The following is a 56,309-nucleotide window of genomic DNA, read 5'->3' on the forward strand; positions in this document are numbered from 1 at the left end:
CAGCGGGGGTCCCTCCAGGGCGCTGGCGAGCTGGAGGGCGAGGGTGTCGAGGTCGGGGAGGCCGAGGGCGGCCTGGGCGAGCAGCATCCGGATGTGCGGGCGGGAGAAGTTGGGGCCGACGGCGGGCGGGACGGGGCCCTTGCGCTCGAAGGCGGCGCGGGCGATGTGGTGGCGCTCCAGCAGGAAGCGGGTGCGGGCGCGGCCGTAGGCGATCAGCCGGTCGACCGGGTCGCCGCCGGGGCCGAGCGGGGGCGGGCCGGACAGCACCTGGCACTGGAAGCGCTGCTCCTCGGCGTCGAGCAGGGCGCGGAAGATCCCGGCCCGGGTGCCGAAGCGGCGGAAGACGGTGCCCTTGCCCAGCCCGGCGCGTTCGGCGAGGCCGTCCATGGTCAGGTGGTCCGCCCCGAGTTCGGCGATCATCGCGCGGGCGGTGCAGAGCAGCACCTCGCGGTTGCGGGCCGCGTCCGCGCGTTCGGTGGGGGGTTTCCCGAAGGGGACCAGGGGGCTGTCCATGCCGCCAATTTACCCGGCGAGAGAAACGGGGTAAAGTCCGTTTACGTCGAGTGCGACGCCCCCCGGCCCGCACCTGAGCCCCGCCGTGCCCTGCCGCGCCCCGCCGCGCCCGCCCGCCCGCCCGCACCACCGCCCTCCCGGCGGGGTGCGAACCGAGGAGTACTGTCATGCACCTGTTCCGCCTGGACGCCAGCATCCTGCCCGGCACCTCGACCAGCGCCGAGCTGGCCACCGCCGCCGAGGCCGAGTGGACCGCCGCCCACCCCGACGGCACCGTCACCCGCCGCAACCTGGGCACCGACCCGCTGCCCGGCGACGCCTGGACGCACGCCACCCTGGCCGCGTTCACCCCCGCGGACCAGCACACCCCCGAGCAGCGGGAGGCCGCCGCGCTCGGCGCCTCGCTGGCCGAGGAGCTGCGCGCCGCCGACGCCGCGATCATCGCCGTGCCGCTCTACAACTGGGGCGTCTCCCAGCACTTCAAGACCTGGGTCGACCTGGTCATCGCGGCCGCCGGCCCGACCGCCGAGCTGCTCAAGGACAAGCCGGTCCTCCTGGTCGCCTCGTTCGGCGGCGGCTTCGCCGCCGGCACCCCCCGCGAGGGCTGGGACCACTCCACCCCCTACGTCGAGCGCATCCTGCGCGACGTCTGGGGCGCCGACCTGACCACCGTCCGCCGCGAACTGACCATGGCCGCCGCCAACCCGGCGATGGAGAGCCTGCGGGACCTGGCCGCCGAGTACCACACCCAGGCCCTGGACGCCGCCGCCACCGCCGGCAAGAACCTGGCCCGCGCCTGACCACCCCGCCCCTCCGGGCAGGCAGAAGCCCCGCGCGCCCGACACCTCGGGCCCGCGGGGCTTCACCGCACTGACGCGGCCTCAGACCTCGCCGAGACCGCCGGACTTGACCGCCGCGACGAACGCGGTGAAGGCCGCCTCGGGGAACACCAGCACCGGCCCCTGCGGGTCCTTCGAGTCACGGACCGGCAGCCGACCGGGCAGCCCGGCCGGAGCCACCTCCACGCAGTAGCCACCATTGTTGCTGTAGGTGGACTTCACCCAGCGCAGCTCGGACAGGTCGACGCCGGTCACGAAAGCTCCTCGAAAGCACCGGACTTGACCGCCGCGACGAACGCGGTGAAGGCTGCCTCGGGGAACACCAGCACCGGCCCCTGCGGGTCCTTCGAGTCACGGACCGGCAGCCGACCGGGCAGCCCGGCCGGAGCCACCTCCACGCAGTCGCCGCCGTTGTTGCTGTAGGTGGACTTCACCCAGCGGAGCTCGGACAGGTCGACGTCGGTCATGAGAGTTCCTTCCTGACAACCCGGATCCTGGCGAGTGAAGCGGCCGTAGACAGGGACTCCACCTGGAGCAGATCGTACTCCCTGGACCAGGTCGAAACCGCGTCCCGGCCGCGCTCCAGATGGCCCCGGGCCTGGGATTCCGCGTACCCGACGACCACCCGGTCGGGGAGGTCGAGCAGCACCAGCGGCATCGTGAACGGCGCGCGCTCGCCGATGTCGAACGGGGCGATCTGCAGGGTGATCCGGGGCCGCCCGGCCAGCTCCTCCAGGTGCCCCAACTGCTCGGCCATGACCGCCGGGCCGCCCACCGGACGCCGGATGCAGCTCTCGTCCAGGACGGCGTGCACGAAGGGCGGGTCCGTCCGGGCCAGCAGCTCCTGCCGGGTCGCCAGGAAGGCGATCCGCGCGTCGGCCTGCGCCTGGGTGATGCTCCCCCGCTGCACGGCCGCCGCCGCGAGCGCGGACGCGTAGGCCGGCGTCTGGAACAGGCCGGGCACCACGCCGAGTGCGAAGGTCCGCAGCCGGCGGCACCGGGCCTCCGCCGCGGTGAACTCCGCGAAGCCCTCCAGCAGGCTGGCGTTCGAGTACTGCCGCCAGAGCTGCTGGAACCGCTCCCCGGTCCCGAACACCTGATCGGCCCTGACCGCGAGGTTAAGGGTTACGGGCTTCTTCCCTCTTTCCACGTACGAGAGCAGCCCGCCCGAGTACCCCATGCGCGCGGCCAGGGCCAGTTGGGACCATCCGCGCGCCCTCCGCGACCTGCGGAGTTCCTCACCGAAGCGCAGAGCCGGAGATGACGTGCCGTCAACTTCCCCACCATCGCTCACCATTGAAGCTCCTTAACTCGCGTGAACCGTCAACGGGCAAGTACTGGTGAGCGTAGTCGTTTCTGCCGATGCTGGTGACACACCGGAAGAAGAAGGACGCGGACGGTGACCGGCGCGCGGAGCGCGGTCCCGGCGCGCGTCGGCCCGGTGCCCTCCGGGGGCGTGGACGCCCCCTTCCCGCCCGGCCCGAGCACTGCGAGGTCCACCACCATGTCCGATCACCCATGCCCCGACCCGGAGGCGAAGTTGACGATCCGCGTCTACACGGCGCGGGCCGACGGCACCCGGGTCCAGGTCTCGTTCCGCACGTCCGACGAACCGACCGGCCCCGCGCCGCTCTCCCCGCTGACCTGGCCGGCCTGCCGGTGTCCGCGGTGCGGTGACGGCGACGGCGGTGGGGAGCGGGCGTCGGATGCGGCCTGAGGAACAGCCGGAGGATTCCGAGGAGGAGGAGGCGGCGGCGCGGCGGCGGGCCTGGGCGATCGCCGACCGGCTGACCCGGGCCGGTGGCGAGGAGGCCCGGCTGACCTCCGTCGCGGGCGGGTACCGGGTCGAGCTCCGGTCGACCCGGCCGGCGCCGGACGCGGCCGGGGTGCTGGCGGCCCTCGCGCTGGGCGACCGCTGGGGGCACCGGCGTTCGATCCTCCCCGGCAGCGGCGGTCTCGTGCAGGACAGCGTGTGGAGCGAGGTCCGGTCGGAGCCGTCCGGCCCATCGGGCCCGGAGCGGGGGCGGGAGGGCGGTACCGGTGGTGTCGGCGAAGGGAGCCTTAAGGGCGGCTCAAGCGGGGCGGGGAACGCTTGACGGGCCTCGGCGGGCCGGGCATTTTTGGGTGCACGGAGCGGTCCGGCCGCTCCCGGCACGGTGGTCGAGAACCCGCTCTCGGGCGGGTGCGGAGAACCAACCCCCACACGGCCCGGTCGTCGCGCTCCCCCACGGTCAGTACGCGCGGTCGACCGGGCCGGTTCCGTGCCCGCGGTTCCGTGCCCGCGGTTCCGTGCCCGGGTTTCGGTGACGGCCGGTCAGGCGGACGCCCGGCACGGCGGGTTGACGGGGTACCACGGGCGGGTGGGGTTTCGTCCGCCGCGTTGACCGTCCGGGTCCGTTCGGGACCGGCCGGGACTACGATCGATCGATGACGGACACCACACGCAGAGCAAGCGACAGCACCGGACTGGCCGCCAGGTACCCGGCCCTGCACGCGCCGCAGCGCTGGGAGTGGGGCGGTATCGACGCCCAGTTCAGCACCGACCTGCCACCGGACGAACTCATCACCAACATCCACCTGGTCGGCTTCGCCGAGGGCCGGGTCGTCCTGTGCCGGGACGTCCGCGGCCACTGGTTCCTGCCCGGCGGCACCCGGGAGGCCGCCGAGAGCGTCGAGTCCTGCCTGGAGCGCGAGCTGCGCGAGGAGGCCGGCGCCCGGCTGCTGGGGCCGCCGACCTGGATCGGGCACCACCTCGCCGTGACCGACTCGCCCGCGCCCTACCGGCCCTGGCAGCCGCACCCGGTGAAGGCGTGGCTCTGGGGCTGGGCCGACGTCCTGGTCGACTCCGCCCCCACCAACCCGGACGACGGCGAGCAGGTGGTCGAGGTCCGCCCGGTCACCCCCGACGAGGCGCTGCGGCTGCTCGGCGACCACCGCGAGCCCTGGTGGTCCGAACTCGTCGCGCTGGCGGTCGAGTCCCGCACCGGCTGACCGGCGGCCGGGCCCCGGCCGCCGGCGCGGGGCGGGGCGGTGCCGCCCGGCCGCCCGGCTACTTGCCCAGGCCCGCGCGGCGGAGGGCGTCGGCCATGGCGGAGTTGGCGGGGGCGGCGGCCGGGGGGACGGGGCGGCGCTCCTGGCGCGGGGGCCGGGAGTCCCGCCGGGGGGACGGCTCGCGGCGGCCGCCGCCGGACCCGCCGGGGGCGGTCTCGTCGTCCAGGCGCAGGGTCAGGCCGATCCGCTTGCGCTGGACGTCCACGCTGGTGACCTTGGCACGGACGATGTCGCCGGGCTTGACCACCTCGCGCGGGTCCTTGACGAAGTTCTTCGACAGCGCGGAGACGTGCACCAGGCCGTCCTGGTGGACGCCGACGTCGACGAAGGCGCCGAACGCGGCGACGTTGGTGACCACGCCCTCCAGCACCATGCCGACCTCCAGGTCGGAGAGCTTCTCGACGCCGTCCTTGAAGGTGGCGGTCTGGAAGGCGGGGCGCGGGTCGCGGCCGGGCTTGTCGAGCTCGCCGAGGATGTCGGTGACGGTCGGGACGCCGAAGGTCCCGTCGGCGAAGTCGCCCGGCCGCAGCGCGCGCAGCGCCGGGCCGTTGCCGATCAGTTCGCGCAGCTGCCCGCCGGTGGCGGCGAGGATGCGGCGGACCACCGGGTACGCCTCGGGGTGGACGGCCGAGGCGTCCAGCGGGTCGTCGCCGTCGGGGATGCGCAGGAAGCCCGCGCACTGCTCGAACGCCTTGGGGCCGAGCCGGGCGACGTCCTTGAGCGCCTTGCGGGTGCGGAACGGCCCGTTCGCGTCCCGGTGGGCGACGATGTTGTCGGCGAGCGTGCCGGTGATGCCGGAGACCCGGGTGAGCAGCGGCGCGGAGGCGGTGTTGACGTCGACGCCGACGGCGTTGACGCAGTCCTCGACCACGGCGTCCAGCGAGCGGGAGAGCTTGAGCTCGCTCAGGTCGTGCTGGTACTGGCCGACGCCGATCGACTTGGGGTCGATCTTCACCAGCTCGGCCAGCGGGTCCTGGAGGCGGCGGGCGATGGAGACCGCGCCGCGGATCGAGACGTCCAGCCCGGGGAGCTCCTGGGCGGCGAACGCGGAGGCGGAGTAGACGGACGCGCCGGCCTCGCTGACCATCACCTTGGTCAGGCCCAGCTCGGGGTGGCGCTTGATCAGGTCGGCGGCCAGCCGGTCGGTCTCCCGGGACGCGGTGCCGTTGCCGATCGCCACCAGGTCGACCCGGTACTGCGCGGCCAGCCGGGCCAGGGCGGCGAGCGCGGCGTCCCACTTGTTGGCGGGCTGGTGCGGGTAGACCGTCTCGTGCGCGACGACCTTGCCGGTGGCGTCGACCACGGCGACCTTGACGCCGGTGCGGAAGCCCGGGTCGAGGCCCATGGTGGCGCGCGTCCCCGCGGGGGCGGCGAGCAGCAGGTCGCGCAGGTTGGCGGCGAAGACCCGCACCGCCTCGTCCTCGGCCTCGGCGCGCAGCCGGGTGCGCAGGTCGATGCCGAGCCGGACCAGGATGCGGGTGCGCCAGGCCCAGCGGACGGTGTCGGTGAGCCACCTGTCGGCGGGGCGGCCGCGGTCGGCGATGCCGAAGCGGGCGGCGATCCGCTGCTCGTAGTCGCTCGCGCCGGGCAGGTCGGCCTCCTGCTCGCCGTCGTACGGGGAGAGTTCGAGGTCGAGGGCCTCCTCCTTCTCGCCGCGCAGCATGGCCAGGATGCGGTGCGAGGGCAGCTTGGTGTACGGCTCGGCGAAGTCGAAGTAGTCGGCGAACTTGGCGCCGTCCTGCTCCTTGCCGTCCCGGACCTTCGCGACCAGCCGGCCGCGGGTCCACATCCGCTCGCGCAGCGAGCCGACCAGGTCGGCGTCCTCGCCGAAGCGCTCGACCAGGACGGCCCGGGCGCCCTCCAGGGCGGCGGGCACGTCGGCGACCTGCTCGTTCAGGTAGGTCGCGGCGAGCGCGGCCGGGTCCTGTCCCGGGTCGGCGAGCAGGGTGTCGGCGAGCGGTCCGAGGCCGGCCTCGCGGGCGATCTGCGCCTTGGTGCGCCGCTTGGGCTTGTACGGGAGGTAGATGTCCTCCAGCCGGGCCTTGGAGTCGGCGGCGAGGACCTGCGCGCGCAGCGCGTCGTCCAGCCTGCCCTGGGCCTCGATGGACTCCAGGACGGCGGTGCGGCGCTCCTCCAGCTCGCGCAGGTAGCGCAGCCGCTCCTCCAGGGTGCGCAGCTGGGTGTCGTCCAGGGCGCCGGTGGCTTCCTTGCGGTAGCGGGCGATGAAGGGAACGGTCGCACCCCCGTCGAGCAGGCCGACGGCGGCCTGCACCTGGTTCTCGCGGACGCCGAGCTCCTCGGCGATCTTGCGTTCGACGGGCATGGTCACGGTGCCGGTCACCCCTTCAGACGGTTGGGCGGTGTCGCCCGTGCATTCTGGCAGGTCCGACCGACGGACCTCCGGTGGACCGGGTGGCCGCTGCGGGCGTGGCGCGTTCCGGGGACGCGGGGGGACACGCGCCGGGGCGACCCGGGGGCCGCCCGAATCATCTGGTATGAGAGGTGAACGACCGTTTTGCGAACCTCCGCCAGCGCCGCTGCCGGAGCCCCCGTCAGCGCATGGGAGGACCAGGTGGCGCAGGCCCCCGCCCCGGCCGTCCGGACACCCGACCGGCCGGTCCGCTGGACCCGCCCCGCCACCTGGCCCCGCGAGGTGCTCGCGCTCGCCGCGTACTGGGTCGCCGGCCGGGTGCTGATGGTCGGGCTGATCCGCTCCGGCCGGACCGAACCCGCCATCGAGGTGCACCGGCTGTACCACGGCTGGTACCGGGTGCTGCGCACCGGCACCTTCCCGGTCGACGACGTCACCTGGCAGTACCCGCCGGGCGCGGCGCTGCCGATGCTCGCGCCGGGCCTGCTGCCGTTCCTCAGCTACCTCCAGGCGTTCGTGCTGCTGGCGCTGCTGGCCGACGCCGCCGTGCAGGCCGCGCTGCTGGCGGCCGGGCGCGGCCCGGGGCGCTCGGTCCGGGGGGCCTGGGCCTGGGCGCTGGCCCTGCCGCTGCTGCTCGGCCTGCCCTACGGGCGCTACGACCTGCTCGCCACCGCGCTCGCGGTCGGCGCGCTGCTGCTGCTCCCGGCCCGGCCCCGGCTGGGCGGGGCGCTGGCCGGGATCGGCGCGATGGTCAAGGTGTGGCCCGCGCTGACCGTGCTGGGCACCCCGCGCGGCCGCACCACCCGGCAGGCGTGGACCGCCGCCGCGCTCTCCGCGCTGGCCCTGCTGCTGGTCCTCGCCGCCTGCTTCGACCACACCCTCGGCTTCCTGCACGCCCAGGGCGGGCGCGGCGTGGAGATCGAGTCGCTGGGCGGCAGCGTGCTCCAGGTGGCCCGGCAGTTCGGCTGGTCCGGCCGGGTCGAGCAGCACTACGGCTCGTTCGAGTTCCTCGGCCGGTACGTGCACCGGATCTCGCAGCTGTCGCTGCTGCTGAGCGCCGCGGCCTTCGCCTGGCTGCTGCTGTGGCGGGTCCGGGCCCGCCGCTGGACGGCCGCCACCCCGTACGACGCGGCACTGACCGCGGTGCTGCTGTTCACCGTCACCAGCCGGGTGATCTCCCCGCAGTACCTGGTCTGGCTGATCGGCCTGGCCGCCGTCTGCCTGACCGTGGAGAGCACCACGCAGTGGCCGGTCGCCCTGCTGCTGCTGCCGGTGGTCGGCGTCACCACCGTCGACTACCCGCTGTTCTTCGAGGCGATGCAGGCCGGCGGCTGGTGGCCGACCGGGGTGATCCTGCTGCGCAACGGGCTGCTGCTGACCGCCGCGCTCTGGTCCGCCGCCCGGCTCTGGCGGGCCACCGCCTCGCCCGGGCCCGCGCCCCGCGCGACCGACGCCGCCGATGCCGGTGCCGGTGCCGGCGGCGGCGACGACGCGCAGGACGATCCGCGCGGCGACCCGGACGCCGTCCCGACGGCCTGACGGACCGGCGGCCCGACGGACCGACGGACCGGCGGACCGGCGGCCCGAGGGGGGCTGACGGGCCGCCGGCGGACGTACACTCCAGCAATGGCCGACACCGCACTGGACCGGCTCGCCGCCGGCAAGTACCTGCTGATCACCAGTTACAAGAAGGACGGCGGCGCCGTGCCCACCCCGGTGTGGGTGGTCCGGGACGGCGACGCGCTCGGGGTGTGGACCACCGCCGGGTCGTGGAAGGTCAAGCGGATCCGGCGGCGCGGCGAGGTGCTGGTCGGGCCGTGCGACGTGCGCGGCAACCCGACCGGCAAGCCGCTGCCCGCCACCGCCGAGATCGCGGACGCCGCCACCACCGAGCGCTACCGGCAGCTGCTGGCCCGCAAGTACGGGCTGGTCGGGCGGCTCACCCTGCTCGGCAGCCGGCTGCGCCGCGGCAAGGACGGCACCGTCGGGATCACCGTCCGCCTCGACCGGGGCTGACCCGGCGTCAGCCCTCGTACGGCAGCAGCTCGGGGCGCTTGGCCGGGCGGCCGTCCCCGGAGGAGCGCCCGCGCAGGCGGCGGCCGATCCACGGGCCGACGTGGGTGCCGAGCCAGCGGGCGTCGGCGCGGGCCCGCTGGGCGCGGGTGCGGGGGTCCGGCTCGGCCAGCGGGGCCCGCCAGTCCTCGGCGGCCGGGCGGCCGAGCGCCTCCAGCACCGCCAGCGCGACCCGGCGGTGGCCCTCCGGGGAGAGGTGCAGCCGGTCCTCGGCCCAGAGCCGGCGGTCGTCGAACACCGGTGCCGAGAACAGGTCGACCAGCACCACCCGGTCCGGGTGGTCGCGCACCACGCCCTCGACGAACGCCTTCATCCGCAGGATCGCGGGCAGCAGCCGGCGGCTGCCCGCCATCCGCCGGGTCGGGTCGGTGGAGGTGAACAGCACCACGGTGCGGTCCCCGGCGAGCAGCGCGCGGGTGCACGCGCCGAGCTGCCGCTCGACCTCGGCGATGTCGCAGCCCGGCCGCAGCACGTCGTTCAGGCCGCCCGCCAGCGTCACCAGGTCGGCGTCGGTCGCCGCGGCCAGGTCGACCTGCTCGTCCCGGATCTGGCCGATCAGCTTGCCGCGCACCGCCAGGTTCGCGTACCGGAAGCCGTCCGCCCCCGCCTCGGCGGCCAGCACGGCGGCGACCCGGTCCGCCCAGCCGCGGAACTGCCCGTCGGGCAGGGTGTCGTCGCACATCCCCTCGGTGAACGAGTCGCCCACCGCCACCATCGCCCGGTACTGCCGCACACCGCCTCCTGGAGTCGTCCGTCGCTGCCCCACCCTACCGAGGCGTACCGGACGGGCGGGGTGGACGGGGAGGGCGCGGAGATCGGGGAGGTCGGGGCGGGCGGTGGCGGTCAGGCCGAGGTGAGGGTGACCGCCGCCTCCGGGGTGTGGAGCTGGAAGGTGAGGGACTCCTGGAGGTAGAGGTGGACGGCGGTGTCGTCGTGGGAGAGGTAGCCGATCGAGAGGTCCTCGCCGAGGTGGAGCTCGAAGTCGCCGCCGCGGGCGGAGAGCAGGACGGCGCCCTCGACGGCGGGGGCCCAGATGATCTCGCCGTCGAGCAGGCGGGCCAGGTGGTTGTGGACCGGGTAGCCGTGGTCGGAGGTCTCGTTGACGGCGGTGAAGGTGTCGGCGCCGAGCAGCAGCGAGTAGGGGCCGCCGACCCCGGCCAGCCGCAGCACGGTGAGGGCGCGGCTGACGGCGTTGGGGTACGCGCGGACGTCGGCGGGGAGTTCGACGGCGTGGTGGGAGGAGCCGTCGCGGATGCCGGTGATGCCGGCGGCCTGGTAGCCCTCGAAGACCGCGCGGTCCTCGGCGAGGGCGATGGTGCGGGCGGCGTCCTTGACCGGGTCCCAGTCGGAGTCCTTGGAGCCGCGTTCGACGTCGTCCACCGCGGCCCGGGTGACGGTGAAGGGGACGCGCAGCTCGACCACCCGGAGGGACTCGCGGGCGCGGGCCCGGACGCCGTTGCCGGGGGCGGCGATGTCGGCGAGGTGGCCGGTGCCGACGGCCGCCAGCCCGGGCCCGTCCGGTCCGGCCAGGTCGACCACCCGGCGTCCGGCGAGGTGCAGTCGGAAGGTGCGCCGGGCCTCCTCCTCGATCTCGGCCCAGGCGGCGGCGGAGACGGGCGCCAGGGCGCGGTGCAGGTTGTTCACGGTGCGGTGCTCCTTTTCAGGCTGCCGATGCGGAGGCTGCCGTCCCGGACCGGCAGCGGGACGGCCGGGGCTTCGGCCCGGGCGCCGGGGGCGGGCGGCGGGTCGTCCAGGAAGTCCGCGCTGGGGACGTGGAAGAAGGTGCCGGTGACGGCGGTGGAGAAGTCCAGCAGCCGGTCGTGGGCGGCGGGGCCGCGGCCCAGGAACATGTTGCGGAGCATCTCCTCGGTGACCTGCGGGTCGCGGGCATAGCCGATGAAGTAGGTGCCGCACTCGCCGCCCTCGGCGAAGGAGCCGAACGGCATGTTGAGCCGCCAGATGTCGCGGTCCTCGCCGTCGGGGCCGGTGACGGTGTTCAGCGCGACGTGCGAGTCGGCGGGCTTGGCGGCGTCGTCGAGTTCGACGTTGTCGAGCTTGGTGCGGCCGATCACCCGTTCCTGGTGCTCGACGCCGATCGCGTTCCACCCGGCCATGTCGTGCAGGTACTTCTGCACGACGACGTAGCTGCCGCCGGCGAAGTCCGGGTCCTCGTCGCCGATCAGGACGGCCTCGGCGGCGTCCCGCCCGGTGGGGTTCTCGGTGCCGTCGACGAAGCCGATCAGGTCGCGGCAGTCGAAGTACCGGAAGCCGTGGGTCTCGTCCAGCACGGTGACCCGGTCGCCGAGCCGCCGGCTGACCAGGGCGGCCAGCTCGAAGCAGAGGTCCATCCGCTCGGCCCGGACGTGCAGCAGCAGGTCGCCGGGGGTGGCCGGGGCGAGGTGCCGGGGCCCGGCGAGTTCGACGAAGGGGTGCAGCTGGGCGGGGCGGGGCCCGGCGAACAGGCGGTCCCAGGCGTCGGAGCCGATGCCGAGCACCAGGCTGACGTCCTGGCGCGGGGCCCGGGAGCCGACCGAGCGGGCCAGGCCGCCGAGGTCCGGCAGCAGGTCGCGGACGGTCTGCTCGCCGCCGTCCTCGATCCCGAGCACCAGGAACACGGCGGCCCCGGTCAGCGTGGAGAGGACCGGTTGGGGCTGCGGCATGGCGGGTGCTCCCAGAGGGCTGCCGGACGTTCGGACGCCCGCCGACCATACCCGGCAAAAGGGTCCAGACTCCGCGACAGCACCCGAATCGGGCGTGTCAGGCGGGGGTTTGGGGCCGCCGGGCCGCGCGGGGGCTCGGGGCCGCCGGGCCGCGCGGGGGCTCGGGGCCGTCAGGACCGCCTGGCCTGCCGCAGCTCGGCCAGCTCCTCGGTCATCCGGGTCAGGAAGCGCACCACGGTGGCGACCTGCTCCGGCGCGAACTCGGCCCGGACCCGGTCGGTGCAGTCCGCGACGGGGGCGAACCACTCCCCGGCGATCCGGGCCGCGTCCGGGTGGTAGCGCACGTGCACCTGCCGCCGGTCGGTGGCGTCCCTGGTGCGGTGGACGTGCCCGGCCCGCTCCAACCGGTCCAGCACCGCGGTCACCGCCCCCGAGGTCAACCCCAGCTCGGCCCGCAGCCCCCCGGGCGTGATCCCGGGCGGATCGGCCGCCCGCAGCACCGCCAGCAACGCCTGGACGTCCGTCGCGTGCAGGCCCGAGGCCGCCGCGAAGTCGTGCCCGAGCAGGTTCATCTCGGACGCCAGCCCCTGCAACAACCGCCCGAACTCCCGCTGCGCCACCGGCCGCTCCTCCACCACACCCCTCCACCCACCTGCCGCCCTGCCCGCCCGACCCTGCCGCCCCGACCCTAGCGCGACCCCCTCCGACCGACCGCGCAGGCACCGCAGCGCGGCGGAACGGCGCCAAGCGCCTCCGGCGGGACCCGGCGCACCCGGAACGCGGGCCCGCCCGACCGGACCCGGGGACCGACGGCGGGCGGCCACTGCGCACCGCACCCCCGCCCGGCCCCGACTCCCGCCGGAGGCAAGTGCGTTCCCCGCACCGTCCCGTTCCGCCCGCGCCCGGCGGCACCGGCGGGCCGCAGGGACCGACACCGGCGGGAACCCCTCGGCCCTCCCCCGGCCGACGCCGCACCACGAAGCGGACCTCCGCCCCGGACATCCCGGCCGGCCGCCAGGGGCAAGGGCGTTCCCCTCACCGCCCCGTTCCGCCCGCGCCCAGCGCGCCCGTCAGCAGGGCGAGGGCGCCCGGGAGGTCGCGGGGGGCCAGGGCGTCGGCTGGGCGGGTGGTGCGGTGCCAGCCGGGACCGGCGGCGAGGAGGGTGGGGCGGACCCGGGAGCCGCGGCCGCCCCAGGCGGTGGTGGCGGTGGCGCGGACGGGGACCGGGTCGGCGGTGGCGCGGGTCTGCGACCAGAGCAGGACGGCGGCCGGGCCGGTGCGGCGGACGGCTTCGGCGAGGGCCTCGGCGGGCACCGCGGCGCCGAAGACCCGGAAGGGCAGGCCGCGTTCGGCGAGGGCGGCGGCCACCGCCTCCAGCGGGAGGGTGTGCTGCTCGCCGGGCATCGCGGCCAGCAGCACGGGCGGCCCGGGGGCGGCGACCGGGGGTTCGGCGACCCGGCGCAGCGCGCTGGAGACGTGCCAGGAGAGCAGGTGCTCGACCTCGACGTACCGCTCCCCGCTGCGGGCCCAGCGGCGTCCGGCGGCGCGCAGCGCGGGGGCCATCACGTCCGTCCAGGCGGTGACGGCGCCGAGCCGTTCGACGCTGCCGTGCAGGATGCGGGCGACCTCGGGGCTGTCCAGGCGGCGGGCCGCGCGGGCCAGTCCGCGCACCTCGGGCCGGACCGCCCCGGCCGGTCCGGGGGCCGTCGGCGGCGGGCCGTCCGCCGTTCCGGCCAGGGCGGGGGCGAGCCGGGCGGCCTCGGCGGGCGGCACCCCGCGCGCGGTGAGGCGGCACATCGCCTCCAGCACGGCCACGTCCCGGGGCGTCCAGCGCCGGTGGTGCCCGGCCTCCCGTTCGGCCGGGCCGATGCCGTAACGGCGTTCCCAGGAGCGGACGGTGGTCGGCGACACCCCGAGCCGCCGGGCGACCGCCCCGGTGCTCGTTCCCGCCTCGGCCGGTTCTGCTGACACCACGTCAGCCTAGGGCCTACCGGAGGCCCCCGGTGCCGCCACCGTCACCGCCACCGCCGCCGACGGCCGTCGACGCCGCGTGGACTCGGTTCCCCGAATCTCTCAATGATTGAGATATTCTCCGCTCATGTCGACTCCCGCCCCGCCCGCACCCGCCGCCCCCGCGCCCCCGTCCGCCCCGCGCCGGCTGCGCTTCCTGCTCCCGCTCGTGCTGCTGCTGGTCTGGCTGGCGCTCGGCGGCGCGCTCGGACCGTTCGCGGGGAAGCTGGGCGAGGTGTCGACCAACGACGGGGCGGCGTTCCTGCCGCGCAGCGCGGAGTCGACCCGGGTCGCCCAGCTGGAGAAGGACTTCCGGACCGAGTCGACGCTGCCGGTGGTGCTGGTCTGGGAGGCGCGGTCCGGGCAGGTCGACGAGGCGCTGCGGGCCGCCGCCGGGCAGGCGCTGGCCGCGGCGGCGGAGGTGCCCGGCACCACCGGGCAGGCGTCGCCGCTGCTGCCCTCCGAGGACGGGCGGGCGCTGGAGGCGGTGGTGCAGCTGCGCGCCGACCTCGGGCCGGACACCAAGGACGCGGTCACGGCGATCCGCGAGCGCGCCGAGCAGGTGCCGGACGCGGTGGCCGGGGTGGCCGGGCCGGCGGCGGTGCTGGCCGACCTGTCGGGGGCGTTCGCGGGCATCGACGGCCTGCTGCTCGGGGTGGCGCTCGGCGTGGTGCTGCTGATCCTGGTGCTGGTGTACCGGGCGGTGCTGCTGCCGGTGCTGGTGATCCTGGGCGCGGTGTTCGCGCTCGGCGTGGCCTGCGCGATCGTGTACGCGCTGGCGCAGCACGGCGTGGTGCGGGTGGACGGGCAGGTGCAGGGGCTGCTGTCGATCCTGGTGATCGGCGCGGCCACCGACTACGGGCTGCTGCTGTCCGCCCGCTTCCGCGAGGAACTCGCCACCGGACCGGACCGGTTCACCGCCGCCCGCACCGCGCTGCGCCGCTCGGCGGAGCCGATCGCCGCCTCGGGCCTGACGGTCGGGCTGGGCCTGCTGGTGCTGCTGCTCTCGGACCTGACGAACAACCGGGCGCTCGGCCCGGTCGGCGCGATCGGCATCGCCTGCGCCGTGCTGTCCGCGCTGACCTTCCTCCCGGCGGTGCTCGCGCTGTGCGGCCGGGCCGCGTTCTGGCCGGCCCGGCCCGCCGCCGACGGCCGGGGCGGCTCGCACCGGGTCTGGCAGCGGGTCGCCGACCTGGTGGGCCGCCGTCCGCGCGCCCTGTGGGTGGGGACGGCGGCGGTGCTGGCGGCGCTCGCGGCCTGCTCCCCGCTGCTGGACGCCCGGGGCGTGCCGCAGTCCGAACTGTTCACCACCCCCCAGCCCTCGGTCGCCGCGCAGCGCCTGCTGTCGGCGCACTTCCCGGGCGGCTCGGGCAACCCGGCGGTGATCGTCGCGAACGCCGACCGGGCCGAGGAGGTGGCGGCGGCCGCGCAGGTGCCCGGCGTGGCCTCGGTCCGCCCGTACACCGGCGGCGCGCCCACCGACCCGCCGGTGACCGCGAACGGCCTGGTCCGGCTGGACGCGACGCTCACCGACCCGGCCGACAGCGACGCCGCGCTCGCCACCGTCGGCCGGCTGCGCACCGCCGTGCACGCCGTGGACGGGGCCGACGCCCTGGTCGGCGGCTACTCGGCGCAGCAGGCCGACACCCGGGCCACCGCGGAGCGCGACCGGACGCTGATCATGCCGGTGGTGCTGCTGTGCATCCTGGTGGTGCTGGTCCTGCTGCTGCGCTCGGTGCTGGCGCCGGTGCTGCTGGCCGCGACGGTGGCGCTCTCCTACCTGGCCACGCTGGGCGTCTCGGCGCTGGTGTTCCCGCACGTGTTCGGGTTCTCGGCGACCGATCCGTCCGTCCCGCTGTACGGGTTCGTGTTCCTGGTCGCGCTGGGCGTGGACTACAACATCTTCCTGATGACCCGGGTCCGCGAGGAGACCGCGGCGCTCGGCACCCGGGCCGGCGTCCTGCGCGGCCTGACCGCGACCGGCGGCGTCATCACCTCCGCGGGCGTGGTGCTGGCCGCGACCTTCGCCGCCCTCGGGGTGATCCCGCTCGCCTTCCTCGCCCAGATCGCCTTCATCGTGGCCTTCGGCGTCCTGCTCGACACCCTGCTGGTGCGCTCGCTGCTCGTCCCGGCCCTGGTGCACGACATCGGCGGCCGGGTCTGGTGGCCGGCCCGCCGGGCGGACTGAGGGCGCTCAGGCCGGTCGCGGTTCCGGTTGCGGTTGCGGTTCCAGTTCCGTCCGCAGCCGCCGCAGGCCGTCCCGCACCCGGCTCTTGACCGTGCCCAGCGGGGTGTCCAGCAGCGCGGCGATCCGGGTCTGGGTGCAGCCGCCCCAGTAGGCGAGGGCGAGCGCCTCGCGCTGGGCGGGGGCGAGGGCGGCCAGGGCCGCGCGCACGGCGCGGCCCTCCAGCCGGCGTTCGGCCTCGGTGGCGACGCTGTCGTACGCGGGACGGTACTCGCGCAGGGCGGCGGTGCGCTCGCGCTCGGCCCCGGCGCGGGCGGCGCGGACCCGGTCGACGGCTCGGTGGTGGGCGGCGGTCAGGGCCCAGGCGTGCACGCTGCCGCGGTCGGGGCGGTAGCGGTCGGCGGTGCGCCAGAGCTCCAGGAACACCTCCTGGACGACCTCCTCGCTCTGCGCCCGGTCGCGCAGCACCCGCCGCACCGCCGCCCCGACCGGACCGAGCAGGTGCCGGTACAGCGCCTCGAAGGCGTCCCGCTCGCCCCGGGCGACCCGGGCCACCAGTTCGCCGCCGCACGCTTCCACCGTCACCCCGCCACGGTCGTCCCACCCCCGGCCGGACGCCACTCGCAGCGTCCGTGCAGCGTTTCAGCGGGTGACGGCGACCAGCACGGCCAGCAGGGCGAGCAGCCCGGCCACGGCGCCGTGGACGACGGGGCGGTGGCGCCGGCCGCGACCGGCCGCGGTACCGGTGCCGTCCCCGGCCGCGGCGCCGGGCGGGTCGGTCAGCGCGCCGAAGGCGGTCGCGGTGACCAGGACGGCCGCCAGGTAGCCGAGGGCCAGTCCGCCGGAGGGCCCGTGCCCGGAGCCCTGTTCGACGCCGCCGGCCAGCTGGGCCACCAGCATGGCGACGAGCACGAACACCAGCACGGCGATCACCGTGGCGGGCCGCCGGTTCCCGGGGCGGGCCTGCCAGAACGGGCCGAGGAAGCCCACCGCCGACATCGCCACGACGATCACCGCGCCCGACGGGAACGCACCGTCGCCGAAGACCGCCGACAGCCCCCGGACCACCAGCGCGACGACCGCCCCGAGCCCCACCCCGGGCGCCCCGGCCCGGAACCCGGCCCGCGCACCCTCCCACCCCGATTCACTCACCCCCGGAACCTACCGCCCGCCCCGCCCGCGTCACCACCGGGCGTTGAGCACCGCGAGGCCCGACGCGCCCGCCTCGAAGCCGGCCGGCAGCGCGTCCGGCGAGGCCGCCGGGCCGGGGTGGTCGACCAGCAGGACGGCCCGGGCCTCGCCGTCCCGGTCGGCGGGGACGACGTCGGCGGCCGGTTCGCGGCGCAGCAGCGGCACCCACGCGTCCCCGCCCTCGTTCTCGGTCGACACGTCGGCGAACTCGGCGAACTCGGCGAGCAGGTCGGGCTGTTCGGCGAGGCGGCGGACGAGGACGGCGCGGGTGGTGACCAGGGTGACGGCGAGCCGGTCGCCGGTGCGGGTGTAGCGGGCGGCCAGGTCGTGGGGCAGGAGGTGGTGGACGCCCTCCTCGCCCTCGTGGCCGTGGCCCAGGAGGCTGCGGACGGCCCGCTCGCCGGGCTCGGCGGAGGCGGTGTCGACGGAGAGCAGCACGCCGACGTCCGCCGCCCCGGACGGCGGGACGGCGGTGATCCGGATACCGGGAGAGGCGTTCACGGCCCCAGCCGAGCAGGGCCCGCCGACAGCCGGGCAGCGGCGGTGCGCCTTCTAGTTCGCCGAGTTGCCGCCCGTCCAGCTGTGGTTGGCGGCGCGGTGGTGGCGGGAGACCGCGACGTCCCGGTCGACCTGGGCGCGGTGGGCCTCGGTGTGGTCGTACGCCTGGCGCTTGTGGCGGAAGGGCCGGGCGGCCGCGCGGGCTGCCGAGGCGGCGAGTGCGAGCAGGCGCGGCATGGTGGGACCCCCTCCGTGGCCGGGCCCTGGACGCGGCCCGGATGCCGTCAGCGTACCCGGCGAAGGGGTGGTCAAGCCTCAAGGGAGGCTCAGGAGTTGGCGGGGGCGCGCCGGGGCGGGCTCAGGAGCCGGCGGCGGTGTACCAGTGCTCGCGGACGGCGTCGGTGGGCCGCGGCTCGCCCAGGTCGGGGCCGCCCCAGTGGGCCAGCGCCTCGACCACGGGGCGCAGTTCGGTGCCGCGGGGGGTGAGTTCGTAGACGGTGGCGTTGGCGGGGCGTTCCAGGCGGCGGCGCTCCACCAGCCCCTCGCCCTCCAGTTGCTTGAGCCGGGTGGCGAGGATGTCGGTGGAGACGCCGGGCAGGTCGGCGTGCAGGTCGGTGTAGCGGCGCGGTCCGCCGAGGAGTTCACGGACGATCAGGAGGCTCCAGCGCTCCCCCACCGCGTCCAGGGCGCGGGCGACGGCGCAGTACTGGTCGTAGCTTCGGCGTGGCATGACGTCAGCATAGCCAATAGGTTGGACTTTCCAAGTCCTTACTTGGTAGAACGAAGCAAGCCGGCCACAGGGGCTCGGTGAGGGTCGGGAGGCCGCTGATGGAGTTTCGCCAGTCCAGCAAGCTGAAGGACGTGTGCTACGAGATCCGTGGCCCGGTCGTCGACACCGCCAACGCCCTGGAGGAGGCCGGCCACAGCGTCCTGCGGCTGAACACCGGCAACCCGGCCCCGTTCGGCTTCGAGGCGCCGGAGGAGATCCTCCAGGACATCATCCGCAACCTGCCCAACGCGCACGGCTACTCCGACTCGCGCGGCATCCTCCCCGCCCGCCGCGCCGTCGTGCAGTACTACCAGCAGCGCGGCGTCCCGGGCGTCGGCGTGGACGACGTGTACCTGGGCAACGGCGCGTCCGAGCTGATCCAGATGGCCGTGCAGGCGCTGGTGGACGACGGCGACGAGGTGCTCGTCCCGGCGCCGGACTTCCCGCTGTGGACGGCGGTGGTGCGGTTCGCCGGCGGCAAGGCGGTGCACTACCTGTGCGACGAGGAGTCCGACTGGTACCCGGACCTGGACGACATCGCCGCCAAGATCACCCACCGCACCAAGGCGATCGTGGTGATCAACCCGAACAACCCGACCGGCGCGGTCTACCCGAAGGAGCTGCTGGAGGGCATCCTCGACCTGGCCCGCCGCCACCACCTGCTGGTCTTCGCCGACGAGATCTACGACAAGATCCTCTACGACGGCACCGAGCACCACTGCCTGGCCGCCCTCGCCGACGACGTGGTCACCCTCACCTTCAACGGCCTGTCCAAGTCCTACCGGGTGGCCGGCTTCCGCAGCGGCTGGCTGGTGGTCTCCGGCCCCAAGGAGCACGCCAAGGACTACCTGGAGGGCCTCACCATGCTCGCCGCGATGCGGCTGTGCCCCAACGTGCCCGCCCAGTACGCCGTGCAGGCCGCGCTCGGCGGCCGGCAGTCCATCGACGACCTGGTCCTGCCGAACGGCCGGCTCACCGAACAGCGCGACGTCACCTGGCGCGCGCTGAACGAGATCCCCGGCGTCTCCTGCGTCAAGCCCAAGGGCGCCCTCTACGCCTTCGCCAGGCTCGACCCGGCCGTGCACCGGATCGTCGACGACGAGCGCTTCGTCCTCGACCTGCTGCTCCGCGAGAAGATCCACATCGTCCAGGGCACCGGCTTCAACTGGCCCCGCCCCGACCACTTCCGCTTCGTCACCCTCCCGCGCGCCGACGAACTGGAGACCGCGATCAACCGGATCGGCCGCTTCCTGGCCACCTACCGCCAGTAGCGGAGGCGGTGACGGCGGCCCAGGTCCCGCCGAACGGCCGGAACGGGGTCGGGGACGCGGACGGCCGGGGCGGGCGGGTCGGCCGCCCCGGCTCGGCCGGGAGCGGAGGCGGCTGCCGGCCGTCCAGGGCCGGCGCGGGCAGCGCCTCCCCGGGCGGCCGGACCAGCCGTGTCGCCGGTCGGCTCCCCGGGCGGGCCGGCACGTCCGGGCGGGCGTCGAGGGGGCGTCGCGCGGCGGTCCGGTTGCCGATCGGTAACGAAACCGTCACCCGGAGCGCACCGGTTGCACACACTCGGAAGGATGGCGTCCCGTCCCGAAACGTCTCTGCGAGATGAGCCGAGTTGTCCCTCTCCCTCCGCCTGCGCCGGGCCTCCGCCGCGGGCGCGCTGCTGGCCGCCGCGCTGTTCGCCACCGCCTGCGAGCCGACCGACCAGGTCACGCCCGCGCCCGTCGCCTCGCACAGCAGCAGCGCGCCCGCGGCCGGTTCCAGCCCCACGCCGACGCCGACGCCGACCCCCACGCCCAGCCCCACCCCGAGCCCGACGCCCACGCCCACCCCGACGCCGACACCGACGCCCGAGGCGGGTGTCGCGGCGACCACCACGGCGCCGAAGGCGGCCACCCCCGCGCCCGCCACCACCAAGCCCGCCGCGGCCCGGACCACCAGCAAGCCGCCGGCGGCCGAGCCGACGCACACCCAGCAGGCGGCGGGCTGCCACCCGCTGTCCAACGCGGGCAACTGCTACCAGGCGGGCCAGTTCTGCCGGGCGTCCGACCACGGGGTGGCGGGCACCGACGCCTCCGGCCGGGGCATCGTCTGCGTGGACAAGAACGGCTGGCGCTGGGTCGCGTCCTGACCCGGCCGGACCGGCTCAGCGGCGCGGCCCGTACATGATCAGGCCGACGCCGGCCAGGCAGACCAGCGCGCCGGCCACATCCCAGCGGGTGGGGCGGAATCCGTCCAGGACCACGCCCCACAGCAGGGAGCCGGCCACGAAGACGCCGCCGTACGCGGCCAGCACCCGGCCGAAGTTCGCGTCCGGCTGGAGGGCCGCGGTGAAGCCGTACAGCCCGAGGGCGACCACGCCGAGCCCGGCCAGCCACCACGGGCGGGACTCGCGGACGGACTGCCAGACCAGCCAGCAGCCGCCGATCTCCAGGACGGCGGCCAGCGCGAACAGCAGGATCGAACGGGCGGTGCTCACCGCCCCACCCTAGTGCCGCGCCAGGCGGCCTTCGCCCCGTCGCGGCACTGGACGGCGCCCGCCCCGGACCCGGCAGCACCCGGTCCGGGGCGGGCGCCGAGCGGCCGTCAATGGCCGTGCTCGCCGCGGCCCGCGCGGCGGACGATCGCGTAGTGGTCGATCCGGGTGCCGTCCTCGGCCAGCGCGGTCACCTTCATGGTGGTGTTCGCGCCGGGGTGGGCCGGGGTGACGTCCACCTTGATGAACGAGTAGCCGGTGTAGCGGACCCGCGACCAGCCGACCGTCTCGGGGACGTGCACCGCGCCCTTCTCGAAGTGGTACGTGACCACCTCGTCCTGGCGGTTCTCGTGGCCCTCGTAGCTGTCGGGGGCGTCGAAGGAGTACAGGCTGCGCCCGGCCGCGCCCGCGGTCACGTAGACCACGCCGTCCTTGGCCGGGTCGAGCGTCGCGCCGCTCGGCACCGCCTTGGCGACCTTGTTGCCGAGGATCGCGTCGGTGCGCTCGTACACGTGGTTGTGACCGTTGACGACCAGGTCCACCCGGTACTTCTCGAACAGCGGCACCCAGGCGTCCCGGACCCCGCCCTCGGAGGCGTGCTGGTGGGTGGTGGAGAAGGCGCAGTGGTGGAAGAAGACCACCACGAAGTCGACCGACCCGTCGGCCCGCAGCTCGCGCAGCCTGCGCTCCAGCCACTGGGTCTGCCGGCCGTTGGTGTAGCCGAAGTTGGCCGGGATCTCGTACGAGACGTCGTTGGCGTCCAGCGAGATCACGCCGACGTTGCCGTAGGTGAAGGAGTAGACGCCGGGGGCCTTGCGCGGGTCCGGGCCGTCGGTCGGCAGGGTGAAGCGGGCGTCCTCGCCGCCGTACCCGTTGTGCGAGTACCACGCCTCCATGTCGTGGTTGCCGTAGGAGACCATCCACGGGATCTTCGCGGACACCGGCTCGGTCTGCGCCAGGAAGGCGTCCCAGGTCCGGGCGTCGTACGCCGACCTGTCGCTGTCCAGGCCCTGGCCCATCGGGTCGGCGTAGCAGATGTCGCCGGCGTGCAGGTGGAACACCGGGTTCTGCGCCAGGATCACGTGGTCGTTGCCGGCCGCGTGCGCGGAGACGCCCTGGTCGCCGAAGGCGGTGAAGGTGAACGGCTCGAACGGGCGGCCCCGGCGGCCGCTGCGGGACGGCGCGGTGGTGAAGGTCTTCAGGGTGGAGATCGCCTGGTGCGAGGCCGGGTCGAAGCCCTCGTGGCCGACGCCGTAGTAGTAGGTGGTGCCCGGCTGGAGGTGGTCCAGCTCCACGTGCAGGTAGTACTGGTCGACCGGGGTGCCGCCGTCGACCAGCGCCGGGGTGTGCAGCGCGCGCACCTCGGCCTCGATCTTGTGGCTCAGCTCCCAGGGGTGGCGGCCGAAGCGCAGGAACGGCTTGCGCACCGCCGCCGGCACCTGCCAGGACACCCGCATCTGGGTCCCGGCGTCGGCGCCGAACTGCAGGTGGCGGCCGACCGGCGCGACCAGCGACCCGTTCACCCCGCCGGTCGCGGAGCCGGACGCCGCGGACGGGTCGGCGAACGCCGTACCGGAGCCCAGCGCCCCGCCGACGGCCAGCGCGCCGACCGTGACCGCGCCGGAGCGCAGCAGGGTGCGGCGGGAGAACTTGCTGCGCAGGTACTCGTGCTGCTCCGCCATGCTCATGCGTGCGGCGAGCTCGGCGGGCACGCCCATGTGGGGGATATCCATGCGCGGGAGACTGCCAGTGGCCGGTGGCCGCCGCCCGGACGATCGGTGAACGAGCGTCAACAGGCCGGTCTGGTACGGCACATGATCCGACCATGCGCGGGTAAAGCCGGTGCTGCGACCGCTCCCCGCCACCCGCTCGCCGTGTCCGGTCCTGGGAGCGGCCCCTATACCAGCGGCCCCTACCAGCGGTCCCTACAGCCGCTCCCCCGGCACCGCCAGGTACGCCGCGCGCAGCCGCGCCACCCCCGCGGTGTCGAAGGCCCGCCCGTCCACCGCCGCCACCGGGCGCACCCCGACCGCCGCGTTGGTCGCGAACACCGCGTCCACGCCCGCCAGTTCCGGCCCGACCCGCTCCTCCGCGCCGCCGCACGCCCCGCGCAGCAGCGCCATCGCCGTCCCGGCCAGGTACGCGCCGCGCGGCCAGAGCACCTCGCCGCCGCGCAGGAACCCGACGTTCCAGGTGCCGCCCTCGGTGACGCCGCCGTCCCGGTCCACGAACAGCGCGTCGTCGAACCCGGCCTGCTGGGCCAGCCGACGCAGGCGCAGCGCCCCGAACAGCGCCACGCTCTTCACCTCCGGCAGTTCCCGCTCGAAGCGGGCCGTCCGCACCCGGATCGGCCCCGGCACCCCGCTGCCCGCCGGACGGGCCGTCACCAGCACCCGCGGCTCGGCCTTCCCGCCGATGCTGCCCAGGTCGATCGCCGGGTCGAAGACCGTCACCCGCACCGCCACCGCCCCCGCCGCGGGCACCGCCCGCCGGGCGAACCCCCGCACCCGCTCCCGGTCCGGCCGCACCCCGAACAGCGCCGCGCAGTCCCGCTCCAGCCGCTCCAGGTGCAGGTCGAGGCCGCGCACCCGGCCGTCCTCCACCAGCATCGTGGTGAAGTGCCCGTAGTTCGTCAGCGCCAGCACCTGCAACTGCGCCGCCGTCACCGGCCGTCCGTCCAACTCCGCCACCGCGGCTCCTGCGTTCACGCCCCCATTCTCGGTGATCGGCGGTCCGCCCCCGAAACCCCGGTGCGTTCGGGGGCCGGGCCCGGCTAGGTTTCCGGACATGACAGCCTTCGAAACGCAGCGCCGCCCCGTCCCCCGCGCCGACGGCGGTGAGCTCGACACCGCGCTCGCCTTCCTGGCCTTCGCCCGGGAGTGCGTGCTCAAGAAGACCGAGGACCTGACGGAGGAGCAGCTGCGCCGCGTCCTGGTGCCGTCCGGGACGAACCTGCTGGGGCTGGTGCGGCACCTGACGGACGGCGAGCGGTACTGGTTCGGCCACCACGTCGCGGGCCTGGCGGAGTACGAGGACGTGGACTTCGCCATGGCCGTCCCGGACGACGTGCCCGCCGACCGGGTACTGGCCGCCTACCGGCAGGCGTGCGCGGACAGCGACGCGATCGTCCGCGCCGCCGCCGACCCCGCCCGGCCGACCGCCACGGCGGTGGACGGGGAGCCGCGCTCGCTGCGCTGGGTGCTGGCCCACATGACGGGCGAGACCACCCGCCACGCGGGCCACGCCGACATCCTGCGCGAGCAGATCGACGGCACGACCGGCCGGTAGGCGGCGACCGCCGGCCGGTAGGCGGCGACCGCCGGCCGCTGGGCACCGCCGGGCCGCGGCGACCGGCCGCTACGCGGTGGCCCGCGCCGCCGCCCGGCCGGCGGCGCGGCCGGAGAAGAGGCAGCCGCCGAGGAAGGTGCCCTCCAGGGAGCGGTAGCCGTGGAGGCCGCCGCCGCCGAAGCCCGCGGCCTCGCCGGCCGCGTAGAGGCCGTCCAGGGCGGTGCCGTCGGCGCGCAGGACGCGGGAGTCGAGGTCGGTCTGGAGGCCGCCGAGGGACTTGCGGGTGAGGATGTTGAGCCGGACGGCGATCAGCGGGCCGGCCTTGGGGTCGAGCAGCCGGTGCGGGCTCGCGGTGCGGATCAGCTTGTCGCCGAGGTAGCGGCGGGCCCCGTGGATAGCGGTGACCTGGAGGTCCTTGCTGAACGGGTTGGCGATCTCGCGGTCGCGGGCCTCGATCTCGCGGCGCAGTTCGGCGCCGTCGATGGCGGGGGCGTCGCCCTGGCGCTCGTTCATGCCGCGGACGAGTTCCTCCAGGGTGTCGGCGACCACGAAGTCCGGGCCGTGCTGCTTGAACGCCTCGACCGGGCCGGTGGCGCCGGGCAGCGCGCGGCCGAGCACCTGGCGGATCGAGCGGCCGGTCAGGTCGGGGTTCTGCTCGGAGCCGGAGAGGGCGAACTCCTTCTCGATGATCTTCTGGGTGAGCACGAACCAGGTGTGCTGGTGGCCGGTGCGCATGATGTGTTCGAGGGTGCCGAGGGTGTCGAAGCCGGGGAACAGCGGGACGGGCAGGCGCTTTCCGGTGGCGTCCAGCCAGAGCGAGGACGGGCCGGGGAGGATCCGGATGCCGTGCCTGGCCCAGATCGGGTTCCAGTTCTCGATGCCCTCGGTGTAGTGCCACATCCGGTCGCCGTTGATCAGGTGGCCGCCGGCCGCGCCCGCGACGTCCAGCATCAGGCCGTCGACGTGCGCGGGGACGCCGGAGAGCAGTTTGGCGGGCGGGGTGCCGAGCCGTTCGGGCCAGGCGGCGCGGACCTTGTCGTGGTTGCCGCCGATGCCGCCGGAGGCCACGACCACGGCCTGGGCGCGCAGTTCGAAGTGTCCGGCGACCTCGCGGGAGCTGGCCTCGCCGCGCTGCACGGCGGACGGGGCGAGCACCTCGCCGGTGACGGTGTCCAGGCTGCCCGCGCTGGCGGCGAGGCCGGTGACGCGGTGCCGGAAGCGCAGTTCGACCCGGCCGGCCTTCACGGCCTCGCGGATCCGGCGGGCGAAGGGCTCGACGATGCCGGGGCCGGTGCCCCAGGTGATGTGGAAGCGCGGGACGGAGTTGCCGGGGCCGGAGGCCAGCAGTCCGCCGCGCTCGGCCCAGCCGACCACCGGGAACAGCCGCAGGCCCTGGGCGTGCAGCCAGGCGCGCTTCTCGCCGGCCGCGAAGTCGACGTACGCCTCGGCCCAGCGGCGCGGCCAGGCGTCCTCCTCGCGGTCGAACCCGGCGGTGCCGAGCCAGTCCTGCCAGGCGAGGTCGCGGGAGTCCTTGATCCGCATCCGGCGCTGCTCGGGCGAGTCGACCAGGAACAGGCCGCCGAACGACCAGTGCGCCTGCCCGCCGAGCGAGCCGGCCGGCTCCTGGTCGAGCAGCAGCACCTTCCGTCCGGCGTCGGCGAGTTCGGCGGTGGCGGCCAGGCCGGCGAGGCCCGCTCCGATCACGATGACGTCGGCGTCGTAGGCCATGCGGGGCGTCCTTCCAGACCTGCGCGGGGGGTGCCATGATCCTCCGGCCTGCGGGCCCCGCGGTCAACCCACCGGTAACTTCCGGGAGCGCGGCAGCCCCCGCCGGGACGGGCGGGGGCTGCCGGGCCGGGGGCCGTCAGGGCTTGATCCGGACCACCTGCGGGTCGTGGTCGGAGGCCTGGGCGGCGAACTCGCTGTTGATGTGCACCACGTCGTAGTGGGTCTTCCCGGGCTTGAGCGCGGGGCTGACCAGGATGTGGTCGAGCACCTGCGAGTTGCCCTGGTAGACGTACGAGTAGCGCTCGTTCGCGGGCAGCTCGTTGACCAGGTCGCGCAGCACGCCGTCCTTGGTCAGGGTCTGGAGGGCGGGCGAGAACTGGTAGTCGTTGAAGTCGCCGAGCGAGACGATCCGGGCCTTGGGGTCGGCCCCCAGCAGCTTGGCGACGAACGCCTGCTCGACGGTGGCCTGCTTGACCCGCTGCACCTCGGAGGAGCGGGTGGGGGCCTGGAAGCGGCTGTCGATGCCCTGGTCGCCGCCCTTGCTGTTGAAGTGGTTGGCGATCACGAAGACCGGCTGGCCCTTGAACTCGAACTGGCCGACCAGCGGCTTGCGGCTGGACGTCCAGGCCTCGTTGCCGGGGTCGATCCGGCCGGGCGAGGCGGTGAGGCGGGTCTTGTTCTTCTTGCCGGTGACGTCGACGGCGGTGGTGGAGGAGCCGCCGGGGATGTCGGTGAAGGAGACCCGGGCCGGGTTGAACAGGAACACCTGGCGGATGTTGCCGCCGGGCTCGCCGCCGTCCTGGCCGTCGACCGGGTCGATCGAGCGCCAGTCGTAGGCCGGGCCGCCGGCCGCCTTGATCGCGTCGATGAAGGTCCTGACCGTGGTGGCGGCGCTCACGGTGCCGTCGTTGACCGCGCCGTTGTCGTCCTGGATCTCCTCCAGGGCGACGATGTCGGGCGAGGCCAGGTTGGTGACGATGCCCTTGGCGAGCTGGGCGAACTTGGCCGGGCCGTCGCCCGGGTCGAGGTTCTCGACGTTGTAGGTGCCGATGGTCAGTTCGTTCTTCTTGCCCTGCTGGGCGACCTCGGGCTCGAGCCCGTTGTCCTCGACCGCGCCCAGGGTGTTGGCGGCGATGGTGTAGCCGCCGAACTGGTTGTAGTCGAGCGGGCCGGTGGTGGCGCCGGTCAACCGGTCGCCGACGTTGGCGACCGGGAAGGGCACCTCGGTCAGCGGCGGCAGCGACTGGATCATGATCCGGCCGTTGTTCGGCTTGTCGTAGCCGAGGTAGACCACGCCGCCGCGGGCGGTGCGCGGGTCGGTGGCGAGGGCGTCCACCCACAGCTCGTTGTACGTGTCGGTGGCCTGCACCACCGGCACGTCGGCGACCTGGACGTTCATGCCCTCCAGCGACTCGTACAGGTCGAGGGCGTACGTCGCCGGGTCCAGCGGCAGGCCGTCGATCGAGCCGCCGGCCGCGTCGGGGGCGTAGGCGGCCGGGATGTTCGCGGCGTTCAGCACGACGGGCGCGGGCACCGGGTTGCCGGAGGAGAGCACGGCGGTGGTCGGGCCGGTCAGCTCGGTGACCGACTGGGAGCCGCCCGAGCTGTTCGGGTAGTACTCGCTGACCTTGCCGGTGACCAGCACCGCGTCGCCGACCTTGACGGTCGGGGCGGCCGAGCCGGTGTAGACGAACACGCCCTCGCTGGTGGCCGGGTCCGCGTCCGGGTTGGGGTCCTGGATCCAGAAGCCCTTGGTGCCGTAGGCGCGCACGCCGGTGACGACGCCGGGCACGTTGGTGACGGTCTGGCCGTTCTTCGGCGAGACCCGGGTGGTGCCCTGGATGTCGTGGACGCGCAGGTCGCCGGGGGTGCCGGGCGGGGTGGTCGGCGGGGTGGTGGGGCCGCCGCCGGTGGTCTCGCCCTTGGCGTTGGTGGGCGTCGGGTCGCCGGCCGTGAGGTCCTTGGCGTTGTCGTCGGTGTCGGCGAGCGCGGCGCCGCGCGCCACCGAGGCGGTGTTGGACGCCCCGGTGACCGGGCTGCCCTCGCGGACCACGGCAGTGCCGAAGCCCACCAGGTCGACGATCCGCGGGTCGGCGGCGCAGTCGGCGGCGGTCTTGCAGGTCAGCGCGGCGGTGCCGTTGACCAGCGCGACGGTGCCGGCGGTGGCGGAGAGCGCCAGGTTGCCGCTCGCGTCGGCGGCCGGCAGGTCGGCGGTGCCGCCGGCGCCCGCGCCCTCGGCGACCAGGTAGCGGCCGCCGGGGGCGACCGACCCGCTCAGCGCGGTGACGCCCCACTGGCTGGAGGCGCTCGGGCTGCCGGGCAGGTACTGCACGCTGTAGCCGGTCAGGCCGAAGGCCGCGCCGGACGGGTTGCCCAGCTCGATGAAGTCGTTCTTCAGCGTCGCGCCGGAGTTGCCGCCGCCGCCGTAGACCTCGGCGATCACCGCGCCGGTGGACGGCGCGGCGAACGCGCCCGGCAGCGGGACGGCCAGCAGGGAGGCGGCGACCGCGGCCGTCGCGGTGGCGCGCAGCAGCGTGCGGCGGGAACGGCGGGCGGGAGTGGGGCTGGGCACCGTTGCGGGGCTCCTTCGTGGCAAGGCCATGGCCCGGGCGCGGCGGGGCGCTCCGGGTGGTGGTGAGGGTCCGTCAGAAGGCGTGCTGCCGGGGGCCGGTCCGGGTTCCGGCCGGCTCCCGGCGGGCTACTCGCGTAGATCCGGTTCCCGAAGATACGCGCGTAGAAGTTGACCCGACAAGGGCGCCGACGTGAACACTTCCCGACCTGCGACGACCTCCCCGCCCCGGGAACGCCGGAGGGGCGCCCGCCCGGGCACCCCTCCGGTACGAACGGTCCGCGGCTACGCCTGCTCGCGCAGCCCGGCGCCCCACTTCTGCTCGACCCGGCCGAACTTCCAGAACGCCAGCGCCCCGGCCCAGGTCACCACGAACAGGCCGACGATCACGTAGCCCACCAGGTTGAGGTCCAGCGCGCCGATCCAGCCGATCGGGCCGCCGGTGATGTCCAGCTTCTCGGCGAGCAGGCCGATCAGCTCGACCACGCCGATCACCAGGGCCACCACGACCGACAGGCCGGTCACCGTCAGGTTGTAGTAGATCTTCCGGACCGGCTTGGAGAACGCCCACTCGTAGGCGAAGTTCATGAACGAGCCGTCGATGGTGTCCAGCAGGCTCATGCCGGCCGCGAACAGGACCGGCAGCACCAGCAGCGCGTACCAGGGCAGCGAGAACGCGGCGGCGCCGCCCGCCAGCACCAGCAGCGAGACCTCGGTCGCGGTGTCGAAGCCCAGCCCGAACAGCAGCCCCACCGGGTACATGTGCCACGACTTGGTGACCGCCCGGGTGACCCGGCCCAGGATGCGGTTCAGGAAGCCGCGCCTGTCCAGCTGCCGCTCCAGCTCGGCCTCGTCGAAGTCGCCCTGGCGCATCCGCCGGAACACCTTGAGGATGCCGTTGAACGCGCCCAGGTTGATCAGGCCGATCAGCACCAGGAAGGTGCCGGAGACCGAGACGCCGATCAGCCCGGTCGCGTCGTGCAGCGTCGAGTCGTCCGACTCCACCTGCCCGGCCAGCGCCCGGATGCCGAGGGCCAGCAGCGCGCAGAGCCCGAACACGATCGACGAGTGGCCCAGCGAGAACCAGAAGCCCACCGAGAGCGGGCGCTTGCCCTGGCCCATCAGCTTGCGGGTGGTGTTGTCGATCGCGGCGATGTGGTCGGCGTCGAAGGCGTGCCGCATGCCGAGCGTGTAGGCCGTCAGGCCCATCCCGGCCCCGAACACCTGGCCGCCGACGTCGTAGTGCCTGGGGGCGATCACCGCGAGCAGGGTCACCCACCCCACCACGTGCAGGAGCAGGATGAACGCGGCCATGCCGGCCAGCCTGGTCCACTCCTCCCGGGTGAGCCGGTCGCGCAGACGGCTGGGCGCTGCCATGGGTCTTCCTTCCGAACAGGGTGCCGCAGGGGCGGTGAGCTGGATTATCTTTCCGCTTATATGCATGCAATTGCAAGTCATGTGCAACTGCGAGCCGGGGGCGTGCGCCGGGGGCGGAACGGGCTCGGCGCCCCGGAGAGGACTGATCGGAAAGGTTCCTGACGGTTCGTGGGTCGAAATCCTTGACCCGGGTGAATGGTCCAGTCCAATCTAGGTGACGCGCTCACCCCAGGCGCGCAGGCTCCCACCTGGTCCCCACGGCCGCCGCACCTACCGGACAACCCCACTCCTCCGGAGGTCCCTCCATGCTTGAACGGGCCACGCCCACCCCCGAGCCCACCCCGCGCCGGGCCCCCTCCCGCCGCCGCGCCGGTGCCCTCGTGGTGGCCGCCGCGATGACGGTCGGCTCCACCGCCCTCGCGCTCTCGCTCGGCTCCGCCTCGGCGGCCACCGTCAACCTGCTCGCCAACGGCGACTTCGAGTCCGGCACCCTGAGCGGCTGGTCCTGCACCGGCGGCTCGGTGGTCACCACCCCCGTGCACGGCGGCTCCTACGCGCTGAGCGGCAACGCCACCGCCGCGGACACCGGCCAGTGCCAGCAGAGCGTCACCGTCCAGCCGAACACCAAGTACACCCTCTCCGGCTTCCTCAAGGGCAGCTACGTGTACCTGGGCGCCACCGGCACCGGCGTGAACGCCTCCACCTGGACGCCGGGCGCCACCGCCTACACCCAGCTGAGCACCACCTTCACCACCGGCGCGTCCACCACCTCGGTGACGGTGTTCACCCACGGCTGGTACGGCGCCGGCGCCTACCAGGCGGACGACCTGGTGCTGACCGGCCCGGGCGGCGGCACCACCGGCCCGAGCGCCTCCGCCAGCCCCTCGCGGAGCGCCTCGCCGAGCCCGAGCACGAGCCCGAGCACGAGCCCCTCGGGCTCCACCTCGCCCGGCCCGTCCACCTCGGCCTCCCCGTCGCCGTCCGCGAGCTCCGGCACCGGCAACGGCCCGACCGGCGACGGCAAGATCACCGTGCCGGGCGGGGTGACGGTCACCAGGACCACCTCCAACGCCGTGGTGCTGAAGTGGAACGCCTCGACCGAGTCCGGCGACAACTACGTCGGCTACAAGGTCTGGTCGAAGGGCCAGCTGGTCGGCACCTCGATGGGCACGAACATCGCGGTCTCCTCGCTGCTGCCGAACACCGCGTACACCTTCACCGTCCAGGCGTACGACAAGGCCGGGCACGCCTCCCAGCAGTCCGCCGCGGTGAACGCCACCACCGCCGCCGTGCCCGCCGCCAAGCCGCTCAAGTCGGCCTACTTCGACCAGTGGTCGGTGTACGACGCCGCCTACTACCCGAAGAACGTGGACACCTCGGGCGCCGCCGCCAAGCTGGACGTGATCTCCTACGCGTTCGAGAACATCCACCCGACCAACCTCAACTGCTTCGAGGCGGTCAAGGCCTCGGACGCCGCGAACGAGAACAACCCGAACGCGGGCGACGGCGCGGCCGACGCGTACGCCGACTACCAGATGGACTACTCGGGCGGCATCTCGGTCGACGGCTCCACCGACCAGTGGGAGCAGCCGCTGAAGGGCAACTTCAACCAGCTGCGCCAGCTCAAGGCGAAGAACCCGAACCTGCGGATCACCCTCTCGCTGGGCGGCTGGACCTACTCCAAGTACTTCTCCGACGCGGCGGCCACCGACGCCTCGCGCAAGAAGCTGGTCTCCTCCTGCATCGACATGTTCCTCAAGGGCAACCTGCCGGCCAACGTCGCCGGCGACGCCTCGGGCGGCGCGGCCAGCGGCGCGGGCATCTTCGACGGCATCGACATCGACTGGGAGTACCCGGGCTCGGCCGGCGGCCACACCGGCAACCACTACTCCGCGGCCGACAAGCAGAACTTCACCGCGCTGCTCGCCGAGTTCCGCAGCCAGCTCGACGCGTACGGGCAGAGCGTCGGCAAGAAGTTCCTGCTCACCGCGGCGCTGCCGTCCGGCCAGGACAAGGTCCAGTACGTCGAGACCGACAAGATCGGCGCGTACCTGGACTACGCCGACATCATGACGTACGACATGCACGGCTCGTGGGACGCCACCGGTCCGACCAACCTCCAGGACCCGCTGCACGACAGCCCGGCCGACCCGACCACGCCGATCGCCCCCGGCACCGCCAAGTACAACGTGGACACCACGCTGGCCGCGTACACCACCGGCCTGCCCGAGTACGGGATCAAGGGCGGCTTCCCGGCCAACAAGATCATCCTCGGCATCCCGTTCTACTTCCGCGGCTGGACCGGCGTCCAGGCCGGTGACAACTACGGCCTCTACCAGAAGGCCACCGGCGCCACCCCGGCCAAGCCCGGCAGCCAGGAGGCCGGCCTGGCCAGCTGGCGCGAGCTCACCCTCACCGCCCAGAACACCCACTGGGACCCGGTGACCGAGAGCACCTGGGTCTACGACGGCACCAACTTCTGGACCGGCGACGACCCGAAGGCCATCCAGGCCCGCGCCGCGTACGCCAAGAGCAAGGGCCTGGGCGGCATGTTCGCCTTCGCCCTGGAGAACGACGACAACAACTCCACCCTGCTGAACACCATCTACAACAGCCTGGGCTGACGCCGCACCGGCCCGCCACGGACCGGCGGCCCGCCGCACCTTCCCCGTGGGTGCGGCGGGCCGCCGCCGTTCCGGCGCTCCCGGCCGGGGCCCGGACCGCTGCGGTCCGGGCCCCGGCCGGGAGCGCCGACGGGCCCGCGCCGCAGGTGAGTTGGGGCGGGCTTGGCGCGGGCTTGGCGAAACCGTGAACCGGCTGGGAGCCGGCTGGGAGATCCGTGAAGACGTACCCTACGATCATCCGGTGCCCAGCCTGACCGGACTCCCCCTGCAGATCATCGCCGCCCTGGTGGCCGTCGCCGCGTTCGCCGCCACCATGGCGCTGTGGCCCCGGCTCGGCGGGCGGGGCTGGCGGGCCTGGCTCGGCCGGATCGCCGCGTTCCTCGGGACGCAGGTCACCGTGCTGGTCGCGATGGGCCTGGTCGCCAACTCCTACTTCGGGTTCTACTCGACCTGGAGCGACCTGCTCGGCCTGGACGGCAGCCCGGGCACCGTGGTCGACCACCAGCCCGGCGGCCGGGCCGTCTCGGTCACCGGCGAGCAGCGGATGTACTCCGCGCAGGGCTCCGCCCAGGACCGCTCCGGGGTGATCCAGCGGGTGGAGATCCACGGGACCGGCTCCGGACTGACCGGCACCCCCGCGTACGTCTACCTGCCGCCGCAGTACTTCCAGCCCGCCTACGCGGACAGCCGCTTCCCGATGCTGCTGGCGCTGTCCGGCTACCCGGGCACGCCGGAGAAGCTGATCTCGCTGCTCCAGTACCCGGCGTCCGCCCTGAAGGCCGTCGAGACCGGGAAGATGCCGCCCACCGTGCTGGTGATGATGCGGCCCACCCTGGTCGGCAACCGGGACACCGAGTGCATGGACGTGCCCGGCGGGCCCCAGGTGGAGACCTTCTTCACCGAGGACCTGCCGAAGGCGATGTCCGCCGCCTACCGGGTCGACGACCGGCCCGAGGCGCGGGCCGTGATCGGCGACTCCACCGGCGGCTACTGCGCCGTCAAGTTCGCGGTCCGCAAGCCCGACGCGTACCGGGCGGCGATCGCGCTGTCCGGCTACTACGAGGTGCACAACGACCCCACCACCGGCGACCTGTTCGGCGGTAGCGAGCAGGTCCGGCAGGACAACGACCTGCTGTGGCGGCTGCGCAACCACCCCGCCCCGCCGGTCTCGCTGCTGCTGGCCACCAGCCGCAACGAGGAGAACTACCGGCCCACCCAGGAGATGGTCGCCGCCTTCAGGGCCCCGACCCGGCTCTCCACCATCACCCTGGACAGCGGCGGCCACAACTTCCACACCTGGACCCGCGAGATCCCCCCGGCCCTCGCCTGGCTCGGCACCCGCCTCGCCCCGCCCACCCCGGACCCGGCCGGCGCGGGGGCCGCCGCCGCACCGGCCGCCGCCGCACCGGCCGCCGCGGCCCTCCGCTGACGGGCCGTCACCGCCCCCCGGGGCGGACGTCACCCGTCCGCCGGGAGACTTAGAGCGGCCTCATAGCCACCTCTCATCAACCTCTCAGCCGGGCCTCCGAGCGTAGTGCCCATGACCACGTCCAGTTCCGTTCCCCCGACCAGCGAGCCGTGGCCCGACGCCGCGAACCACCCGCCCCCGGCGGTCGCGGCCCACGCCGCGACCGGGCCGACCGAGGGGCCCTCCGCCGGGCCGCTCCCGCCCGCCGGGGCCGAACGCGAGCGGCCCGCTGAGACGCTGTTCCCGCCCGTCGCGCCGCCGCCCACCGGCCCGAAGGGACCGGCCTCCTGGGCCGGCCGGCTGCGCACGCTGCCCGCCCGCACCTGGCGCGGGCGCCCGGACGACCCGCGCTGGGTGCGTCCGGCCCTCCTCGGCCTGCTGCTGGCGACGGCCGTGCTGTACTTCTGGAACCTGACCGCCTCCGGCTGGGCGAACGCCTTCTACTCGGCCGCCGTCCAGGCCGGTTCGGTCAGCTGGAAGGCGATGTTCTTCGGGTCCTCGGACTCGGCGAACTTCATCACCGTCGACAAGCCGCCGCTGGCGCTGTGGCCGATGGCGCTCTCCGCCCGCCTCCTCGGCCTCAGCTCGTTCAGCCTGCTGGCCCCGCAGGTGCTGATGGGCGTCGGAACGGTCGCCGCCGTGTACGCCGCGGTGCGCCGCCGCTTCGCCCCGCTGGCCGGCCTGGTGGCGGGCGCCGCGCTGGCGCTGACCCCGGTCGCGGCGCTGATGTTCCGCTTCAACAACCCGGACGCGCTGCTGGTGCTGCTGCTCACCCTGGCCGCGTACGGCACCGTCCGGGCCACCGAGACGGCGTCCACCCGCTGGCTGGTGTTCGTCGGCGTGATGTTCGGCCTGGGCTTCCTCACCAAGACGCTCCAGGCTTTCCTGGTGCTGCCCGGGTTCGCCCTGGTGTACCTGGTGTGCGCGCCCACCGGCGTGGGCCGCCGCCTCCGGCAGCTGCTGTACGGCACCGTCGCCATGGTGGTGGCCGGCGGCTGGTGGGTGGCGGTCGTCGAACTGATGCCGGCCTCCGCCCGCCCGTACATCGGCGGCTCGCAGGACAACTCCTTCCTCTCCCTGACCTTCGGCTACAACGGCTTCGGCCGGATCACCGGCGACGAGACCGGCTCGGTCGGCGGCGGCGGGGGCGGCATGCGCGGCGGCGGGGGCGGCGGCATGTGGGGCTCCACCGGCGTCACCCGGCTGTTCGACGGCGACATCGGCGGCCAGATCGCCTGGCTGCTGCCCGCCGCGCTGATCCTGCTGCTGTTCGGCCTCTGGGCCACCCGCCGCCACCCGCGCACCGACTCGGCCCGGATCGGCTTCCTGGTCTGGGGCGGCTGGCTGCTCTCCACCGCGCTGACCTTCAGCTTCATGTCCGGCATCTTCCACCAGTACTACACGGTGGCCCTCGTCCCGGCGGTCGCCGCCCTGGTCGGCATGGGCGCCGACGGCCTGTGGCGGGCCCGCCACCGCCTCCCGTACGCGGCCGTGCTGGCCGTCACGGTCGCGGTCACCGCCTGGTGGGCGCACCAACTACTCGGCCGCAGCACGCAGTTCGTGCCGTGGCTGCGCAACACGGTGCTGATCGGCGGCGTCCTCGCCGCGATCGCGCTGCTCCTCGCGGGCCGCATCCCCGGCCTCACCGGCCGCCGGATCGCCACCGTCGCGGGCCTCACCGCCCTGGCCGCCACCCTGGCCGGCCCGGCCGCGTACGCCCTCGACACCGTCTCCACCGGCCACAGCGGCTCCATCGTCACCGCGGGCCCGGCCGTCCGGAGCGGCGGCTTCGGCGGTCGCGGCGGCGGCTTCCCCGGCGGCGGGGCCGGTTTCCCCGGCGGCGGCGGCCGGGCGGGCGGCGGCACCGGCGGCATGCCCAACTTCCCGGGCGGCACCGGCACCGGCGCCGGTGGCAACGGCGGCAGCAGCAACGGCATGCCGGCCTTCCCCGGCGGTACCCGGAACGGCACCGGGACCGGCAGCAACGGCGGGACGGGCGCCTTCCCGGGCTTCCCGGGCGGCGGCACCGGCACCGGCACCGACGGCGAGCGCCGCACCGGACGCGGCGGCTTCGGCGGCGCGGGCGGCGGCATGGGCGGTGGCATGGGCGGCATGGGCGGCCTGCTGAACGGCGCCCGGGTCTCCGCCGAGGTGGCCGACCTGCTCAAGCAGGACGCCGACAGGTACACCTGGGTCGCCGCCGCGGTCGGCTCGCAGAACCAGGCCAGCTACCAACTCGCCGGCGGCGAACCGGTGATGGCGCTGGGCGGCTTCAACGGCAGCGACCCGTCGCTCTCCCTGGACGGCTTCAAGCAGCTGGTCCGGGAGGGCAAGGTCCACTGGTTCATCGGTGGCGGCGGCATGGGCGGCGGCGGCATGGGCGGCTCGAACTACTCCGCGGAGATCAGCTCCTGGGTGGAGGCCACCTACACCGCCAGGACCGTCGGCGGCACCACCCTGTACGACCTGACCGCGACCCCCAAGAGCCCCGGCCTCTGACCTGCGCCCCTCCCCCGGGCCGCCCCCGGGGCCGTCCGGCTCCCCTCCCCCGGGGAGCCCGGGCGGTCCCGGGCCCGTCCGCCCCCCGCCACCGCGCCGCCGCCGGCGGCCGTCAGCCGCCGCAGAGCGCGAGCATGGTCTTCTTGTCGGCGGGCGTCACCGGCAGCTGGTACTTCAGCGACACCTGCGCCCACCGGATCGCGTACGAGCAGCGCACCTCGGTGTTGGCGGGCAGCCAGGTGGCCGGGCCGGAGTCGCCCTTCGCGGCGTTCTGCGAGCCGTCGGCGGGGATCAGGTTGAGCGGGTCGTTGGCGATCTGTACCCGCTTGGCCTTCTCCCACTTGGCGGCGCCCTGCTGCCAGTCGTAGGAGAGCGGCATCACGTGGTCGATCTGGATCTTCGACGCCTGCTGCTTGTTCCACTGCACCGTCTTGCCGGTGTACGGGTCCCAGATGGTCATCCCGGTGACCGTGCAGGCCGAGCCGTCCTTGTGCTCGACGTCCTTCCCGTCCCGGGCCAGCACGTCGTCCCGGGTGCCGCAGTTGTTGTGGCCCAGCGGCACGCCGTCCACGTTGTCCGTCCAGGCCGGGCCGAACTGGTCCCGGTCGTAGCCGGTCTTCGGCCCGGGGTCGGCGGTCTTGACCTGAGCGATCAGGTCCAGGCCGGCCTTGCGGTCGGCGTCGCCGGTGACGGGCGCCAGGCCGGGCTTGGTGCCGTCCGGGTTCTGCAACGGGTTGGTCCCCTGCGAGACCGCCCCGGGGGAGGTGGTGCCGCTCGACCCCTTCTTCCCGCTGGTGCACCCGGTGAGGGCCAGTGGAGCGAGCAACAGGACGGCGACGACGGCGGTACGGCGGGCTCGCACGGCATTCCTCTGCGGCTGGGCGACTCTGACGGCCCACCAGGAGACCAGCCCCGCCCCGCCGGGTCAAGCCGTCCGGACCACCGCATGACATATCTCTCCTTCCCGCCCGATCCCGGCATTCCGGCTGGGAGAATGCGCCGCCCGCCCCGCGGGCCCCCGCCCCTCGGCCTCCCCCTCCGCCGTCCCCGTCCGTCCCAGTCCGTCCCCGTCCGTCCTCAGCCGCCGATCGCGGACATCGGCCGCTCCGGCCGGACGAAGTCGGCGTCGCCGATCCGGTGCCCGGGCCGCTTGCCGGCGACGCAGGCCCGCCAGGCCCGTTCGATCCGCGCGTCGTCGGCGCCGCCGCGCAGCAGGGCGCGCAGGTCGGACTCCTCGGTGGCGAACAGGCAGTTGCGCAGCTGCCCGTCGGCGGTGAGCCGGACCCGGTCGCAGCCGCCGCAGAACGGGCGGGTGACCGAGGCGATCACGCCGACCACGTGGCCGGTGCCGGCCAGCCGCCACTCCTCGGCGGGCGCGTTGCCGGGCCGGCCGACCGGGACGAGGCGCCAGCGGGCGGCGAGCACGTCGAGGATCTCGGCCGCCGTGACCATCGCGGCCCGGTCCCAGGCGCCCTGGGCGTCCAGCGGCATGGACTCGATGAACCGCATCCGGTAGCCGCCGTCGACGGCGAACTCGACCAGGTCGACGAGTTCGTCCTCGTTGACGCCGCGCACCGGCACCGCGTTGACCTTCACCGGTTCCAGCCCGGCGGCCTTGGCGGCGGCCAGCCCGGCCAGCACGTCGGGCAGCCGGTCCCGGCGGGTGAGTGCCGCGTAGCGCTCGGGGCGCAGGGTGTCCAGGCTGACGTTCACCCGGTGCAGGCCGGACCGCTTCAACTCCGGTGCGCGGCGGGCGAGTCCGATGCCGTTGGTGGTGAGCGAGAGTTCCGCGCCGAGGTCGCCGAGCCGGGCGAGCAGGTCGGGCAGGCCGCGGCGCAGCAGGGGTTCGCCGCCGGTGAGCCGCAGGGTGCGGATGCCGAGGCGGTGGACGGCGATCCGGGCCAGGCGCAGCAGTTCGGCGTCGGTGAGGGTCTGGTCGCGGGGCAGCCAGTCGAGTCCTTCGGCGGGCATGCAGTAGGTGCAGCGCAGGTTGCACCGGTCGGTGAGGGAGAGCCGCAGGTCGGTGTGGACCCGGCCGTGGCGGTCGACCAGCGGTGCGGGCGCACCGGCGGGAGCGGCGGCGGGGACGTCAGTGGTGCGCGGTGCCATGGGGCCAGTGAACGGGGGCGGCCGGTGGCCGGTCCAGGGACGGAACGGCCGGGAGCGGCGGGCGGGCGGCGGGGGCGGCCTGTCGGATCGTCCAAGGCGGGGCGGCGGGGGGCGGGGGCACACTGGCGGGATGGCGGAACTGCGGGTGCCGGCCCTGGTGCTGGCGGCGGGCGGCGGGTCGCGGCTCGGCGGGCGGCCGAAGGCGCTGCTGTCCTACCGGGGGCGGACGCTGCTGGAGCACGCGCTGGCGGTGGCGGCGGAGGGCGGCTGCGACGGCGCGGTCGCGGTGCTGGGCGCGGGGGCCGGGGAGGTGCGGGCCCGGGTGGACACCGGCGGCTGTCGACTCGTCGACAATCCCGACTGGCGCACCGGGATGGCCTCCTCGCTGCTCGCGGGCCTGGCCGCGCTGCCGCCGGGGGCGACGGCCGCGCTGGTCCTGCTGGTGGACACGCCGGGCGTCACCGCGGCGGCGGTGCGCCGGCTGCTGGCCGTGCACGCGGGGCCCGCGGACCTCGCCTCCGGCGCCTACGCCGGGCGCCGGGCGCACCCGGTGCTGATCGGCGCCGCGCACTTCCCGGCCCTGCGCACCACCGCCACCGGCGACGCGGGGGCCCGGGCGCTGCTGGCGTCCCGCCCGGTGGCCCTGGTCGACTGCACGGACGCGGCCGTCCCGGACGACCTCGACACCCCGGCGGACCTGGTCCGCTGGGGCATCGGCTGACGCCCCGCCACCCCCGCCGGTGCCCGTCCGCCCCGGGGGCCACGGCGGTCGCGCGCGCCCCCGGCGCGTGACCGCCCGCGCACCTTTTCCCCACCTCAACTCCGCTGGAGGAATACCTCATTCCGTACCGGTCGGGGCGCCGATCGGCCAGGATGGAGACTCATCCCTCCCCCCGATCCCCCTCCCCCGATCCCCTCCCACCCCGATCCGAACGGACGGTGACCGCCATGCCGCTGCCCGAGGACGCCGCCGGCGCCACCGACGAGAGGGGCCCGAACGGGTTTCCCCCCGGTTCGCCGTCGGGAGCGAGCCAGTTGCGCTGCCCGGCCTGCCGGGCCGAGCGCCGGTACGAGCCGCCGAGCCTGCCGTGCCCGTGCGGGGCGCAGCTGCGGGTGCCGCTGCTGCGCGGCGGGGTTCCGGTGCAGGTGCGGTTCCGGTCCTGGGAGGACTCCTGGCTGAACATGCGCTGCCCGCACTGCGGGCGCAGCGACCAGTGGCCGCAGCCGGAGTTCACCTGCGACTGCGGGGCGACCGTCCGGCTGCCGGTGGACCGGGCGCCGCGCCCGCAGGCCACCGGGCCGCGCTCGGTCCGCCCCGCGGAGAGCGCCCGCCCGTACACCACCGCCGTCCCGCCGGCCGTCCCGGCCCCGGTGGCGGACCCGCCGGCGGCCGGCTCGGGCCCGGCCCGCGCGCTGCGCCCGCCGTTCCGCCCGCAGCCGGTGCGCACCCCGCAGGACGCGGTGCTGACGGCGGCCCGCTACCTGCAGTGGCTGGGCTTCGCCGACCTGGAGCCGGCGCCCGGCCCGGAGCGGGACTCCACCACCCTGCTGGGCGGGCGGATCGTGGCCCGGGTGGACACCTGGACCGAGCCCGCCGACGTCAAGGCGGTGGAGTGCCTGTGGCTGGAAACCCTCCACGGCGAGGACGTCGCGGCGGCCATGTTCACCGTCTCCGGCTACTCCCGGCAGACCGTGGTCCGCGGCGAGCAGCTGCTGGTAGCCCTGTTCACGCTGGACGCGGCGGGCATCCCGCAGCCGTCGAACGGCGCCGCCGAGGCCCTGATGGAGACCGGCTGGACGTCCTGAGGCCCCGCCGCGGCACGCCACCGTCCGGATCGGGCCGTTCCGGATTTCCTCGCGCTCGTGATCTGGTGCACAAGCTCCGGCGCGTGTTGAATTGCCGCCACGGCGCGGGCGCTTGGGGAGGCCGGCGGGTCGTTGCATGGCGCGCACAAGGAGGTGGCGTTGTCGGTGCACGGGACTGCCCCGGGGGGCATGGCGGACGTCGTCTGGCGGCTGAGGTCGCGCGGCTGCTGGCAGGAGGCGGCCGACCTGCTGCGCCCGCAGGCCGGGCGGGACCCGGCCGCGGCGCTCCAGCGGGCGGAGCTGCTGATCGAGCAGTGCCTGTTCACCGCGGACCACTGGGAGCGGGCGGAGGACGCGCTGCGCCAGGCGGAGGCGTCGGTCGCGGGCATCGAGGCGCGGGCGGCGGCCTCCTGCGCCCGGGGGTTCCTGGCGTACGTGGCGAGCGTGCTGGGCCGCCGGGACCGGCTGGACGAGGCGCAGGCGGCGCTCGGGCGGACGTCGGCGCTGCTGGCGCCGCGGGCGGCGGGGCGTCCGCTGCTGGACTTCCGGCGCGGGCTGGTCGCGGAGAACCTGCTGCACGACCCGGCGGCGGCGCACAGCGCGTACGCCCGGGCGCACGAGGGGGCCCGGGAACGCGGGGACGAGCTGCTGCGCTCCTCGACCTGGCGGCACCTGGCGGGCCTGGCCCGGGCGGCGGGCGACCGGGAGCGGGCTCGGGCCGGGTTCGCGGCCTCGCTGCGGCTGCGCGAGCAGCTGGGTTTCACGGTGGGGGTGGCGCCGGCGCTGGCCTCGCTGGCGGAGGTGTCGGAGCCGGCCGAGGCGGAGCGGCTGCGGGCGGAGGCGGCCCGGCTGGTGCAGGCGCTCGGCGGGGTGCCGGTGTGGCTGGCGAGGCGGCTGGCCCAGGTCCCGGCGCAGCCCGGTCCCCCGGACGGCGGCGCACCGCGCGACCTGCGGCGCGGCATCAGCTAAGGTGAGCCTTACCTGTCCGGGGCGAGCAGTGGCCCGGGCAGGTCCACCTCGCCGTGCCCGGGCCCGCTCCCGGGAGCACCACCCAGGGAGCCCGCGTGACCACGTACCAGGTCGAGCAGACCCCCACCGCCACCGCCACCGCCTCCGCCGCGCCCGCCGCCCGCGACGCCCTCCCCTGCCGGGGGAGCTGGCTGCGGCTGGGCCAGGTCTTCCCCGACCTGCGCATCCACCACGCCGCCCCGCGCACCGGCCCCGGCTGGACCACCGCCGCGGCGCTGGCCGGGGACGCGGCGGCGCTGGAGGCGATGGTCGCCTTGGACGAGCGCCTCGGCCTCGACCTGTACGGCGCGCCGACCCGGCCGGACGTCACCGCCGGGTTCAGCCTGCACCGCTACGCCTGGCCGGTCGCGCTGGCCTTCACGCTGCCCTGGCTGCTGGAGCGCCGGGTGCCGGTGCTGCCGCCGTCGCGGGTCTCGATCAACCGGACCACCGGGGAGCTGACCGCCCGTCCGGCCGGTTTCCACTGCCTGCCCGACGACCCGGCCGCCGGCCGCGCCGACGCGCTGGTCGTGCCGGACCGCCGGGCGCTCGACGCCGCCCTGCGCACCGCGCTCGCCGAGCACTTCGCGCCCGTCCTGGACTCCTTCCGCCCCCTGGTCCGGCGCGGCCCGCGCACCCTGTGGGGGCTGGTGACCGACGACGTGGTGGACGGCCTCTGGTACGTGGCGGGCCTGCTGGGCGAGGAGCCGCGGGCGGTGGCGGCACTGGAGGCGCTGCTGACCGGCGACGCCGCCGCGGCCCCGTTCGTGGGCACGCCGGGCTTCCGCGCCGAGGGCGGCGGGCGGGCCCGGACCAGGGTCAGCTGCTGCCTGTACTACACCGTCCGGCCGACCGAACTCTGCGTCAGCTGCCCGCGCGCCAAATAGGTCTGACCATCATTCATTTCCGGGGATAACCCTGGGGAAATTCCCCCCTATCGGGGTAATGGCCCCGATCCCGCCTCGATCGCCGAATTTCTCCGCCATGATGGTCCCCGCCATCACGACCCGGAAAGCGAGGCTGGATCAGGTCATGAGACTGTCGGACATACCGCTGGGCTGGGCCGTCGCCGGTACGGCCGCCCTGGTGGCCGCCGTCGCCCTGCTGGCCTTCGCCCGCAGCCGCACCGGCTCCGCCACCACCGCGGGCAGCGGGCCGGACTCCTCCTGGGAGCGGGCCGAGGAGCGCCGCCGCCGCACCGAGTCCCTCTACGGCGGCGCCTCCTACCTGCTGCTCTTCTGCTGCGCCGCGGTCGCCGCCGCGCTCTCCTTCCACGGGCTGGTCGGCTTCGGCGTCCAGAACCTGGGCCTGTCCGGCGGCTGGGAGTACCTGGTCCCGTTCGGCCTGGACGGCGCGGCGATGTTCTGCTCGGTGCTCGCCGTCCGCGAGGCCAGCCACGGCGACGCCGCGCTCGGCTCCCGCCTGCTGGTGTGGCTGTTCGCCGCCGCGTCCGCCTGGTTCAACTGGGTGCACGCCCCGCGCGGCCTCGGCCACGACGGCGCCCCGCAGTTCTTCGCCGGAATGTCGCTCTCGGCGGCCGTCCTGTTCGACCGCGCACTGAAGCAGACCCGGGTCGCCGCCCTCCGCGAGCAGGGCCTGGTGCCCCGTCCGCTGCCGCAGATCCGGGTGGTCCGCTGGCTGCGCGCCCCGCGCGAGACCTACGCCGCCTGGTCGCTGATGCTGCTGGAGGGCGTGCGCACCCTGGACGAGGCGGTCGAGGAGGTCCGCGACGACAAGCGGACGGCGGCCGAGGACCGCGAGCGCCGCAGGCTGGCCTCCCGCCGGGAGCGGGCCGAGATCCGGGCGATCGGCCGCCAGCCGGGCGCCGGCTGGCGCCACCGCACCGCCCGCCAGCTCGAACCCGCCACGGCCCCCGCGCCGTCCGCCCCGACGGAGCCCGCCATAGCGCCCGCCGGCCTCCCCGCCACCCCGGCGGCGCACCGCAGCATCGACCTCACCCCGGAGGAGGACACCGTGACCCTGCCGCGGCTCGACTCGCTGGAGCAGAAGCTCAAGGACCTGGAGCAGCAGTTCGGGTGAGGGCGCCCGTCGCGCCCGTCGCACCCGTCGACAGCTGACGCCCCCGAGGCCCGTCAGCTGCTGAGTTCGAACCACATCCGCTTGCCGGTGCCCCGGGGCTCCACGCCCCAGGTGTCGGCGAGCGCCTCGACCAGCATCAGGCCGCGGCCGGAGGACGCCTGCTCGCCGGGGGTGCGGCGGGTCGGCCAGAGGTCGGACTCGTCCTCGACCTCGACCCGCAGCCGGGCCCGGCCGTGCTCCTGGTAGAGGCGGGCGGTGAACATCGCGTCGCGGTCGGTGTGCCGGATCGCGTTGGTGACGAGTTCGGAGGAGAGCAGCTCGGCGGTGTCGATCAGGTCGGGCACGCCCCAGCGCCGCAGCGCGTCCCGGAGTTCGCCGCGCAGTTCGGCGATCCGGGCCAGGTCGGCCTGGCCGATCCGGCGGCGCAGCTGCTGCGCGGCGCGCCCGCCCGCGGGGCCGTCCCAGCGCAGCAGGAGCAGGGCGATGTCGTCCTCGCGCTCGCTGCCGTCGGCGGCCTGGGAGGCGATCCGGTCGGCGAGTTCCTCCAGCGGTTCGCGGGGTGACTCGTCGATGCCGGGGAGCTCGCCGGAGACGGTCTCGCAGAGCCGGGCGAAACCGGTGTCGAGGTCCATGTCGCGGGCCTCGACCAGCCCGTCGGTGCAGAGCACGACCGTCTCGCCGGGGTCGAGGCTGAACCGGGTGACCCGGTACTCCTCGTCGGGGTCGACGCCCAGCGGCAGGCCGCCGGCGACCGGGACGGGGTGCGCGGTGCCGTCGGCGCGGCGCACCACCGGGTCGAGGTGCCCGGCCCGGACGGCGTAGACCACGCCGTAGTCGACGTTGACCTCGGCGTAGGTGCAGGTGGCGAAGTGGTCGGTGTCGAGGTCGGCGAGGAAGCGGGAGGCGCGGGCCATCACCGCGGCGGGCGGGTGGCCCTCGGCGGCGTAGGCGCGCAGCGCGATCCGCAGCTGGCCCATGATGCCGGCGGCGTGCACGTCGTGGCCCTGGACGTCGCCGATGACCAGGCCGACGTGCCCGCCGGGGAGCGGGACGACGTCGTACCAGTCGCCGCCGATCTGGAGGCCGGAGCCGGCCGCGAGGTAGCGGACGGCGGTGCTGACGCCGGGGACGGCGGGGACGGTGCGGGGCAGCATGACGCGCTGGAGGCCGGCGGCGAGTTCGTGCTCGGCGTCGTGCAGGCGGGCCCGGGCCAGCGACTGGGCGACCAGGCCGCCCAGGGTGGAGAGCAGGGTCCGCTCGTCGGCGTCGAGTTCGCGGTCGTCGTCGAAGGAGACCACGCAGATGCCGGTGGGGCGGCCGCTGGCGATCAGCGGCAGGAAGGCCCAGGAGGAGCGGCCGCTCCGCTCGGCCCAGTCCCAGGCTTCGGGGTAGCGCTCGCGGTACTCCTCGCGGCTGGAGACGAAGACCGGGGCGCGCTGCCGGACCGCCTCGGCGGCGGGGTGGGTGGGGGCCAGCGGGACGCGGTCGAACCGGGTGCTGAGGCCGCTCTGGTAACCGGTGGAGCCGAGCAGCGCGATCCGTCCGGCCTCCAGGGAGGCCAGCGCGAGGCCGTCGGGGCCCAGGCCCGGCAGCGGCAGTTCGGTGAAGACCCGGGCGACGTCCCGGACGGTGACGGCGTCGGAGAGCGCCCGGGCGGCCTCCTTGATGAACCGGGAGCGCTGCTCGCGCAGCACGGCCAGTTCGTCGGCGCGCTCGCGCTTGTGCAGTTCGACGGTGGCGTCCCAGACGAAGCCGACCATCCGGGACGGGCGGCCGAAGGCGTCGGCGAGCACCCGGCCGCGGAAGCGCACGGCGTGCAGTTCGCCGTCGGGGAAGACGGTGCGGTAATAGGCGCCGCACTGGCCGAGTTCGGCGACGGCGCGCTCGACCCGGCGGCGCACCACGGGCGCGTCCTCGGGGTGCAGCAGGGCCAGGAAGGAGGCGGCGGTGCGGTCGAAGGGCTGCCCGACCAGGCCGAGGATCGCGCAGGCGCGCTGGTCGCCGACCAGCGCGTCGCGGCGGATGTCCCAGTCGAACGAACCGATGCCGTTGGCGGCCATCGCCGGTTCCAGCCACTCGGGGCTGGAGTCGCCGGTGCGGGTCGGCAGGCCGCGCCCGGAGGACGGCACGGGGCGGCCGACGGACGGGCCGGGGGCGGTGCGCAGCGGGTTCGCGGGGGTCTCGTTCCTGGTGGCCTGGGCGGGCGGGGTGCGGCGGGCGGGCCCAGGCGCCTCGGGCTCTGTGGCCATGCTTCTCCTGCCGGTGTGCCTTGCCCGGCGGCCGCGGGGGAACCCGTGTCCCCTGCCGGGCCGGCCGGGCCGCGATGATGGTGCGTGCCTCCTGGCACACATTCTCACTACCCTCTCGTATGTTCGGCAAGGCGGCAATGCCGCTGGGCCGAACGGTACGGGTCGCACACGATCACGTCCGGCGCGTTCACCCGCGGCCCCGTCCGCGCGGCGCTCAGGGCGGGGCCGCGCGGTGCTCCGGGTGGTCTCCGGCGGCGGGCCGGAAGGACCGGTTCAGGCCGCGGACAGTTCGAACCAGGTGGTCTTCCCGTCCGCCCGCAGCTGCACGCCCCAGTCGTCCGCCAGCGCCTCCACCAGCAGCAGGCCGCGCCCCGAGGTGGCCGTCTCGGAGGCCGCGCGGCGGTTGGGCACCCGGCCGCCGGCGCCGTCCTGCACCTCGACCCGCAGCCGGGCGGCGTCGGTCAGCACCGCGTCGAACACCGCGCCCCGGCCGGTGTGCACCAGCGCGTTGGCGACCAGCTCGGAGGCGAGCAGCTCCGCGGTGTCGGCGAGCTCCGCGGGGACGCCCCAGCGCTCCAGCGCGGCCCGCAGCCGGCGGCGGACCGCGCCGACCGCCGGCAGGTCCGCCGCGTCCAGCGCGGCGTGCAGCCTGCGGTGCAGCGCGCACCCGGGCAGGTGCGCCGCCGGCGCCTCCGGTACCGGCCCCCGGCGCTCGGCCCCCTCCCGCCACGACGCCGACCGCTGCCGCGGGAACCTCGCCTGACCGTCCATCGACCTCGTACGCCCCCCGCCGTGGCTCCGCACCGCGCCGCCCCCGCTCCCCCGGCGGTCCGGCAGCCGCTCCTCGCCTCTCCTCATGCCCACTCCGCACCCGGAAAACCCCTCGGGCCGCCCGGGTGCCGCGGTGCGCCGTCCTCCCGGTCCGTGCGCCGGGTCCTTCCCACCCGTGTGCCCGGGGTGTCGGCGGTGCTAAGTTTGAACGACGTTCTAACATCTGTACCGGCTCCTCCCCGCCGCCCCGGCACCCCCACCACTCCCGCGACCCCCGCAAAGCGAGGCACCGTGCGACTGACCCCCACCGAACGGGACCGGCTGCTGATCTTCACCGCGGCCGAACTGGCCCGCGCCCGCCGGGCGCGGGGCGTGCGGTTGAACGTCCCCGAGGCGACGGCGCTGATCGCGGACGCGGTCTGCGAGGCGGCCCGCGACGGCCGGCGGCTCGCCGAGGCGATCGAGGCCGGCCGCAGCGTGCTGAGCGCCGCGGACGTGCTGCCGGGCGTCGCGGACGTGGTGACGGTGGTGCAGGTGGAGGCGGTGTTCGAGGACGGCACCCGGCTCGCGGTGGTCACCGACCCGTTCCGCGGGGCGGGCTCGCTGGGCGAGGACGCGCCGGGCGCGGCGCTGCCCGGCGCCGGGGCCGGGTACGACCCGGTCGAGGAGTCGCTGCTGCTGCCGGTGCACAACACCGCCGCGGTGCCGATCTCGGTGACCTCGCACTTCCACTTCTTCGAGTCCAACCCGCGGCTGGCCTTCGACCGGGCCGCCGCGTACGGCACCCGCCTCGCGGTGCCGGCCGGCTCCTCGGTGCGCTTCGACCCGGGCGCCACCGTCGAGGTCGGCCTGGTGCCGATCGGCGGGGCCCGGGTGGCGATCGGGTTCGCCGGACTGGTGGACGGACCGCTGGACGCGCCGGGCGCGAAGGAGGCGGCGCTCGCGAAGGCCCGGGCCACGGGCTACCTGACGGAGTTCGACGACGCCGGGCTGGACGACGCCGGTTTCGACCGCACCGGTCCCGGCGACGCCGAGCCCGCCCGGTGACCCCCTCGACCAGCCGGAAGGACCCCGCATGAGCGCCATCACCCCGCACGACTACATCGCGGTGCACGGCCCGCGCGCGGGCGACCGGGTCCGGCTCGGCGACTCGGGGCTGATCGTCCGGGTCGAGTCGGACTCGCAGGCCCCGGGCGACGAGTTCCTGGCCGGGTTCGGCAAGACCGCCCGGGACGGGCTGCACCTGAAGCCGGCCGCCGTCCGGGAGACCTGCGACGTGGTGGTCTCCAACGTGCTGGTGATCGACGCGGTGCAGGGCATCCGGAAGACCTCGATCGGCATCCGGGCCGGCCGGATCACCGGGATCGGCCGGGCCGGCAACCCGGACACCCTGGACGGGGTGGAGGTGGTGGTCGGCACCGGCACCACCATCGTCTCGGGCGAGGGCCTGATCGCCACCGCCGGCGCGATCGACACCCACGTCCACCTGCTCTCCCCGCGCATCATGGAGGCGTCGCTGGCCTCCGGCGTGACCACGATCATCGGGCAGGAGTTCGGCCCGGTCTGGGGCGTGGGCGTCAACTCGCCCTGGGCGCTGCGGCACGCGTTCAACGCCTTCGACGCCTGGCCGGTCAACATCGGCTTCCTGGGCCGGGGTTCGTCCTCCGACCCGGCCCCGCTGGTGGAGGCGCTGGCCGAGGGCGGCGCCTCCGGCTTCAAGGTGCACGAGGACATGGGCGCGCACACCCGGGCGCTGGACACCGCGCTGCGGGTCGCCGAGGAGTACGACGTCCAGGTCGCCCTGCACACCGACGGGTTGAACGAGTGCCTGTCGGTGGAGGACACCCTCGCGGTGCTGGAGGGCCGGACCATCCACGCCTTCCACATCGAGGGCTGCGGCGGCGGCCACGTGCCGAACGTGCTGAAGATGGCGGGCGTGGAGAACGTCATCGGCTCCTCCACCAACCCCACCCTCCCGTTCGGCCGGGACGCGCTGGGCGAGCACTACGACATGATCGTCTCCGCCCACGACCTCAAGCCCGACCTGCCCGGCGACGCCGCGATGGCCCGGGACCGCATCCGGGCCGGCACCATGGGCGCCGAGGACGTGCTGCACGACCTGGGCGTCATCGGCATCACCTCCTCCGACGCCCAGGGCATGGGCCGGGCCGGCGAGACGGTGCGCCGCACCTTCGCGATGGCCGGGAAGATGAAGGCCGAACTCGGCCCGCTGGACGGCACCGGCTCGTACGGGACGGCCGAGAGCGGCGACGACAACGAGCGGGTGCTGCGCTACATCGCCAAGCTGACCGTCAACCCGGCCATCGCGCACGGCCTCTCGCACGAGGTCGGGTCGATCGAGGTCGGCAAGCTGGCCGACCTGGTGCTGTGGCGCCCCGACCACTTCGGCGCCAAGCCGCAGCTCGTCCTGAAGGCCGGCTTCCCCGCGTACGGCGTGGTCGGCGACCCGAACGCCTCCACCGACCGCTGCGAACCCCTGGTGCTGGGGCCGCAGTTCGGCGCGCACGGGGCCACCGCCGCGGACCTCTCGGTGGCGTTCGTCGCCCGGGCCGCCGCCGACTCCGCCTACCTGGACGTGGCCGGCGACCAACTGCCCACCCGCAGGCGGCGGGTGGGCGTGCGCGGGACGCGCGGCATCGGGCCGCGCTCGATGCTGCGCAACGGCCGGCTCGGCCGGGTCGACGTCTCCGCGACCGGACTGGTCTCGCTGGACGGCGAGCCGCTGCGCTCGGCGCCCGCCGACTCGGTCTCGCTCAGCCGCCTTTACTTCCTCTGAACACCCCTCCCCCACCTAGGAATCCACCCTCATGACCGACTCCCCCACCCCCACCCCGGCCGAGCTCGGCTTCCGGATGCCCGCCGAGTGGCACCCGCACCAGCGCACCTGGATGGCCTTCCCCACCGCCAACCCGACCTTCGACGGCGCCGAGCAGCTCGACGCGGCCCGCCGCGCCTGGGCCGAGGTCGCCAACACGATCGTCCGGTACGAGCCGGTCACCCTGGTGGTGAACACCGGCGAGGCCGAGGCCGCCCGCCCCTACCTCGCCGCCGAGGTGGAGATCGTCGAACGGCCGCTGAACGACGCCTGGATGCGCGACACCGGCCCGTCCTTCCTGATCGACGGGAACGGCGAAACGGCCGCCGCCGACTGGGTGTTCAACGGCTGGGGCGCGCAGTCCTGGGCCCGCTGGGACAAGGACCAGGACGTCGCCGAGCACGTCACCGACCTGACCGGCGTGCGGCGCTTCGCCTCCCGGCTGGTCAACGAGGGCGGCGGCATCCACGTCGACGGCGAGGGCACCGTCCTGGTCACCGACACCGTGCAGCTCGGCGAGGGCCGCAACGCCGACTGGACCCGCGAGCAGGTCGAGGCCGAGCTGCACGCCCACCTGGGCACCAGCAGGGCGATCTGGCTGCCGCGCGGACTGACCCGCGACTACGACGAGTTCGGCACCCGCGGCCACATCGACATCGTCGCCGCCTTCGTCCGCCCCGGCACCGTGGTCGTCCACTCCCAGCCCGACCCGGCCCACCCCGACCACGCCGTCTGCCGGGAGCTCGCCGACCTGCTGCGCACCGCCACCGACGCCCGGGGCCGCACCCTGGAGGTGATCGAACTCCCGGCACCCACCGTGCTGTGGGACGAGGACGGCGAGCCGGTCGACTACTCGTACGTCAACCACTACGTGGCCAACGGCGTGGTCGTGCTGTGCGCGTTCGACGACCCGCGCGACGAGCAGGCCAAGGCGATCCTGGAGAAGGCGTACCCGGGCCGCACCGTCGAACTGGTCGACGCCCGCGAGATCTTCGCCAACGGCGGCGGCATTCACTGCATCACGCAGCAGCAGCCCCGGGCCTGACCTGTCTTGACCCGCAACGGCCGGGGGCCGGAACTGCCCTTCCCGTAAGGGGAGTTCCGGCCCCCGGCCGTTGTCCGTTCCCCTCGGCCCGTCGGCCCGTCGGCCCGCCAGTCCGTCAGCCCGCCGTCAGGGCAGCGGCGGGTCGAACACGCCCCACTCCTCCTCCCGGCGGCGCTCGCGCCGGCGGCGTTCGGCCATCGCGGCGACGGCGTCGGTCAGGAAGGCGTCCCAGCAGTCCCGTTCCAGGACGGGGGCGCGGCCGGTCCCAGCTGTACAGCGCGGACACTCCCGGCACGGCCGGTAGCGGTGGTCCGGACTGCCCGGCTGCGACCCGGCCTGCGACTGGTCGGCGGTCACGGCTCCTCCTCGATCTGGGCCCAGATGACGGTCTCTCCGTCGGCGGTGACCGATCCCCAGCGGTCGGCGGTGCGCAGGGCCCGGAGCAGTTCTCCCCAGGTCAGGGCGTCGCCGGGTGGACAGGGAATGCTGATCCTGGTGCTGCCGACGGCGCATCGCACGTCCGCCGGTGCGCCCGAGGCCCGTTCGATAGCCGTCCGCAGGTCGGACGCGCGCGTGCTGATCTGCACCACTCCCCCAGAGTACACATAGGGCAAAGCTCTACACGTAGAGTAGTGCCACCCGGGATACTGTGTCACCGATCGGCTGGACCACACACCTTTCGGAGGATGTTCCATGACCGGCAGCGGGCCCTCCGCTTATCTCCAGGTCGCCGGGCAGTCAACTCCCGTCGCTGGCCGACCTGCGGGCCCAGTACGGCTTCTCGCACGGCGTCGGCCAGTCCGCCTACCGGCTGCTGGAGCAGGAAGGCGTGGTGCTCGCCAAACAGGGGCGCGGCTACTTCGTCCGGGACCAGGAGCCGCCCCGTCCGCTGGTCCGCCTCGCCGGTACCACCGGACCGGACACCACCGGCCTCGCCGAACAGGGCGTCACCCCCTCCTGGCGCAGCCAGTCCACCACCGAGGCGGCCAGCCCGCAGATCGCCGAACGCCTCGGCATCGCACCCGAGGACCCGGTGATGCACACCTCGTACGTCTACCTGGTCGACGGCGAGCCCGGGTACCTCGCCGAGTCCTGGGAGCCGATGGCCGTCACCGGCCAGGCCCTGATCGTGCTGCCCGAAGCCGGGCCGTACTCCGGGATCGGCATCGCCGCGCGGATGGCCCGCATCGGCATCGAGGTCGGCGAACCCGTCGAACAGGTCAGCGCCCGCAATCTCACCCGCGCCGAGGCCCAGGCCCTCGCGCTGCTGCCCGGCGTGCCCGCCCTCGCCATCCGCCGCACCCACTACGACCAGGCCACCGGCCGTCCCGTCGAGACCGCCGACCTCGTCCTGCCCGGCGAACGCTGGGCCACCCGGTACGGCCGCCCGCCCGGCGCCTGACCCCCGGCCGCGGGCGGGCGCCCACCGGAGAGGACACCCGCCCGCGGGAAGCGGTGGGACGGACCCGTGGACCCCGAGAACCCGGACGGCCCGACCGCCGGACTCCTGCGCCCGGCCCCGGCCTCGACCCCGCCCGGGCCGCCGCCCCGCTCCGCCGCGCCCACCGCGCCGGACCCGCCAACGGCCGCCGGGAGACCACCGAGAGCCCCGGGCACGGCGGCTGGTGAACCCCGCGCGCACCCGTGCGGGAGACTTCCCCTGCGGGAGACTTCCCGTACGGGGGGCTTCCGCACCAGGAGCTTTCCGGGCGGGAGGCCCCGGGACGGGCGCTTCGCCGTCCCGGAGGTCCCCCGTCCCGGGACCTCCCGCCCCGGAGCGGCCCCCGACCAGCGACACACCGAGGAGTACGGATGGCGCAGCCGCGCACCCGCCGCCCGGCGCGCCCCCGCGCAGAGGTCTACGCCGCCGCCCGCGCCGCGATCGCCGAACACGGCCTGGCCCGGCTCACCATGGCCGGCCTCGGCGAACAGCTCGGCATGAGCGCCGGACACCTCCTCTACTACTTCGGCAGCAAGGACCAGCTCCTGCTGGAGACCCTCCGCTGGAGCGAGGCCCAGCTCGGCGAGCGCCGCGACCGCGCCCTCGCCCGCCGCGAGGACCCCGTCCTCGAACGGCTCGACCGCTACCTGGAGCTGTACCTCCCGGAGGGCCCCGGCGACCCCCGGTGGATCCTGTGGATCGAGGTGTGGAGCCGCTCCCCCGGCACGGCGGAGCTCCGCCAGGGCCAGCTCGACATCGAGACCCCCTGGCAGGACGACCTCACCGCCCTGCTCGCCGAGGGCCGCGACACCGGACTCCTCCCCGCCCCCGGCACCACCCCCGCCCGCGCGGCCCAACTGCGCGCCCTGCTCGACGGCCTCGCCGTCCCGCTCGCCATCGGCCTGCCCGCCACCACCCGCGACGGGGCCCTCGCCCAGGCCAGGTCCGCGGCGCACGCCCTGCTGGGGCTGCCCGCCTAGGGCGGCTTCGGACCCCCGGCACCGGGCTGCGGTCCGGTCGCTCCGTCCAGACCGTCCGGACCGGCCGCTCCATCTGCTCCGGCCGGTCCGTCCACTCCGGTCCGGCTACTCCGTCCAGACCGCGGCCGCGGTGCGGTCGTCCGCGTGGCCCTTGGCGCGGACCTGGATCTGGCGCAGGAAGTCGACGGTGCCCGGCGGGTGCGGGTGCGCCCAGTGGTTGGAGAGGAAGTGGGCGACGGCCGGCTCCTCGGCGATCGGCGCGGCCAGGCCCGGCGTGCACAGGAGCAGGATGTCGCCGGAGGTGGCCGGGACCAGGCGGAAGCGGAACGGCCGGGGCGCGGGCGGCGCGGCCGGCGGGAGCGGCGGCTGCCCGTCGGGGTGGTGCAGCAGCCGCGCGGCGTAGGCGTCGATCCAGTGTCCGGAGCGCAGCAGGTAGAGCCCGCCGGGGCCGGTGCCGAACGCGGCGCGGTGGGTCGCGGCCGGGTCCGCCGACATCAGCAGGCAGTGCAGCGAGGCGGTCTCCTCCGGCGGCAGCCCGGACGTCCCGTCGCCCTCCCCGTGCTGCGCGGCCTCGTGCGCCGCCTCGTGGGCGGCCGTCTCCGCGGCGCTGCGCAGCTGCACCACGGCCTGGAGGGCGATCCGCTGGAGGCCGTAACGCAGGCGGTCGCGGGCGCCGGCCCGCAGGTCGGCGGCGAGTTCGGCCCGGCTGCGGCCGATCGCGGCGGCCAGCTGCCGGGCCGCCTCGTCCGCCGCGACGGACCCCCACTGGGCGTTGGCCCGGCGGGCGGGCGCGGCCAGCACGGTGAGCACCAGCGCCTCCTCGCCCTCGCCGAACCGGACGGTGAGCAGGGCGTCGGTGCGCGGCTCGCCCCGGTAGCGGGCCGAGTCGCCGCGGATGGACACCGCCCGCAGCGTGGTGCCCGCGAACCGGGCCCCGTCGACGGCCGTGTCGGGCACCACCGTGGCCAGTCCCGCCGGATCGGCGGCGGGCAGGTTGGTCGGCTCGGGCGCGTACGTCGGGGGCCGCTCCCCCACGTGCGGCACCGCCGGCGCCTGCGGACGCCCCAGCCAGGGCGCGGACGCGGCCCGCTCCGGCGACGGGGGCTCCGCGACGGACGAGGGCTGCGCGACGACGGTCGGCCCGGGGCGGGGGGTGGGAGCGGGGGCAGGAGCGGGTTCCGGTGCCGGGACGGGCTCGGGCGCGGCCTGGGGGTCCGGCTCGGGCTCGGGCTTGGGCTCGGGTCGGGCGACCGGCTCCGCTACCAGCTGCGTCCCCGCTTCCGCCTCCGTTCCGGCGGCCGGCAGGTCCGTCGGGGTCGACGTCGGCGCCGGGACGGGTTCCGGCATCGGCGCCGGGGCGGGCTCGGGCGCCGGGGCGGGCTCGGGCGCCGGGGCGGGCTCGGGTGCCGGGGCGGGCTCGGGCGCGGCCTGGGGTTCCGGCTGCCGCTCGGGCGCGGGTCGCGGGGCCGGTTCCGCTGCCGGCTTCGTCCCCGCTTCCGCCTCCGTTCCGGGGGTCGGCAGGTCCGTCAGGGTCGGTGTCGGCGCGGGGGCGGCCGGTTCCTTCGAAAGGTCGGGCCAGGCGGCCTCGGCCCAACTGCGCGGCGGCGGACCGGGCTGCGCCTCGACCGCCGTCTCCGCCGCCTCCCCGGCCGCACGCTCCGGCGCCTGGGCCGGTGCCTGGGCCGGTGCCTGCGCCCGTGCCGGGACCTGCGCCTGCGCCTGCGCCTGCGCCTGCGCCTGCGCCTGCGCGGATGTCGGGGACGGTGCAGGTTCCGGCTCCCGCACCGGTCCCCCGGCCGAGGCGTCCTCCTCCGGGCGGCGTTGCGGGGCGATCAGTCCGGCGGCGGTGGTGAACCAGTCGTCGACGGTACCGGTGCCGGCGTCCGCGGCGGGGGTGTCGGGGAGGGTGCCGGCGGGGCCCGCGTAGACGGTGTGCCACCAGGCGTCGTCGGGACGGGGCTGCCGGGGCGGGCCCTGCTCGTTCAACTGACCGCTCCTGATCCGTGAGGGGGGCCGGACGTCAGGCCATTCTCGCGAAGTGCGACGACGGTGTCCGGGATTCGGAAGATCGCGCGGACGTCCGGGTAGGGGTTCCGGCCACAGGTGGCGCGGGTGGGCGGGGTACCGGGGCGGGTGGGCCCCAGCAGGGCCTTCGGGGGCGGGGCCGTGGGGCGTTCGGCCGGAAAATGAGAGCCCAAGGGGGGCATCACTTCACCCGATCGGCTGATTAATATGTGCGCATGACCGCGCCAGGATCTCGTACCCGCCCCGGAGGAGCCGCATGCGCGGTGCTCCGTCCGGCGGCGGTGCTGTGGTCCCTGCTGCTGGCCGCGCTGCTCGCGCTGCTGCCGTGCGCGGCGACCGCCGCGACCGCGCGGCCGCTGAGTTCCCCGTCGGCCGGGCCGGAGGCGCACGGCGCGTCCGCGCGGCCGGGGGCGGTGCCCGTCGCGGGCCCGTCCGCCGGGGCGGTCCGGACGGCGGCCACGGCGGTGTCGCACCACCTTCCGCCCGCGCCGGACCCGGCGGAGACGGCGGCAGCGGAGACGGCGGCGGAGGCCCCCGGGGCGACGTTCATCCTGTGCACCGCGGAGAACCCGGGCCCGGTGCCCGGTCACGGCTGTTCCAGCCACCCCTTCTGCGGTCCGGAGTCGCACCTGCCGAACGCGCCGCCGGAGCCCGGCACGGCCGTCCGGCCCCGGCTGGTCGCCCCGCCGGTGACGCCCGCCGCCTCGGCCGACGGCACGCCGACGGGGGCGCACCACGCACCCGACCTGCACGCCCTGCAGGTTCACCGGTCCTGAGCGGAACCCACCGCCGACCGCCGCCCCGCCGCGCGGGGGAGGTCGGCGGCTCCGCTGCCCCCACCCCACCGCAGACCGCCGTGCTCGCCACGGCGGGGACAAGGAAGACACCCATGGGTTCCGCCTCGAAGCAGTCCAACCCCACCGGCAAGCAGCCCAAGCCGGGCAGCAAGTCCGCCCAGCAGGCCGACCGCCGGGCCCGGATCGCCGAGCTGCGCGCCGTCGAGCAGCGCCGCGAGCGCCGCAACAAGCTCCTCACCATCGGCATCTCGTCCGCCCTGGTGCTCGCCATGATCGGCGGCGGCACCTGGCTGGCGCTGGACGCCAAGGACAAGAACGACAAGAAGAAGGCCGCCGCCGCGGCCGCCGCCGACGCCGCGCAGAAGGCCAAGGACGACGCCGCGAAGGCCGACATCCCGGGCCTCCAGACCTTCGGCAAGTTCACCCAGAACCACGTCCAGACCGAGGTGAAGTACCCGCAGACCCCGCCGGTCGGCGGCGACCACAACCCGGTCTGGCAGACCTGCATGGGCAACGTCTACGACAAGCCGGTCAAGAACGAGAACGCGGTGCACTCGCTGGAGCACGGCGCGGTCTGGGTCACCTACAACGGCAAGGCCACCGCCGAGGACATCAAGGCGCTCAGCGACAAGGTCAAGGCCACCCCGTACAGCCTGATGAGCCCGTACCCGGACGAGCAGGGCACCATCACGCTGACCGCGTGGAGCAACCAGCTGATCGTGGACTCCGCCAGCGACCCGCGGATCGACACCTTCTTCGCCAAGTTCGTGCAGGGCCCGCAGACCCTGGAGCAGGGCGCCAGCTGCAGCTCGGGGGCGATGTGACCGCCGCCCGCACCGGCGAGGGGCCGGAACCGGACGACGACGAGGCGTACGAGGCACCCGAGGCGTCCGCCGGGTACGAGTACGGGCCGCAGCGGCCGGCCGCCCGTCGCGGCCGGCGGGCGTTCTGGTGGCCCGCCGCGCTGGCCGCCGTGGTCGCGCTGGGGCTCGGCGTCCCGGCGCTGGTCTCCGGCA

Annotated in this window: 53 protein-coding genes and 2 pseudogenes (2 of these 55 only partly in view); 27 read left to right on the forward strand and 28 right to left on the reverse strand. The window is 75.2% G+C overall.

Going from position 1 to position 56,309, the window contains the following annotated elements; translation table 11 throughout:
* A protein-coding gene (locus K353_RS16955) for a TetR/AcrR family transcriptional regulator (protein WP_199528128.1) crosses the window boundary here: on the reverse strand, positions 1-513 show its 5' portion. The gene continues 123 nt to the left of window position 1, outside the view; 513 of the gene's 636 nt are visible here — the first part of the coding sequence; its start codon is at positions 511-513; its stop codon lies beyond the left edge, outside the window.
* A 167-nt stretch (positions 514-680) separates the two neighbouring features.
* On the opposite strand from K353_RS16955, the gene K353_RS16960 reads away from it, so the two are divergent.
* A complete protein-coding gene (locus K353_RS16960; protein WP_111554424.1) occupies positions 681-1,313 on the forward strand; it encodes an FMN-dependent NADH-azoreductase in 633 nt (210 codons plus the stop codon).
* 81 nt (positions 1,314-1,394) lie between these two features.
* On the opposite strand, the gene K353_RS16965 is transcribed toward K353_RS16960, so the two are convergent.
* The 3 genes from K353_RS16965 to K353_RS16975 are packed head-to-tail and all read right to left on the reverse strand — an operon-like array spanning position 1,395 to position 2,649.
* Positions 1,395-1,607, reverse strand: a complete 213-nt coding sequence (locus K353_RS16965; protein WP_111554425.1) for a DUF397 domain-containing protein — start codon at positions 1,605-1,607, stop codon at positions 1,395-1,397.
* A complete protein-coding gene (locus tag K353_RS16970; protein ID WP_111554426.1) occupies positions 1,604-1,819 on the reverse strand; it encodes a DUF397 domain-containing protein in 216 nt (71 codons plus the stop codon). The genes K353_RS16965 and K353_RS16970 overlap by 4 nt, the downstream gene beginning before the upstream one ends.
* Positions 1,816-2,649, reverse strand: a complete 834-nt coding sequence (locus tag K353_RS16975) for a helix-turn-helix transcriptional regulator (protein ID WP_111554427.1) — start codon at positions 2,647-2,649, stop codon at positions 1,816-1,818. The genes K353_RS16970 and K353_RS16975 overlap by 4 nt, the downstream gene beginning before the upstream one ends.
* Before the next feature lie 207 nt (positions 2,650-2,856).
* Between K353_RS16975 and K353_RS16980 the strand changes: the two genes are divergently transcribed.
* From K353_RS16980 to K353_RS16990, 3 genes are all read left to right on the forward strand, one after another.
* Positions 2,857-3,069 carry a hypothetical protein gene (locus K353_RS16980; protein WP_233533633.1) on the forward strand — a complete coding sequence of 71 codons (213 nt, stop codon included), beginning with the start codon at positions 2,857-2,859 and terminating at the stop codon, positions 3,067-3,069.
* Complete coding sequence (locus K353_RS16985) at positions 3,059-3,448, forward strand: hypothetical protein (RefSeq protein ID WP_111554428.1); 390 nt, start codon at positions 3,059-3,061, stop codon at positions 3,446-3,448. The genes K353_RS16980 and K353_RS16985 overlap by 11 nt, the downstream gene beginning before the upstream one ends.
* Positions 3,449-3,779: 331 nt before the next feature.
* The gene (locus K353_RS16990; protein ID WP_111554429.1) at positions 3,780-4,343 is read left to right on the forward strand and encodes an NUDIX hydrolase; all 564 of its coding nucleotides are present in this window, start codon (positions 3,780-3,782) and stop codon (positions 4,341-4,343) included.
* Between the two features lie 58 nt (positions 4,344-4,401).
* On the opposite strand, the gene K353_RS16995 is transcribed toward K353_RS16990, so the two are convergent.
* Complete coding sequence (locus K353_RS16995) at positions 4,402-6,726, reverse strand: Tex family protein (protein WP_111554492.1); 2,325 nt, start codon at positions 6,724-6,726, stop codon at positions 4,402-4,404.
* Between the two features lie 249 nt (positions 6,727-6,975).
* Here K353_RS16995 and K353_RS17000 point away from each other — a divergent pair, with 249 nt between their 5' ends.
* Complete coding sequence (locus K353_RS17000) at positions 6,976-8,313, forward strand: glycosyltransferase 87 family protein (RefSeq protein WP_111554430.1); 1,338 nt, start codon at positions 6,976-6,978, stop codon at positions 8,311-8,313.
* A gap of 87 nt (positions 8,314-8,400) precedes the next feature.
* A complete protein-coding gene (locus tag K353_RS17005; RefSeq protein ID WP_111554431.1) occupies positions 8,401-8,790 on the forward strand; it encodes a PPOX class F420-dependent oxidoreductase in 390 nt (129 codons plus the stop codon).
* A gap of 7 nt (positions 8,791-8,797) precedes the next feature.
* Here the strand turns inward: K353_RS17005 and K353_RS17010 are convergent, their stop codons facing one another.
* The 5 genes from K353_RS17010 to K353_RS17030 form a co-directional block, all read right to left on the reverse strand.
* Complete coding sequence (locus K353_RS17010; protein ID WP_111554432.1) at positions 8,798-9,580, reverse strand: SGNH/GDSL hydrolase family protein; 783 nt, start codon at positions 9,578-9,580, stop codon at positions 8,798-8,800.
* Between the two features lie 110 nt (positions 9,581-9,690).
* Positions 9,691-10,491: a family 1 encapsulin nanocompartment shell protein gene (locus K353_RS17015; RefSeq protein ID WP_111554433.1), complete on the reverse strand. Its 801-nt coding sequence runs from the start codon at positions 10,489-10,491 to the stop codon at positions 9,691-9,693.
* A complete protein-coding gene (locus K353_RS17020; RefSeq protein ID WP_111554434.1) occupies positions 10,488-11,507 on the reverse strand; it encodes a Dyp-type peroxidase in 1,020 nt (339 codons plus the stop codon). Before K353_RS17020 ends, K353_RS17015 begins: the two co-directional genes overlap by 4 nt.
* A 170-nt stretch (positions 11,508-11,677) precedes the next feature.
* Positions 11,678-12,127 (reverse strand): MarR family winged helix-turn-helix transcriptional regulator, encoded by a 450-nt coding sequence (locus K353_RS17025; protein ID WP_233533634.1) that lies wholly within the window; start codon positions 12,125-12,127, stop codon positions 11,678-11,680.
* Between the two features lie 415 nt (positions 12,128-12,542).
* Positions 12,543-13,478 carry a MerR family transcriptional regulator gene (locus tag K353_RS17030; RefSeq protein ID WP_111554493.1) on the reverse strand — a complete coding sequence of 312 codons (936 nt, stop codon included), beginning with the start codon at positions 13,476-13,478 and terminating at the stop codon, positions 12,543-12,545.
* A gap of 127 nt (positions 13,479-13,605) precedes the next feature.
* Between K353_RS17030 and K353_RS17035 the strand changes: the two genes are divergently transcribed.
* Positions 13,606-15,705 (forward strand): MMPL family transporter, encoded by a 2,100-nt coding sequence (locus tag K353_RS17035; RefSeq protein ID WP_111554436.1) that lies wholly within the window; start codon positions 13,606-13,608, stop codon positions 15,703-15,705.
* 6 nt (positions 15,706-15,711) lie between these two features.
* Here K353_RS17035 and K353_RS17040 read toward each other — a convergent pair whose 3' ends face one another.
* From K353_RS17040 to K353_RS17060, 5 genes and pseudogenes are all read right to left on the reverse strand, one after another.
* Positions 15,712-16,287: a sigma-70 family RNA polymerase sigma factor gene (locus tag K353_RS17040; protein ID WP_111554494.1), complete on the reverse strand. Its 576-nt coding sequence runs from the start codon at positions 16,285-16,287 to the stop codon at positions 15,712-15,714.
* A gap of 57 nt (positions 16,288-16,344) precedes the next feature.
* A complete protein-coding gene (locus K353_RS17045; RefSeq protein ID WP_146616486.1) occupies positions 16,345-16,854 on the reverse strand; it encodes a hypothetical protein in 510 nt (169 codons plus the stop codon).
* Between the two features lie 30 nt (positions 16,855-16,884).
* A complete protein-coding gene (locus tag K353_RS17050; RefSeq protein ID WP_146616487.1) occupies positions 16,885-17,394 on the reverse strand; it encodes a hypothetical protein in 510 nt (169 codons plus the stop codon).
* A gap of 51 nt (positions 17,395-17,445) precedes the next feature.
* Positions 17,446-17,628 (reverse strand): hypothetical protein, encoded by a 183-nt coding sequence (locus K353_RS17055; protein ID WP_100835647.1) that lies wholly within the window; start codon positions 17,626-17,628, stop codon positions 17,446-17,448.
* A gap of 139 nt (positions 17,629-17,767) precedes the next feature.
* Positions 17,768-18,121 (reverse strand): annotated as a pseudogene (locus tag K353_RS17060) (winged helix-turn-helix transcriptional regulator); the annotation flags it as partial.
* 98 nt (positions 18,122-18,219) lie between these two features.
* Between K353_RS17060 and K353_RS17065 the strand changes: the two are divergent.
* Entirely contained in the window at positions 18,220-19,431 is a 1,212-nt protein-coding gene (locus K353_RS17065; protein WP_111554440.1) for a pyridoxal phosphate-dependent aminotransferase, read from the forward strand.
* 341 nt (positions 19,432-19,772) lie between these two features.
* The gene (locus K353_RS17070; protein WP_111554441.1) at positions 19,773-20,288 is read left to right on the forward strand and encodes a hypothetical protein; all 516 of its coding nucleotides are present in this window, start codon (positions 19,773-19,775) and stop codon (positions 20,286-20,288) included.
* Positions 20,289-20,303: 15 nt separating this feature from the next.
* Here the strand turns inward: K353_RS17070 and K353_RS17075 are convergent, their stop codons facing one another.
* From K353_RS17075 to K353_RS17085, 3 genes are all read right to left on the reverse strand, one after another.
* On the reverse strand, positions 20,304-20,636 hold the full coding sequence (locus K353_RS17075; protein WP_111554442.1) for a YnfA family protein: 333 nt from the start codon (positions 20,634-20,636) through the stop codon (positions 20,304-20,306).
* Between the two features lie 107 nt (positions 20,637-20,743).
* Positions 20,744-22,366: a metallophosphoesterase family protein gene (locus K353_RS17080; protein WP_111554443.1), complete on the reverse strand. Its 1,623-nt coding sequence runs from the start codon at positions 22,364-22,366 to the stop codon at positions 20,744-20,746.
* A gap of 192 nt (positions 22,367-22,558) precedes the next feature.
* Entirely contained in the window at positions 22,559-23,323 is a 765-nt protein-coding gene (locus tag K353_RS17085) for an aminotransferase class IV (RefSeq protein ID WP_111554444.1), read from the reverse strand.
* Between the two features lie 97 nt (positions 23,324-23,420).
* On the opposite strand from K353_RS17085, the gene K353_RS17090 reads away from it, so the two are divergent.
* Positions 23,421-23,921, forward strand: coding sequence for a DinB family protein (locus K353_RS17090; RefSeq protein ID WP_111554445.1), 501 nt, complete (start codon positions 23,421-23,423; stop codon positions 23,919-23,921).
* Between the two features lie 69 nt (positions 23,922-23,990).
* On the opposite strand, the gene K353_RS17095 is transcribed toward K353_RS17090, so the two are convergent.
* From K353_RS17095 to K353_RS17105, 3 genes are all read right to left on the reverse strand, one after another.
* Positions 23,991-25,649, reverse strand: a complete 1,659-nt coding sequence (locus tag K353_RS17095; protein WP_111554446.1) for an FAD-binding dehydrogenase — start codon at positions 25,647-25,649, stop codon at positions 23,991-23,993.
* 136 nt (positions 25,650-25,785) lie between these two features.
* Positions 25,786-28,221, reverse strand: a complete 2,436-nt coding sequence (locus tag K353_RS17100; protein WP_370447616.1) for an endonuclease/exonuclease/phosphatase family protein — start codon at positions 28,219-28,221, stop codon at positions 25,786-25,788.
* 282 nt (positions 28,222-28,503) lie between these two features.
* Positions 28,504-29,595 (reverse strand): HoxN/HupN/NixA family nickel/cobalt transporter, encoded by a 1,092-nt coding sequence (locus tag K353_RS17105; RefSeq protein ID WP_111554447.1) that lies wholly within the window; start codon positions 29,593-29,595, stop codon positions 28,504-28,506.
* Positions 29,596-29,900: 305 nt separating this feature from the next.
* Between K353_RS17105 and K353_RS35675 the strand changes: the two genes are divergently transcribed.
* From K353_RS35675 to K353_RS17120, 3 genes are all read left to right on the forward strand, one after another.
* The gene (locus K353_RS35675; protein WP_370447617.1) at positions 29,901-32,219 is read left to right on the forward strand and encodes a glycosyl hydrolase family 18 protein; all 2,319 of its coding nucleotides are present in this window, start codon (positions 29,901-29,903) and stop codon (positions 32,217-32,219) included.
* Positions 32,220-32,460: 241 nt separating this feature from the next.
* Positions 32,461-33,648 carry an esterase family protein gene (locus tag K353_RS17115; RefSeq protein WP_199528129.1) on the forward strand — a complete coding sequence of 396 codons (1,188 nt, stop codon included), beginning with the start codon at positions 32,461-32,463 and terminating at the stop codon, positions 33,646-33,648.
* Between the two features lie 111 nt (positions 33,649-33,759).
* A complete protein-coding gene (locus K353_RS17120) occupies positions 33,760-36,186 on the forward strand; it encodes a glycosyltransferase family 39 protein (protein ID WP_111554448.1) in 2,427 nt (808 codons plus the stop codon).
* A 112-nt stretch (positions 36,187-36,298) separates the two neighbouring features.
* Here K353_RS17120 and K353_RS17125 read toward each other — a convergent pair whose 3' ends face one another.
* Together K353_RS17125 and moaA are read right to left on the reverse strand one after the other, a co-directional pair.
* Positions 36,299-37,048, reverse strand: a complete 750-nt coding sequence (locus K353_RS17125) for an HNH endonuclease family protein (RefSeq protein ID WP_111554449.1) — start codon at positions 37,046-37,048, stop codon at positions 36,299-36,301.
* 215 nt (positions 37,049-37,263) lie between these two features.
* Positions 37,264-38,295: a GTP 3',8-cyclase MoaA gene (gene moaA, locus K353_RS17130; RefSeq protein WP_111554450.1), complete on the reverse strand. Its 1,032-nt coding sequence runs from the start codon at positions 38,293-38,295 to the stop codon at positions 37,264-37,266.
* Positions 38,296-38,425: 130 nt separating this feature from the next.
* On the opposite strand from moaA, the gene K353_RS17135 reads away from it, so the two are divergent.
* The 5 genes from K353_RS17135 (at position 38,426) to K353_RS17155 (ending at position 43,149) form a co-directional block, all read left to right on the forward strand.
* Complete coding sequence (locus tag K353_RS17135; RefSeq protein WP_111554451.1) at positions 38,426-39,016, forward strand: NTP transferase domain-containing protein; 591 nt, start codon at positions 38,426-38,428, stop codon at positions 39,014-39,016.
* Between the two features lie 227 nt (positions 39,017-39,243).
* Positions 39,244-40,101: a hypothetical protein gene (locus K353_RS17140; RefSeq protein ID WP_233533635.1), complete on the forward strand. Its 858-nt coding sequence runs from the start codon at positions 39,244-39,246 to the stop codon at positions 40,099-40,101.
* 189 nt (positions 40,102-40,290) lie between these two features.
* On the forward strand, positions 40,291-41,070 hold the full coding sequence (locus tag K353_RS17145) for a hypothetical protein (RefSeq protein ID WP_146616488.1): 780 nt from the start codon (positions 40,291-40,293) through the stop codon (positions 41,068-41,070).
* Between the two features lie 95 nt (positions 41,071-41,165).
* Complete coding sequence (locus tag K353_RS17150; protein WP_111554453.1) at positions 41,166-41,996, forward strand: (2Fe-2S)-binding protein; 831 nt, start codon at positions 41,166-41,168, stop codon at positions 41,994-41,996.
* A gap of 145 nt (positions 41,997-42,141) precedes the next feature.
* On the forward strand, positions 42,142-43,149 hold the full coding sequence (locus tag K353_RS17155; protein ID WP_111554454.1) for a DUF2637 domain-containing protein: 1,008 nt from the start codon (positions 42,142-42,144) through the stop codon (positions 43,147-43,149).
* Between the two features lie 53 nt (positions 43,150-43,202).
* Here K353_RS17155 and K353_RS17160 read toward each other — a convergent pair whose 3' ends face one another.
* Together K353_RS17160 and K353_RS17165 are read right to left on the reverse strand one after the other, a co-directional pair.
* Positions 43,203-45,398 carry a SpoIIE family protein phosphatase gene (locus K353_RS17160; RefSeq protein ID WP_158585422.1) on the reverse strand — a complete coding sequence of 732 codons (2,196 nt, stop codon included), beginning with the start codon at positions 45,396-45,398 and terminating at the stop codon, positions 43,203-43,205.
* Positions 45,399-45,671: 273 nt separating this feature from the next.
* Entirely contained in the window at positions 45,672-46,169 is a 498-nt protein-coding gene (locus K353_RS17165) for an ATP-binding protein (protein ID WP_199528130.1), read from the reverse strand.
* A 291-nt stretch (positions 46,170-46,460) separates the two neighbouring features.
* On the opposite strand from K353_RS17165, the gene ureA reads away from it, so the two are divergent.
* Genes ureA through K353_RS17180 form a run of 3 tightly spaced genes read left to right on the forward strand, consistent with a single transcriptional unit; the run spans position 46,461 to position 50,050 of the window.
* The gene (gene ureA / locus K353_RS17170) at positions 46,461-47,216 is read left to right on the forward strand and encodes an urease subunit gamma (RefSeq protein ID WP_199528131.1); all 756 of its coding nucleotides are present in this window, start codon (positions 46,461-46,463) and stop codon (positions 47,214-47,216) included.
* A gap of 28 nt (positions 47,217-47,244) precedes the next feature.
* Complete coding sequence (locus K353_RS17175; protein ID WP_111554457.1) at positions 47,245-48,966, forward strand: urease subunit alpha; 1,722 nt, start codon at positions 47,245-47,247, stop codon at positions 48,964-48,966.
* A gap of 31 nt (positions 48,967-48,997) precedes the next feature.
* Complete coding sequence (locus K353_RS17180; RefSeq protein ID WP_111554458.1) at positions 48,998-50,050, forward strand: agmatine/peptidylarginine deiminase; 1,053 nt, start codon at positions 48,998-49,000, stop codon at positions 50,048-50,050.
* Between the two features lie 126 nt (positions 50,051-50,176).
* Here K353_RS17180 and K353_RS17185 read toward each other — a convergent pair whose 3' ends face one another.
* Complete coding sequence (locus tag K353_RS17185; RefSeq protein WP_111554459.1) at positions 50,177-50,407, reverse strand: hypothetical protein; 231 nt, start codon at positions 50,405-50,407, stop codon at positions 50,177-50,179.
* Positions 50,404-50,640 carry a hypothetical protein gene (locus K353_RS17190; RefSeq protein ID WP_146616489.1) on the reverse strand — a complete coding sequence of 79 codons (237 nt, stop codon included), beginning with the start codon at positions 50,638-50,640 and terminating at the stop codon, positions 50,404-50,406. The genes K353_RS17185 and K353_RS17190 overlap by 4 nt, the downstream gene beginning before the upstream one ends.
* Before the next feature lie 170 nt (positions 50,641-50,810).
* Here K353_RS17190 and K353_RS37195 point away from each other — a divergent pair.
* The 3 genes and pseudogenes from K353_RS37195 to K353_RS17200 form a co-directional block, all read left to right on the forward strand.
* A pseudogene (locus K353_RS37195) lies at positions 50,811-50,855 on the forward strand (hypothetical protein); the annotation flags it as partial.
* A gap of 27 nt (positions 50,856-50,882) precedes the next feature.
* On the forward strand, positions 50,883-51,452 hold the full coding sequence (locus K353_RS17195; protein ID WP_233533636.1) for a GntR family transcriptional regulator: 570 nt from the start codon (positions 50,883-50,885) through the stop codon (positions 51,450-51,452).
* A 410-nt stretch (positions 51,453-51,862) separates the two neighbouring features.
* Positions 51,863-52,471: a TetR/AcrR family transcriptional regulator gene (locus tag K353_RS17200; RefSeq protein WP_111554462.1), complete on the forward strand. Its 609-nt coding sequence runs from the start codon at positions 51,863-51,865 to the stop codon at positions 52,469-52,471.
* A 105-nt stretch (positions 52,472-52,576) separates the two neighbouring features.
* Here K353_RS17200 and K353_RS17210 read toward each other — a convergent pair whose 3' ends face one another.
* Positions 52,577-54,457: a hypothetical protein gene (locus K353_RS17210; protein ID WP_111554463.1), complete on the reverse strand. Its 1,881-nt coding sequence runs from the start codon at positions 54,455-54,457 to the stop codon at positions 52,577-52,579.
* A gap of 302 nt (positions 54,458-54,759) precedes the next feature.
* On the opposite strand from K353_RS17210, the gene K353_RS17215 reads away from it, so the two are divergent.
* From K353_RS17215 to K353_RS17225, 3 genes are all read left to right on the forward strand, one after another.
* Positions 54,760-55,272 carry a hypothetical protein gene (locus K353_RS17215; RefSeq protein ID WP_111554464.1) on the forward strand — a complete coding sequence of 171 codons (513 nt, stop codon included), beginning with the start codon at positions 54,760-54,762 and terminating at the stop codon, positions 55,270-55,272.
* 113 nt (positions 55,273-55,385) lie between these two features.
* The gene (locus tag K353_RS17220; protein ID WP_111554465.1) at positions 55,386-56,117 is read left to right on the forward strand and encodes a DUF3105 domain-containing protein; all 732 of its coding nucleotides are present in this window, start codon (positions 55,386-55,388) and stop codon (positions 56,115-56,117) included.
* Positions 56,118-56,257: 140 nt separating this feature from the next.
* Positions 56,258-56,309 carry the 5' portion of a DUF305 domain-containing protein gene (locus K353_RS17225; RefSeq protein ID WP_100838404.1) on the forward strand. Its footprint extends 563 nt past the window's final position, so 52 of the gene's 615 nt are visible here — the first part of the coding sequence; it begins with the start codon at positions 56,258-56,260; its stop codon lies off the right edge, out of view.

The organism is Kitasatospora sp. SolWspMP-SS2h (genome assembly GCF_003259315.1).
Taxonomy (GTDB): Bacteria; Actinomycetota; Actinomycetes; order Streptomycetales; family Streptomycetaceae; genus Kitasatospora; species Kitasatospora fiedleri.

Bases quoted from the DNA above. Each gene is read 5' to 3' on its own strand.
- K353_RS17175 (WP_111554457.1), top strand. From the start codon at position 47,245: ATGAGCGCCATCACCCCGCACGACTACATCGCGGTGCACGGCCCGCGC.
- K353_RS17055 (WP_100835647.1), bottom strand. From the start codon at position 17,628: ATGCCGCGCCTGCTCGCACTCGCCGCCTCGGCAGCCCGCGCGGCCGCC.
- K353_RS17155 (WP_111554454.1), top strand. From the start codon at position 42,142: ATGAGACTGTCGGACATACCGCTGGGCTGGGCCGTCGCCGGTACGGCC.
- K353_RS16960 (WP_111554424.1), top strand. From the start codon at position 681: ATGCACCTGTTCCGCCTGGACGCCAGCATCCTGCCCGGCACCTCGACC.
- K353_RS17120 (WP_111554448.1), top strand. From the start codon at position 33,760: ATGACCACGTCCAGTTCCGTTCCCCCGACCAGCGAGCCGTGGCCCGAC.
- K353_RS17020 (WP_111554434.1), bottom strand. From the start codon at position 11,507: ATGCCGCAGCCCCAACCGGTCCTCTCCACGCTGACCGGGGCCGCCGTG.
- K353_RS17065 (WP_111554440.1), top strand. From the start codon at position 18,220: ATGGAGTTTCGCCAGTCCAGCAAGCTGAAGGACGTGTGCTACGAGATC.
- K353_RS17135 (WP_111554451.1), top strand. From the start codon at position 38,426: ATGGCGGAACTGCGGGTGCCGGCCCTGGTGCTGGCGGCGGGCGGCGGG.
- K353_RS17140 (WP_233533635.1), top strand. From the start codon at position 39,244: ATGCCGCTGCCCGAGGACGCCGCCGGCGCCACCGACGAGAGGGGCCCG.
- K353_RS16970 (WP_111554426.1), bottom strand. From the start codon at position 1,819: ATGACCGACGTCGACCTGTCCGAGCTCCGCTGGGTGAAGTCCACCTAC.
- K353_RS17080 (WP_111554443.1), bottom strand. From the start codon at position 22,366: ATGGATATCCCCCACATGGGCGTGCCCGCCGAGCTCGCCGCACGCATG.
- K353_RS17035 (WP_111554436.1), top strand. From the start codon at position 13,606: ATGTCGACTCCCGCCCCGCCCGCACCCGCCGCCCCCGCGCCCCCGTCC.
- K353_RS16980 (WP_233533633.1), top strand. From the start codon at position 2,857: ATGTCCGATCACCCATGCCCCGACCCGGAGGCGAAGTTGACGATCCGC.
- K353_RS17180 (WP_111554458.1), top strand. From the start codon at position 48,998: ATGACCGACTCCCCCACCCCCACCCCGGCCGAGCTCGGCTTCCGGATG.
- moaA (WP_111554450.1), bottom strand. From the start codon at position 38,295: ATGGCACCGCGCACCACTGACGTCCCCGCCGCCGCTCCCGCCGGTGCG.
- K353_RS17145 (WP_146616488.1), top strand. From the start codon at position 40,291: ATGGCGGACGTCGTCTGGCGGCTGAGGTCGCGCGGCTGCTGGCAGGAG.
- K353_RS17220 (WP_111554465.1), top strand. From the start codon at position 55,386: ATGGGTTCCGCCTCGAAGCAGTCCAACCCCACCGGCAAGCAGCCCAAG.
- K353_RS17160 (WP_158585422.1), bottom strand. From the start codon at position 45,398: ATGGCCACAGAGCCCGAGGCGCCTGGGCCCGCCCGCCGCACCCCGCCC.
- K353_RS17095 (WP_111554446.1), bottom strand. From the start codon at position 25,649: ATGGCCTACGACGCCGACGTCATCGTGATCGGAGCGGGCCTCGCCGGC.
- K353_RS16990 (WP_111554429.1), top strand. From the start codon at position 3,780: ATGACGGACACCACACGCAGAGCAAGCGACAGCACCGGACTGGCCGCC.
- K353_RS16985 (WP_111554428.1), top strand. From the start codon at position 3,059: ATGCGGCCTGAGGAACAGCCGGAGGATTCCGAGGAGGAGGAGGCGGCG.
- K353_RS16995 (WP_111554492.1), bottom strand. From the start codon at position 6,726: ATGCCCGTCGAACGCAAGATCGCCGAGGAGCTCGGCGTCCGCGAGAAC.
- K353_RS17090 (WP_111554445.1), top strand. From the start codon at position 23,421: ATGACAGCCTTCGAAACGCAGCGCCGCCCCGTCCCCCGCGCCGACGGC.
- K353_RS17200 (WP_111554462.1), top strand. From the start codon at position 51,863: ATGGCGCAGCCGCGCACCCGCCGCCCGGCGCGCCCCCGCGCAGAGGTC.
- K353_RS17165 (WP_199528130.1), bottom strand. From the start codon at position 46,169: ATGGACGGTCAGGCGAGGTTCCCGCGGCAGCGGTCGGCGTCGTGGCGG.
- K353_RS17005 (WP_111554431.1), top strand. From the start codon at position 8,401: ATGGCCGACACCGCACTGGACCGGCTCGCCGCCGGCAAGTACCTGCTG.
- K353_RS35675 (WP_370447617.1), top strand. From the start codon at position 29,901: ATGCTTGAACGGGCCACGCCCACCCCCGAGCCCACCCCGCGCCGGGCC.
- K353_RS16975 (WP_111554427.1), bottom strand. From the start codon at position 2,649: ATGGTGAGCGATGGTGGGGAAGTTGACGGCACGTCATCTCCGGCTCTG.
- K353_RS17105 (WP_111554447.1), bottom strand. From the start codon at position 29,595: ATGGCAGCGCCCAGCCGTCTGCGCGACCGGCTCACCCGGGAGGAGTGG.